General features: G+C 33.5%; 41 protein-coding genes and 2 tRNA genes (2 of these 43 cut by a window edge). 18 read left to right on the forward strand and 25 right to left on the reverse strand.

Going from position 1 to position 57,671, the window contains the following annotated elements; all coding sequences use genetic code 11:
* On the forward strand, positions 1–3,817 hold the 3' portion of the coding sequence (locus tag ACTJIW_RS11205; protein ID WP_440715060.1) for a PAS domain S-box protein. The gene continues 236 nt to the left of window position 1, outside the view; only the last 3,817 of its 4,053 coding nucleotides appear in the window; its start codon lies off the left edge, out of view; its stop codon occupies positions 3,815–3,817.
* Between the two features lie 93 nt (positions 3,818–3,910).
* A complete protein-coding gene (gene ypfJ / locus ACTJIW_RS11210) occupies positions 3,911–4,756 on the forward strand; it encodes a KPN_02809 family neutral zinc metallopeptidase (protein WP_440715061.1) in 846 nt (281 codons plus the stop codon).
* A gap of 144 nt (positions 4,757–4,900) precedes the next feature.
* Here the strand turns inward: ypfJ and ACTJIW_RS11215 are convergent.
* The 4 genes from ACTJIW_RS11215 to ACTJIW_RS11230 form a co-directional block, all read right to left on the reverse strand.
* A tRNA-His gene (locus ACTJIW_RS11215) sits at positions 4,901–4,974 on the reverse strand.
* Positions 4,975–5,042: 68 nt separating this feature from the next.
* Positions 5,043–5,759: a bacillithiol biosynthesis deacetylase BshB1 gene (gene bshB1, locus ACTJIW_RS11220; RefSeq protein WP_121360525.1), complete on the reverse strand. Its 717-nt coding sequence runs from the start codon at positions 5,757–5,759 to the stop codon at positions 5,043–5,045.
* A 111-nt stretch (positions 5,760–5,870) separates the two neighbouring features.
* Positions 5,871–6,941: a chorismate-binding protein gene (locus ACTJIW_RS11225; RefSeq protein WP_440715062.1), complete on the reverse strand. Its 1,071-nt coding sequence runs from the start codon at positions 6,939–6,941 to the stop codon at positions 5,871–5,873.
* Between the two features lie 3 nt (positions 6,942–6,944).
* Entirely contained in the window at positions 6,945–7,376 is a 432-nt protein-coding gene (locus ACTJIW_RS11230; RefSeq protein ID WP_012026684.1) for a PaaI family thioesterase, read from the reverse strand.
* Positions 7,377–7,676: 300 nt separating this feature from the next.
* Here ACTJIW_RS11230 and ACTJIW_RS11235 point away from each other — a divergent pair, with 300 nt between their 5' ends.
* The 4 genes from ACTJIW_RS11235 (at position 7,677) to purL (ending at position 17,248) form a co-directional block, all read left to right on the forward strand.
* Positions 7,677–9,188, forward strand: a complete 1,512-nt coding sequence (locus ACTJIW_RS11235; protein ID WP_440715063.1) for a hypothetical protein — start codon at positions 7,677–7,679, stop codon at positions 9,186–9,188.
* A gap of 188 nt (positions 9,189–9,376) precedes the next feature.
* Positions 9,377–11,230 (forward strand): endonuclease, encoded by a 1,854-nt coding sequence (locus ACTJIW_RS11240; RefSeq protein ID WP_440715064.1) that lies wholly within the window; start codon positions 9,377–9,379, stop codon positions 11,228–11,230.
* Positions 11,231–11,461: 231 nt separating this feature from the next.
* On the forward strand, positions 11,462–13,306 hold the full coding sequence (locus ACTJIW_RS11245) for an endonuclease (protein ID WP_440715065.1): 1,845 nt from the start codon (positions 11,462–11,464) through the stop codon (positions 13,304–13,306).
* A gap of 288 nt (positions 13,307–13,594) precedes the next feature.
* Positions 13,595–17,248 carry a phosphoribosylformylglycinamidine synthase gene (purL, locus tag ACTJIW_RS11250; RefSeq protein ID WP_440715066.1) on the forward strand — a complete coding sequence of 1,218 codons (3,654 nt, stop codon included), beginning with the start codon at positions 13,595–13,597 and terminating at the stop codon, positions 17,246–17,248.
* A 221-nt stretch (positions 17,249–17,469) separates the two neighbouring features.
* On the opposite strand, the gene ACTJIW_RS11255 is transcribed toward purL, so the two are convergent.
* Complete coding sequence (locus ACTJIW_RS11255; protein ID WP_440715067.1) at positions 17,470–17,754, reverse strand: hypothetical protein; 285 nt, start codon at positions 17,752–17,754, stop codon at positions 17,470–17,472.
* A gap of 234 nt (positions 17,755–17,988) precedes the next feature.
* On the opposite strand from ACTJIW_RS11255, the gene ACTJIW_RS11260 reads away from it, so the two are divergent.
* The 3 genes from ACTJIW_RS11260 (at position 17,989) to ACTJIW_RS11270 (ending at position 22,932) form a co-directional block, all read left to right on the forward strand.
* The gene (locus ACTJIW_RS11260) at positions 17,989–20,400 is read left to right on the forward strand and encodes a TonB-dependent receptor domain-containing protein (protein WP_440715068.1); all 2,412 of its coding nucleotides are present in this window, start codon (positions 17,989–17,991) and stop codon (positions 20,398–20,400) included.
* A 144-nt stretch (positions 20,401–20,544) separates the two neighbouring features.
* The gene (locus tag ACTJIW_RS11265) at positions 20,545–20,976 is read left to right on the forward strand and encodes a hypothetical protein (protein WP_012026692.1); all 432 of its coding nucleotides are present in this window, start codon (positions 20,545–20,547) and stop codon (positions 20,974–20,976) included.
* A gap of 177 nt (positions 20,977–21,153) precedes the next feature.
* The gene (locus tag ACTJIW_RS11270; RefSeq protein WP_440715069.1) at positions 21,154–22,932 is read left to right on the forward strand and encodes an AMP-dependent synthetase/ligase; all 1,779 of its coding nucleotides are present in this window, start codon (positions 21,154–21,156) and stop codon (positions 22,930–22,932) included.
* 95 nt (positions 22,933–23,027) lie between these two features.
* Here ACTJIW_RS11270 and ACTJIW_RS11275 read toward each other — a convergent pair whose 3' ends face one another.
* The 7 genes from ACTJIW_RS11275 to ACTJIW_RS11305 form a co-directional block, all read right to left on the reverse strand.
* The gene (locus tag ACTJIW_RS11275) at positions 23,028–24,293 is read right to left on the reverse strand and encodes a hypothetical protein (protein ID WP_440715070.1); all 1,266 of its coding nucleotides are present in this window, start codon (positions 24,291–24,293) and stop codon (positions 23,028–23,030) included.
* A 251-nt stretch (positions 24,294–24,544) separates the two neighbouring features.
* Complete coding sequence (locus tag ACTJIW_RS11280; RefSeq protein ID WP_012026695.1) at positions 24,545–25,090, reverse strand: 3'-5' exonuclease; 546 nt, start codon at positions 25,088–25,090, stop codon at positions 24,545–24,547.
* A gap of 142 nt (positions 25,091–25,232) precedes the next feature.
* On the reverse strand, positions 25,233–25,733 hold the full coding sequence (locus tag ACTJIW_RS11285; protein WP_440715071.1) for a hypothetical protein: 501 nt from the start codon (positions 25,731–25,733) through the stop codon (positions 25,233–25,235).
* A gap of 111 nt (positions 25,734–25,844) precedes the next feature.
* Complete coding sequence (locus tag ACTJIW_RS11290) at positions 25,845–26,006, reverse strand: hypothetical protein (protein WP_440715072.1); 162 nt, start codon at positions 26,004–26,006, stop codon at positions 25,845–25,847.
* A gap of 980 nt (positions 26,007–26,986) precedes the next feature.
* Complete coding sequence (locus tag ACTJIW_RS11295; RefSeq protein WP_012026697.1) at positions 26,987–28,315, reverse strand: SWIM zinc finger family protein; 1,329 nt, start codon at positions 28,313–28,315, stop codon at positions 26,987–26,989.
* Positions 28,316–28,320: 5 nt separating this feature from the next.
* Positions 28,321–31,413, reverse strand: coding sequence for a DUF6493 family protein (locus ACTJIW_RS11300; RefSeq protein ID WP_440715073.1), 3,093 nt, complete (start codon positions 31,411–31,413; stop codon positions 28,321–28,323).
* Positions 31,414–31,770: 357 nt separating this feature from the next.
* Positions 31,771–33,063: a hypothetical protein gene (locus ACTJIW_RS11305; protein WP_440715074.1), complete on the reverse strand. Its 1,293-nt coding sequence runs from the start codon at positions 33,061–33,063 to the stop codon at positions 31,771–31,773.
* Between the two features lie 208 nt (positions 33,064–33,271).
* Between ACTJIW_RS11305 and ACTJIW_RS11310 the strand changes: the two genes are divergently transcribed.
* From ACTJIW_RS11310 to ACTJIW_RS11330, 5 genes are all read left to right on the forward strand, one after another.
* Positions 33,272–33,901: a response regulator transcription factor gene (locus ACTJIW_RS11310; protein ID WP_440715075.1), complete on the forward strand. Its 630-nt coding sequence runs from the start codon at positions 33,272–33,274 to the stop codon at positions 33,899–33,901.
* Positions 33,902–33,906: 5 nt separating this feature from the next.
* Positions 33,907–34,581, forward strand: a complete 675-nt coding sequence (locus ACTJIW_RS11315) for a hypothetical protein (protein WP_440715076.1) — start codon at positions 33,907–33,909, stop codon at positions 34,579–34,581.
* A gap of 4 nt (positions 34,582–34,585) precedes the next feature.
* Positions 34,586–35,233: a hypothetical protein gene (locus tag ACTJIW_RS11320; RefSeq protein WP_440715077.1), complete on the forward strand. Its 648-nt coding sequence runs from the start codon at positions 34,586–34,588 to the stop codon at positions 35,231–35,233.
* On the forward strand, positions 35,230–36,027 hold the full coding sequence (locus ACTJIW_RS11325; RefSeq protein ID WP_440715078.1) for a sensor histidine kinase: 798 nt from the start codon (positions 35,230–35,232) through the stop codon (positions 36,025–36,027). Before ACTJIW_RS11320 ends, ACTJIW_RS11325 begins: the two co-directional genes overlap by 4 nt.
* Positions 36,028–36,161: 134 nt before the next feature.
* Entirely contained in the window at positions 36,162–36,563 is a 402-nt protein-coding gene (locus ACTJIW_RS11330; protein WP_440715079.1) for a helix-turn-helix domain-containing protein, read from the forward strand.
* Between the two features lie 71 nt (positions 36,564–36,634).
* Here ACTJIW_RS11330 and ACTJIW_RS11335 read toward each other — a convergent pair whose 3' ends face one another.
* The 11 genes from ACTJIW_RS11335 to ACTJIW_RS11385 form a co-directional block, all read right to left on the reverse strand.
* Positions 36,635–37,594 carry an HNH endonuclease gene (locus ACTJIW_RS11335; protein ID WP_440715080.1) on the reverse strand — a complete coding sequence of 320 codons (960 nt, stop codon included), beginning with the start codon at positions 37,592–37,594 and terminating at the stop codon, positions 36,635–36,637.
* A gap of 1 nt (position 37,595) precedes the next feature.
* Positions 37,596–38,135 carry a hypothetical protein gene (locus tag ACTJIW_RS11340; protein WP_440715081.1) on the reverse strand — a complete coding sequence of 180 codons (540 nt, stop codon included), beginning with the start codon at positions 38,133–38,135 and terminating at the stop codon, positions 37,596–37,598.
* A complete protein-coding gene (locus ACTJIW_RS11345) occupies positions 38,090–39,928 on the reverse strand; it encodes a hypothetical protein (RefSeq protein ID WP_440715082.1) in 1,839 nt (612 codons plus the stop codon). Before ACTJIW_RS11345 ends, ACTJIW_RS11340 begins: the two co-directional genes overlap by 46 nt.
* 145 nt (positions 39,929–40,073) lie before the next feature.
* Positions 40,074–40,871 carry a TatD family hydrolase gene (locus ACTJIW_RS11350; protein WP_440715083.1) on the reverse strand — a complete coding sequence of 266 codons (798 nt, stop codon included), beginning with the start codon at positions 40,869–40,871 and terminating at the stop codon, positions 40,074–40,076.
* Positions 40,872–40,961: 90 nt separating this feature from the next.
* A complete protein-coding gene (locus ACTJIW_RS11355; RefSeq protein ID WP_012026707.1) occupies positions 40,962–41,300 on the reverse strand; it encodes a hypothetical protein in 339 nt (112 codons plus the stop codon).
* Positions 41,301–41,304: 4 nt separating this feature from the next.
* Positions 41,305–41,625, reverse strand: coding sequence for a S24 family peptidase (locus ACTJIW_RS11360; protein WP_440715084.1), 321 nt, complete (start codon positions 41,623–41,625; stop codon positions 41,305–41,307).
* Between the two features lie 92 nt (positions 41,626–41,717).
* Positions 41,718–41,939, reverse strand: a complete 222-nt coding sequence (locus ACTJIW_RS11365; RefSeq protein ID WP_440715085.1) for a hypothetical protein — start codon at positions 41,937–41,939, stop codon at positions 41,718–41,720.
* A gap of 224 nt (positions 41,940–42,163) precedes the next feature.
* On the reverse strand, positions 42,164–43,585 hold the full coding sequence (locus tag ACTJIW_RS11370) for an RtcB family protein (RefSeq protein WP_440715086.1): 1,422 nt from the start codon (positions 43,583–43,585) through the stop codon (positions 42,164–42,166).
* Positions 43,586–44,085: 500 nt separating this feature from the next.
* Entirely contained in the window at positions 44,086–46,326 is a 2,241-nt protein-coding gene (locus ACTJIW_RS11375; protein ID WP_440715087.1) for a hypothetical protein, read from the reverse strand.
* Between the two features lie 256 nt (positions 46,327–46,582).
* A tRNA-OTHER gene (locus tag ACTJIW_RS11380) sits at positions 46,583–46,700 on the reverse strand.
* 175 nt (positions 46,701–46,875) lie between these two features.
* The gene (locus ACTJIW_RS11385) at positions 46,876–47,268 is read right to left on the reverse strand and encodes a hypothetical protein (protein ID WP_440715088.1); all 393 of its coding nucleotides are present in this window, start codon (positions 47,266–47,268) and stop codon (positions 46,876–46,878) included.
* A 667-nt stretch (positions 47,269–47,935) separates the two neighbouring features.
* Here ACTJIW_RS11385 and ACTJIW_RS11390 point away from each other — a divergent pair.
* On the forward strand, positions 47,936–48,583 hold the full coding sequence (locus ACTJIW_RS11390) for an HD domain-containing protein (protein WP_440715089.1): 648 nt from the start codon (positions 47,936–47,938) through the stop codon (positions 48,581–48,583).
* Positions 48,584–48,782: 199 nt separating this feature from the next.
* On the opposite strand, the gene ACTJIW_RS11395 is transcribed toward ACTJIW_RS11390, so the two are convergent.
* Both ACTJIW_RS11395 and ACTJIW_RS11400 read right to left on the reverse strand, forming a co-directional pair.
* Positions 48,783–49,784 (reverse strand): PorP/SprF family type IX secretion system membrane protein, encoded by a 1,002-nt coding sequence (locus ACTJIW_RS11395; RefSeq protein WP_012026714.1) that lies wholly within the window; start codon positions 49,782–49,784, stop codon positions 48,783–48,785.
* Between the two features lie 16 nt (positions 49,785–49,800).
* Positions 49,801–54,192: a PKD domain-containing protein gene (locus ACTJIW_RS11400; protein ID WP_440715090.1), complete on the reverse strand. Its 4,392-nt coding sequence runs from the start codon at positions 54,190–54,192 to the stop codon at positions 49,801–49,803.
* A 316-nt stretch (positions 54,193–54,508) separates the two neighbouring features.
* Here ACTJIW_RS11400 and ACTJIW_RS11405 point away from each other — a divergent pair, with 316 nt between their 5' ends.
* The 3 genes from ACTJIW_RS11405 to ACTJIW_RS11415 all read left to right on the forward strand — a co-directional run.
* Positions 54,509–55,546 carry a helix-turn-helix transcriptional regulator gene (locus ACTJIW_RS11405; RefSeq protein WP_274250956.1) on the forward strand — a complete coding sequence of 346 codons (1,038 nt, stop codon included), beginning with the start codon at positions 54,509–54,511 and terminating at the stop codon, positions 55,544–55,546.
* A gap of 221 nt (positions 55,547–55,767) precedes the next feature.
* Positions 55,768–56,226, forward strand: a complete 459-nt coding sequence (locus ACTJIW_RS11410) for a MarR family winged helix-turn-helix transcriptional regulator (protein WP_440715091.1) — start codon at positions 55,768–55,770, stop codon at positions 56,224–56,226.
* Positions 56,227–56,271: 45 nt separating this feature from the next.
* A protein-coding gene (locus ACTJIW_RS11415) for a 3-hydroxyacyl-CoA dehydrogenase/enoyl-CoA hydratase family protein (protein ID WP_274250957.1) crosses the window boundary here: on the forward strand, positions 56,272–57,671 show its 5' portion. Its footprint extends 991 nt past the window's final position; the window shows 1,400 of its 2,391 coding nt (coding positions 1–1,400); it begins with the start codon at positions 56,272–56,274; its stop codon lies beyond the right edge, outside the window.

The following is a 57,671-nucleotide window of genomic DNA, read 5'->3' on the forward strand; positions in this document are numbered from 1 at the left end:
CGAAACGGTTGCCAGAGAATACCAGCTTTATATTTTATTTTTTGGAATTGCTGTTATTGTAATCGAAATTATAAACGAAATATTTAAAATCAGGCCAAAGAGTCTGTTAACGATAAATGTTTCAATTGGTATTTCGGTACTTTTATGTTATCTCATAACTGATAAAATAAAATGGCTCCGCGACAGAATTCAGCGCATTTTTATTATTTGCTTTTTTATTTACATTAGTTATGTAGGTTACAATATTGTTTTTCTCTCCAATGATGTAGTTCCTATAATAGTTTTTTTAATCTCCTTTTTCTTTTCTTATAACATCTTAAAGCCTATAAAAGTTTATTGGTTTTTCGTAGCACTCGTATTTACATTCCTGATTTTAACGGTGACATTTCATCTAATTCCAATAAAATCATCTATCTTATTAATTAATTTCTGCATATTAATTTTCATCATCAACCAAGTCAAATATGCTGTATTATTAAACAATAGGGACAATTTTAGATTTGCAAATGAAATTGTACACAAAGGAAATTCATTAACAATTGCCACAGATCAAAAGGGAGAAATTTTATTTTGCAGTGAAACCGTAAAACCAATCCTGGGATATTATCCGGAAGAAGTCATGGGGTTAAATTTCTGGAAGCTTACAAAAGGAGATAAATACAATGTGAATATCCACCCCATTCATCATCATGAAAACAAGACTTATACCCGAAAATTAAAAAGCAAAAACGGAGAGTATAAATACATTCAATGGAAAGACAAAAAGTTTTCTGATGATCTCATTATTAGTATAGGCCAGGATGTTACAGAACAAATTCTTGTTCAGGACCAATACAAAAACTTAATTCAAACGGCAACAGACATTATTTTTGAAGTGGACGCCGATGGACATTTTACCTTTATAAATGAATTTGCTTATTCTGTTTTAGGTTATTCAGAAAATGAAATAGTTGGAAAACATTACTCCAATTTTATTCATGAAAATTATTCGATGAGTGCGGTCGATTTTTATGAAAACTTTGAAAACAACGGTTATAAATTTCCTATTATTGAACTTCCTATTGTAAAGAAAAACGGGCTCGAACTCTGGATTTCGCAAAAAATCATCATCCGCAAAAATGATTTAGGACAAACAATTGGTTTTGCAGGTATTGCAAGGGATATTACCGAAATAAAAAATGCCGAAAACGAGAAAAAAAGACGTCTTGAAAAAATTGAAGCTTATAACAATTCTACCAAAAAATTATCGACCACAGATTTTAGCACTTACGATAATTTAAACACCGTTATCGATTATATCATAAAAGAAGCTTCGACAGTAAGTAAATCCAACAGAGTTAGTTTTTGGAAATACAATAAAGATTTAATCAGCTGTAAAAACTTATACAGCATTGACAACCAAAACGTAACAGATAAAAACATCTTAGACGAAGAATCATATCCTATCTATTTTGAAACCTTAAAAAACAAAGCGATAATAAATGCGCCTGATGTTTTTAACAAATTAGAAACTTCTGAATTTCAAAAGCTTTACTTTACAAAAAATCACATCAAATCGATGCTGGATGTTCCGGTTTTCTTAAGCGGACAATTAGCAGGCGTGGTTTGTTTTGAAAGCACAGAAGAACAAAGAGATTGGGATAACGAAGATATTAATTATGCCAGAACGATTTCTGATGTGATTTCACTCGCCATTTCGATGCAGATGCGTTTAGAAACAGAACGACGATTAGAATTTAAAAGTCAGCTCCTCTCCGCACTTTCTCTTTGTACAGAAAAGTTTTTACTAAGCAAATCGACACAACAGATGTTTCAGGAAACGTATGATATAATTGGAAAAGCTTCAAAAGCAGATCATATGTTTTATTATGAAAGAGATTTTTCTACCAATACCGTAACTCAAAAATACAAATGGTCCAGACAAGGCATAACGCATCAGATAACGCCTTTGCGCCATATGACCGAAGACAATTTAAAAGAGATCTTTGAAGCGGCAAAAAACAAACGAATTGTAAACACTTTTACCCGAAAACTCGAAGATTCGTTTTTTAAACAATTATTAATCAACAATGAGATCAAATCTATTTTAATACTTCCGCTTTATATAAACGATATATTTACCGGATTTATTGGTTTTGATGATTGTTCTGAAGAAAGAAAATGGCTGGAAGAAGAAATTTACATTTTTCAGGTTTTAGCCAATAATATTTCATCTGCATTAGAAAGAAACAGAAACGAATCTAAAATTATTGAAAGCGAAGAAAAATTCAAGTTAATCGCCAACAATATTCCGGGAACAGTCTATTTGTCAAAATTTGATGCTTTTTCTACCAAAATCTTTTTAAATGATGAAATCCAAAATCTTACAGGCTATTCTAAAGTAGAATTTATAGAAAATAATCTATCATTTTTATCATTAATACATCATGATGACCGCGATGAAGTTATTAATAATCAAATTGATAATCTTCAAAACGGAATGCCTCTGCATAATATTTACCGAATTAAACGAAAAACCGGTGAATATATCTGGGTTGAAGAATTTGGAGACGTAATTAAAAAAGGCGACGAAATTGAGTTTGTGGGCGGGATTTATTTTGATATTACCAATAAAAAAGAAACCGAAGATGCTATTAAAGCCAAACAATTAGCAGAAGCCGCAAACAAATCTAAATCTGATTTTCTAGCTAATATGTCGCATGAAATTAGAACACCGCTCAATGGTATTATAGGTTTTACGCATTTATTGATGAAAACTGAACTTGAAGAAATTCAGGAAAAATACATGACGACAATTAATCAATCGGCACATTCGCTGCTTGAAATTATCAATGATATTTTGGATTTCTCTAAAATCGAAGCTGGAAAACTGGAGCTTTTTATAGATTTATATGATATTAAAAAAGTACTCGGTCAGGTATTCGATTTAATTGTTTTTGAATCCAATCAAAAAAATCTGCAATTGGAACTCAATGTAGATCATGATGTTCCAAAATACATTTGGACAGATATTGTAAGGATTAAACAAATTTTGATAAACCTGCTTTCAAACGCAGTAAAATTTACCAACGAAGGTTCTATAAAACTGAATGTTTCGGTTTTATCAAAAACAAAAAACAACTTTTGCACCATTCGTTTTTCTGTAATTGATACCGGAATTGGTATCATGGAAAAAAACCAAAAGAAAATTTTTAAAGCTTTTTCGCAGGCAGACAGCTCTACAACAAGAAAATTTGGAGGAACCGGTTTAGGTTTAACTATATCCAACCAGCTTTTAGCATTAATGGAAAGCCGATTACAGCTGGAAAGCACAATTGGCGAAGGAAGTAACTTTTTCTTCGATTTAAACTTAAAAACCAGCAATCAAAGCATTAACGAAAAATACAACAGCGAACTTAAAGGCATCAGCTCAGCATCTGATTTAGATAAAAACGAAGCCAGCAGTAAAAGCATACGCTTTTTAATTGTAGAAGACAATAAGGTTAATATGCTGCTTTTAAAAACAATTGTAAAAAATCTATATCAAAATGCTTTTATATTTGAATGTGAAAACGGTTACGAGGCTGTAAAACAATTTGAAAGCATTAATCCAAATCTAGTTTTTATGGATATACAAATGCCAATTATGAACGGTTACGAAACCACAAAGGCTATTAGAAATACCATAAGCGGCAAAAATATCCCCATAATCGCAGTAACAGCAGGTGCCGAAAAAGAAGAACGAAACAAATGCATATCTGCCGGAATGGACGATTACATTTCAAAACCTATCATGAAAGGTACTGTAGAGGAAACTTTGGAAAAATGGCTGAAATAATTCAAACTAAATTCTCGTTTAATTATAAGTTTTTCCTAAAAATTACATAAATTCGTACAACAAAAAACATAAAAAGCTTAAAAAGAATATACTATGAAATGGCAAGGCAGAAGACAAAGTGATAATGTAGAAGACCGAAGATCGATTTCTGGCGGAAAAGTTGCCGTTGGAGGTGGTATTATTGGAATTATCATTTTATTACTAAATGTTTTTGGCGGCGAAACCGGCCAGCAGATAGCACCAATTTTGGAGCAGATGCAAGGCGGACAAACACAAACTGAAGCTGCTGCTCCATTGAGCAAAGAAGATGAAGAAATGGGACAATTTGTAAAAGTTGTTCTGGCCGATAATGAAGACATTTGGGGAAAAATATTTGCAGAACATGGAATGACCTATAAAAACCCAAAATTGGTGCTTTTTAGAGGCTCTGTTCAAACTTCCTGCGGTGGTGCTTCATCAGCATCCGGACCATTTTATTGTCCCGCAGATCAAAAAGTATACATGGACTTGGGTTTCTTTGAAGAACTTAAAACAAAATTTGGTGCAAAAGGAGGCGATTTTGCAATTGCCTATGTAATCGCACACGAAATTGGTCATCATGTACAGACACTTTTAGGAACATCTGCCAAAATGCACAAAGATCAGGAAGGAAAAAGTCAGGCTGCAGCGAATAAACTTTCGGTTGCTTTAGAATTACAAGCCGATTTTTATGCCGGAGTCTGGGCACATTATAATGAGAAAAATTTAGATGAAGGTGATATCGAAGAAGCATTAAGTGCAGCAAATGCTGTTGGTGATGATGCTATACAAAGTAAAATGCAGGGACAAATTGTTCCGGACTCTTTTACTCACGGAACATCTGAACAAAGAATGTACTGGTTTAAAAAAGGCTTCAAGACTGGAGATATTAAACAGGGAACTACTTTTGAGGAAATCTGATAATACATAAACCAAATTATAATAACCGCGAAAAGCATGATTTAACCGTCATGCTTTTTTTATTCCCTCTTAACGACCAGACAATGGTTCAAAAAAATTAAACGCACAAAAAAAGCCTTGAATTTCTTCAAGGCTTTAAATCTGGGTGGCTGACCGGGTTCGAACCGGCGACCCGCGGCACCACAAACCGCTACTCTAACCAGCTGAGCTACAACCACCATTTTTTTGCTTAGCGAGTGCAAATATATAACAAAGGTTGAGTTCTACAAAGAAAAAAATGAAAAAATTACAATAAATTTTCTAAGCTATTGACTGCCAAACACCTTTCAACTGTAAAACCTTCTGCAAAATCTTTCCCAACCAGTCTTCCTAAGTCCTGCGCACGATAATTTAAGCTTTCAAAAAAGTTTTTACTTGTAATTGGCGTTGAAGGCTCTTTTGAATTTGGATCGTAAAATTGGGTTTTATATGCCATAATCGCTTCAATTTTCTTTTCTTCAAAACCAGTAATATCAACTACAAAGTCTGGAGTAATATTTTTCCACTGAATATAGTGGTATACAACTTTTGGTCTCCAGGCTTCCTGGTTCTCTCCGTCGATTGAAGTTTCGATTTTCATTAAACCAGACAGGAAACAAGCATCAGAAACTAATCTGCTTCCTTTACCATGATCAATATGACGGTCATCAATTGCGTTGCATAATACAATTTCAGGTTTGTATTTTCGAATCATTTTTATGACCTCTAATTGATGTTTTTCATCATTAGCGAAAAACCCATCACGCATTGCCAGATTTTCGCGCACAAGAACTCCCAGAATCTTTGCTGCATCTTTTGCTTCCTCGTCTCTGATTTCTGCTGTACCTCGCGTTCCTAGTTCGCCGCGGGTTAAATCTACAATACCTACTTTTTTTCCAAGGGAAACTTCTTTTAAAATTGTTCCGGCGCAACCTAATTCTACATCATCCGGATGTGCGCCAAAGGCTAATATGTCTAATTTCATTTTTGTTTTTTGTTTGTTTTGTTTCAGTTTTCAGGTTGAGTCGCTGTCTCAGTTTTCAGTCCCAGTATCTGCAAACTGCGACTGCGACTGTAAACTCATAATTCATAACTTCTAACTCATAACTCTCAAGACTCTTTTCATCGTCATCGATTTATTGACGCTTTCCTCCCATTCTTTTTCAGGAATACTTTCTTTTGTAATACCGCATCCCATGTATAGTATGGCGGTTTTATCCAGAATCTGCATGCTTCGTAAATTTACGAATAAATCAGAACTAACTGTATTTCCAGTAAAACTGCTGTTTAATTCACCCAGAAATCCGGTATAAAAAGTTCTATCGTAATTCTCGTTTTCGATAATAAATGCTTTTGCTTTTTTCTTTGGAAGTCCGCACACAGCAGGAGTTGGATGAAGCGTATCAATAACTTCTTCTAAAGTTGAATTCTCCTTTAAAACTCCCGAAATATCCGTTTTAATATGCCAGATAGAACCAGCTTTTAAACTGTACGGTTCAGAAACTACAACCGAAGCCGTAAATTCTCTCAGTCTTTTTACAATAAAATCAGTTACAAACTGTTGTTCGTCTTTTTCTTTTTGCTGCCAGACTATTTCAGTTTCAGAATTATCTTTTTGTGTTCCGGCCAAAGCCATGGTTTCAAAAACATTTCCGTTTGCTTTTAAAAGTTTTTCGGGCGTTGCTCCCATCCAAAATCCAACTTTTGGATGAAAAAAACAATAACAAAAAGTAGCAGGATAAATTTGAATCAAATGCTGAAAGGTTTCAATAAAATCAAATTCAGCTAAATTGACTTTTTCGCTTCTTGATAAAACTACTTTTTTTAACTCTTCATTTTTAATAGCCTCAACGCCTTTTGCAACTAAACTTTCGTATTGCGTTTTAGCTGCATCATCTGAATTTAAATCATCTGTTTCAAAAGATTCAAATGCAGTGATTTCTTTTTGTGAAGTAATAATTTCTGATTCGTTCTCCGGAATTAAAACAAGCTGTTTTTCATCAAAAGAAGCAAAAACAAATCCTTTCTCTGTATAATCTGCAACTTGATGTAAAGTATCATTTTGCTGTAAAAAACCAATAAGATTTCCAGAATTGGGTTTTGAATAAAGTACAAAAGGTAAATTTTGTTCTTTATGATTTTTAAATTTTAAGAAAAATGGATTCATAATTTATTCACTTTTCTTTCTGTCTAAAACCATATTCGTCAGTTTACAAAGCGAAACCAGATTTCCTTCTTCATCTGTAATTTTGATTTCCCAAAGATGAAGGCTTCTTCCTTTATGGATAATTCTGGCTGTACCAAAAACATAACCTTCGCGAATACTTTTTAAATGATTTGCCGAGATTTCGATTCCTCTTACTTCCTGTTCTTTTGGATTGATAAAAAAGAAAGAAGCCGCACTGCCTACACTTTCTGCCAAAGCAACAGAAGCTCCTCCGTGCAATAATCCCATTGGTTGGTGAACACTTGGATTTACAGGCATTTTTGCAGTTAAAAAATCTTCGCCTGCGTCGATATATTCAATTTTCAGCGTTTCCATTAATGTGTTTTTAGAAAACTCATTACAGCGCGCTAAAATCTGCTCTTTTGTATAATTCATTAAAATAAACTTTAAAATCGTAAAATTAAAGAAAGATAAGACACAAATCGAAAAATCAGATTCTAAAATTAAAAATCATTTATAAACTTGTCAGTTTTTTGCTATTTTTACAAAAACAATCAAAATCAATCTTTGGCTGATTTTTTTGCCACAGATTACACAGATTTAAAGGATTTTAAAAATACAACCGTTAATTAAAGGGATTTTCGCGAATTTTATTTCAATATAATTTGTAGAGTTCGCGGCGAAAAAAAATCATTTCAATCCTATTAATCTGTAACAAAAAACAAACAAATTCAAATGCGTCAATACTTTACAATCTTGGTTCTGGGTTTAATTTTAGTTTTCAGTTCTTGCAGAACTGATTTTGATACTGTAGCCAGTTCCGGAGATTTAAAGTTTTCGAGAGATACCGTTTATTTAGATACCGTTTTTAAAAATATTGGTTCAAGCACCTATCAATTAAAAGTCTATAACCGAAGTAAAGACGATATTTCGATTCCAATTATACAGCTTAAAAAAGGTCTAAGTTCTAAATACCGAATGACGGTTGACGGAATGAGCGGCAACAACGGGAAAATTTTTAAAGATGTAACGCTTTTAGCAAAAGACAGTTTATACATTTTTATAGAAACTACAGCTGACATCACTGATGCCAATTCAACTGATTTTTTATATACTGATGAAATTCAGTTTGACAGCGGTGCGAATCTTCAGGAAGTTGCTTTGGTAACTTTAATTCAGGACGCCGTTTTTTTATTTCCAAAACAAAATGCCGACGGAACAAAAGAAAAAATCCAGATTGAAGGAAAAGATGTTGACGGATTTTATCTTAACGAAAATGATTCGGAAAACGGAAACGAATTGATTTTTACCAATCAAAAACCGTATGTGATTTATGGATACGCCGGAGTACCGGAAAATAAAACCGTAACTTTTGAAGCCGGAGCGCGAGTTCATTTTCATGCTAATTCAGGTTTATATGTCGGTGATAAAGCTTCTCTGGAAATAAACGGAAAAACTTCAACAACCGAAAAACTCGAAAACGAAGTTATTTTTGAAGGCGATCGTTTAGAATCTCTTTATTCTGCTATTCCCGGACAATGGAATTCTGTTATTTTTTCTAACGGAAGTACAAATCATTCAATCAATCATTTAACTTTAAAAAATGCCGTTATTGGATTAGATTTTAAAAATCCTGTTAACACCGTTGAAATTAAAAACACACAGATTTACAATTGTGTCGAATACGGAATTTTAGCTCAAAACACACAGATTAACGGCGAAAATATCGTTATAAATTATGCCGGAATTGCCAGTTTATCTTGTGTTTATGGCGGTAATTATACTTTTACGCATTGTACTTTTAATAACAATTGGTCAAATAGTTCCCATTTTGCCGTTAACTTAAGTAATCGTTTATCTGGAGCTGTTCCAGAAACCAATCCGCTTACAAATGCAATGTTTAATAATTGTATTATTTATGGTTCAAGCACCAACGAATTTAATTTAGAGAAAAGTGCAAATACTGCATTTGTATATCAGCTTAACAACTGTCTGCTAAGATTCGGCACTACTACAAATGCTGATTATCAATTTAAAACCGATACAGAACATTATAACAATATTATTCTAAATGAAAATCCGAAATATTATAATGTTTCTAAAAACCAATTGAATATTGATAAAACTTCTGCCGCTTTCGCGAAAGGAAATCAGGCTTATATAATTCCATTGGATATTTTAGGAATCACAAGAACTTCACCTCCGGATTTGGGCGCATATCAGAGTAAAGACTTCCCTTCTAAATAAAATTAAAAGTTTAAATACGTTTTTTGAAATTGTCAGCACAGACTATGTTTTCATAGTCTGCATTTTATGTTTAAAACATAAATATAATCATCACTTAACATGTTTTTTTCTTTAAAACTGTAATCTTGTCCTAAAAATTAAACCTATTTATTTTAAGACTTCAAGTCACAATTTCAACCTGCTTATTTATGAAAAAAAACTACTTTTTTCTTTTTTTACTGGTTTTTACATCTGCTTTTTCACAAATTCCAGCTGGATATTATGACACGGCAACAGGAACCGGCTATGCATTAAAAACACAATTGTACAATATTATTAAAGGTCATACCGATAATGGATATGGCGGACTTTATGTAACGTATGCCACATCTGACCTTGATCATTTTTATGAAAATGACGGTACGGTTTTAGACATGTATTCTGAAAATCCAACAGGAACAGATCCTTACAGCTACAGCATTGCCACTACTCAAAGATGTGGTAATTATGTTAAAGAAGGTGATTGTTACAACAGAGAACACATCATTCCACAATCTGTATTTGACGAAAAATCACCAATGGTGGCCGATGCTCATTTTATTACCCCAACTGATGGAAAGGTTAACGGAATGCGCTCGAATTACCCTCATGGCGTTGTAAACAACCCAACTTATACCTCTTTAAACGGAAGCAAATTAGGTGCAAATGCTACTGCGGGATATTCAGGAACTGTTTTTGAACCAATCGATGAATTTAAGGGCGACATTGCCCGAATGTATTTCTATTTTGCAACACGATATGAAAATACAATTGCCGGATATTCATATCCAATGTTTAACGGAACTTCAAACAAAGTTTTTACAGCAGCTTTCTTAAATATTCTTCTAGCCTGGCATACACAAGATCCGGTAAGTCCGAGAGAAATAGAGAGAAACAATGCTATTTATGCACGTCAGAACAACAGAAATCCGTTTATCGATCATCCGGAATATGTAAATCAAATCTGGACAACTGAATCAGACGATACTACACCGCCAACTACGCCTCAAAACTTAACGGTTACACAAAGCACATCAAACTCAATAAGTTTAAGCTGGTCGGCTTCCACAGATAATTCAGGAATTGCAGCTTATGCGATTTACGTAAACAATGTTTTTAAACAAAATACAGCGAGTACTACTGCAACAATATCAGGATTAACTCCTTCGACAACCTATTCTTTTTATGTAATTGCAAAAGACGCATCCAACAATTCTTCTACTCAAAGCACCTCTGTAAATGGAACTACAACTGAAGCACCATCTGGAGGCGGCGGTACTGTTACGAATGAAATTTTCTTCACCGAATATGTTGAAGGTTCCGGAAACAATAAATACTTAGAAATTTCAAATTTCACAGGAAACACAGTCGATTTAACTAAATATGCTATCAAAAAGCAGGTTAACGGCGCCGGTCCGTGGACATCAACTTCCGGACTTGCATTAACGGGAACATTAGCTCATGGTGCATCGTATGTAATTGCATACAGTCAGGCAGCTGCAGCTTGTTTTGCTCCGGCAAGTGCTAATTTATCAAGCGGTGCAACTGAGCTTCAGTTTAACGGAAATGATCCTGTAGGATTATTTAAAAATGATGTTTTGATTGATATAATTGGTACTTTAGGCAATACTGCTAATTTTTCTATTGACGAAACTTTAAGAAGAAAACCAACGGTTTCTTCACCAAACACTATTTTTGATAAAGCTGCAGAATGGGATGTATATCCTAAAGACACTTGCAGCGGATTAGGAAGTCATACTTTAGCCAATTTAGGAACTGGAGATTTTGACTCTGCAATATTTTCAATCTATCCAAATCCATCAAATGGTCATTTTACAATTCAATTGAAAGATGCAAATGAAGCTTCAAATATTGAAATAATATCAATTTTAGGACAAAGAGTTTTTTCACAAAAGAACAGTCTTAATTCGTCTATAAATGTGAATAATATTCAAAAAGGAATTTATATTGTACGCATTACGCAAGGTTCAAAAACAAGCAGCAAAAAAATAATTATCAACTAGATAAGTTATTTTCTCCTTACTATACTTCCCGCAAAGGCTCTGATTTTTAAAAATCGTGTCTCTGCGGGATTTATGTTTATAAAAAACATCGTAAGAAAATATATCAAAAATTAAACATTGCTTAACGCGGTGTATTCATAAAAGTAGTAGATTTGCTACAATACATTTTTAAAATTCTAATAATCAGATTTTTAAAAACATCTAAAACAACCAAATCTTAAACTATTGACTATGAAAAAAAACTACTTTTTGCTGTTATTACTGTTTTCTATTGTTGGTTTTTCTCAAATTCCTTCTGGTTATTACAATACTGCAACCGGAACAGGTTATACTTTAAAAACACAATTGTATAATATTATTAAAGACCACACCAATAATGGTTATGCAGGATTATATACAACGTATCTAACATCTGACGTTGATAATTTTTACGAAAACGACGGAACTATTCTGGATATGTATTCTGAAAATCCATCCGGAACAGACCCTTACAATTATACAACCGGAACAACTCAAAGATGCGGCAATTATTCTGCCGAAGGCGATTGCTACAATAGAGAACATATAATTCCTCAGTCGGTTTTTAACGAACAGTCACCAATGGTTGCCGATGCACATTTTATTACACCAACCGACGGAAAAGTAAACGGAATGCGTTCTAATTATCCGCACGGAACTGTAAACTCTGCAACTTACACTTCTCAAAATGGAAGTAAACTAGGCTCAAGCAGCGTATCCGGATATTCAGGAACCGTTTTTGAACCCATCAATGCTTTTAAAGGCGATATTGCCCGAATGTATTTTTATTTTGCAACACGTTACGAAAACACAGTTGCCGGATATTCTTATGCTATGTTTAATGGTTCAAGCAATCAGGTTTTTACAACCGCTTTCTTAAATATGCTTTTGGCGTGGCACGCACAAGATCCTGTAAGTGCCAGAGAAATTGCCAGAAATAATGCTGTTTATGCCCGTCAAAACAACAGAAATCCGTTTATTGATCATCCGGAATATGTAAACCAAATCTGGGGCGGAACATCTTCTACAGATACACAGGCTCCTACTGCTCCAACGAGTTTAGCCTCAACTTCAAAAACAGCGGTTTCAATTTCACTTTCGTGGAATGCTTCTACAGATAATGTAGCCGTTACAGGTTATGATGTTTATGCAAACAGTACTTACAAAACAACTGTTTCGGGTACAACAGCAACCATTACAGGTTTAACAGCTTCTACAGCTTATTCTATTTATGTAAAAGCAAAAGATGCAGCCGGAAATGCTTCTGCGTCAAGCAATACTATTTCGGTTACAACCAACAGCAGCGGAACTGGAACTGTAACAGACCTGCTTTTCTCTGAATACATTGAAGGTTCTGGAAATAACAAAGCCCTTGAAATTGCAAACAATACCGGAAGTTCTGTTAGTTTGTCTGCTTACACCATTAAAAAACAAACAAACGGAGCTGGTTCGTGGAGTACAGGATTAGCTTTGAGCGGTACATTAGCAACAGGAAGTAAATTTGTAGTAGTAAACAGTTCAATGTCATCAAGCTGTTTCCCTATTAGTTCTGCCAATATTTCGACAACAGCAACAGAATTAACTTTTAACGGAAACGATGCTGTAGGTTTATTTAAAAACGGAGTTTTAATTGATATCATCGGAATTTTTAACGGCGGAACTGCAAATTTTGCAGCAGATGTAACTTTAAGAAGAAAATCGACTGTAACTTCTCCTAGCACAACTTTTAACTTAAGTGCTCAATGGGATTCGTTTTCGCAAGATACCTGCAATAACTTAGGAAGCAAAATGGCCAGACCAATCGAAGAAGAAGTTGTTGAAACTTCAGATGAGATTGTGATTTTCCCTAATCCTTCTGATGGAAATTTTAATATTGGTTTAAACAATTTTGATTCTCCTTACAGCTTAGAAATATTCTCTTTTACAGGGCAAAAAGTTTTTGAAAAACAAAATGCTTCAGATTCTATAATCTCTGTAAGTTATCTTCCAAGCGGAATTTATATTGTTAAAATCGAAAAGGATTCAAAAACTACTATTAAAAAGATCATAATCAATTAATTTTTTTCACGCAGATTCGGCAGATATGGCAGATTAAGAAATCTTAATAAATATATTGACACAGATTTATTGATAACTCTATTACATTAAATCTGCTCAATCTGCTGCATCTGCGTGAAACAAAAAACTTTGCGTCTTAGCACCTTTGCGGAATTAAATACAAAATCCTTAAAATTCAATCGCATTTCAGAGCAATTTCATTTTTTTCAAAAGAGTTTGTTATCAAATTTGCGCTTGCTATTTATTTACATTAAATTTGCAGCTCAATACAACAAACTACACATCACAATGATCCATTTCTTTGAAAACCAAAGCAAAACTGTTTTTGCCGTACAAACGCAAAACGAAATTTCAGCTCAAGACATTTCAAAATTAAACTGGCTTTTTGCCGACGCAAATAAGATCGAAAAATCCGCACTGACGGGTTTTTTTGTTGGTCCCCGTGCCACTATGATCACACCGTGGAGCACAAATGCTGTAGAAATCACTCAAAATATGGGTGTTCCGGGCATTATCAGAATTGAAGAATTTCATCCGGCAACGGAAGATTTCAATGATTTTGACCCAATGCTTTCTCAAAAATTCAACGAATTAGATCAGGAAATCTTCACGATTAACATTCAGCCGGAACCAATTCTGGAAATTGATGACATTGCTGCTTATAACAAAGTTGAAGGTTTAGCTTTAAGCGAAGAAGAAGTTGAATACTTAAACAATCTTGCTGCTAAACTAGGAAGAAAATTAACTGATTCTGAAATTTTCGCCTTCTCTCAGGCAAACTCAGAACACTGTCGTCACAAAATCTTCAACGGAACTTTTGTAATTGACGGTGAAGAAAAAGAGACTTCTCTTTTTAAATTAATCAAAAAAACATCTCAGGAAAACCCTAACGATATTGTTTCTGCTTACAAAGACAACGTTGCTTTTGTAAAAGGACCAAAAGTGCAGCAATTTGCACCAAAATCTGCCGATAAACCTGATTTTTACGAAATAAAAGAATTTGATTCGGTAATCTCATTAAAAGCCGAAACACACAATTTCCCAACAACAGTTGAACCTTTCAACGGAGCTGCAACAGGTTCTGGAGGAGAAATTCGTGACCGTCTTGCAGGTGGTCAAGGTTCACTGCCATTAGCAGGAACTGCAGTTTATATGACATCTTATTCTCGTTTGAACGATGACAGAAAATGGGAAAATGCTGTTGAAGAAAGAAAATGGCTGTACCAAACACCAATGGATATTTTGATCAAAGCTTCAAACGGAGCTTCTGATTTTGGAAATAAATTTGGTCAGCCGCTTATTACTGGTTCTGTTTTAACTTTCGAACATTCAGAAAACGACCGTAAAATTGGTTACGATAAAGTGATCATGCAGGCGGGTGGAATTGGATACGGAAAACTGGATCAGTCAATTAAAAAGAAACCACAAGAAGGCGATAAAATCGTAATCTTAGGTGGAGAAAATTATAGAATCGGAATGGGTGGTGCTGCAGTTTCATCTGCAGATACAGGAGCGTTCGGTTCAGGAATCGAATTAAATGCAATTCAGCGTTCAAATCCTGAAATGCAAAAACGTGCTGCAAACGCAATTCGTGGTTTAGTAGAAAGCGACAATAACCCAATTGTTTCTATTCACGATCACGGTGCGGGCGGACACTTAAACTGTCTTTCTGAGTTAGTGGAAGAAACTGGAGGTTTAATCGATTTAGACAAATTGCCAGTTGGAGACCCTACTCTTTCTGCAAAAGAAATTATTGGTAACGAATCTCAGGAAAGAATGGGATTGGTTATTGGTCAAAAAGATATTGATACTTTACAAAGAATTGCCGACAGAGAGCGTTCACCAATATATCAGGTTGGAGATGTAACGGGAGATCACCGTTTTACTTTCCAATCACAGTCAAATGGTTCAAAACCGATGGATTATGCTTTAGAAGATTTCTTCGGAAGTTCTCCAAAAACGGTTATGACAGACAAAACGGTTGACAGAAAATATGCTGATGTTGGGTACAACGCAGGAGATTTCGAATCATATTTAAAAGACGTTTTACGTTTAGAAGCTGTTGCTTCAAAAGACTGGTTAACAAACAAAGTTGACCGTTGTGTTGGAGGAAAAGTAGCTAAGCAGCAAAATGCAGGTCCGTTACAATTACCTTTAAATAATGTTGGAGTTATGGCTCTGGATTATTTAGGTAAAGAAGGTATTGCAACTTCTATTGGTCACGCTCCTATCGCAGCTTTAATTGATCCGGTTGCAGGATCTAGAAATGCTATTGCAGAATCGTTATCAAACTTAGTTTGGGCGCCAATTATCAATGGATTAAAAGGAGTTTCATTATCTGCAAACTGGATGTGGGCTTGTAAAAATGAAGGTGAAGATGCTCGTTTATACGATGCTGTACAAGGCTGTTCAGATTTTGCAATTGAATTGGGAATCAATATTCCAACAGGAAAAGATTCACTTTCAATGAAACAAAAATATCCAAACGATGAAGTAATTGCACCGGGAACGGTTATTATTTCAGCTGCTGGAAACTGTACAGATATTAGAAAAGTAGTTGAACCAGTTTTACAGAAAAACGGAGATTCTATTTACTATATCAATTTGTCTCAGGATGATTTCAAATTAGGAGGTTCATCTTTTGCACAAATCAGAAATACAATCGGAAACGAAACTTCTACAATTAAAGATGCTTCTTTCTTCAAAAATGCATTTAATACCATTCAGGAATTAATTGGTGAAAACCAAATTTTAGCAGGTCACGATATCGGAAGCGGTGGTTTAATTACTACTTTATTAGAATTGTGTTTTGCTGATGTTAATCTTGGAGCTAAAATTGATTTCTCTGCTTTCGCAGAAAAAGATGTATTAAAAATTCTTTTCGCAGAAAACATCGGAATTGTATTCCAGGCTAAATCTGACGTTGCTGTTGAAGCTAAATTGAATGCTAATAATATCGAATTCTTCAAATTAGGAAAAGCGACAACTACTGAAACTTTAGACCTTGGACCTTGGACTTTAGATATAAAAGCTTACAGAGATGTTTGGTTCGAAACTTCTTATTTATTAGATCAAAAACAATCTAAAAACGGAAGAGCTCAGGCACGTTTTGAAAACTATAAAAATCAGGTTTTAAACTATACTTTCCCTGCACATTTTACAGGAAAGAAACCAGAAATCGACAATTCTAAACCAAGACCAAAAGCGGCTATTATTCGTGAAAAAGGAAGTAATTCTGAGCGTGAAATGGCAAATGCAATGTACTTGGCAGGTTTTGACGTAAAAGACGTTCACATGACGGATTTAATCTCTGGTCGTGAAAATCTTGAAGATATTCAGTTTATTGGTGCAGTTGGAGGATTCTCTAATTCAGACGTTTTAGGTTCTGCTAAAGGCTGGGCCGGAGCTTTCTTATACAACGAAAAAGCAAAAACAGCTTTAGATAATTTCTTTAAAAGAGAAGATACTTTATCTGTTGGAATCTGTAACGGATGCCAGTTATTTATGGAATTAGAAGTGATTAATCCAGAACACGAAGTTCACGGAAAAATGCTTCATAACGAAAGCCAGAAACACGAAAGTATCTTTACTTCTGTAAAAGTTCAGGAAAACAACTCAGTTATGTTATCGACATTGGCTGGAAGTACTTTAGGAGTTTGGGTTTCTCACGGTGAAGGTAAATTCAAATTGCCTTATGCAGAAGACCAATACAACATTGTTTCTAAATATGCTTACGAAGGTTATCCTGCAAACCCTAACGGTTCTGATTACAACACAGCAATGATGTGTGATAAAACAGGAAGACATTTGGTTATGATGCCTCACATTGAGCGTTCTACTTTCCAATGGAACTGGGCTCATTATCCAAAAGACAGAAATGACGAGGTTTCGCCTTGGCACGAAGCTTTTGTTAATGCCAGAAAATGGATTGAGAAAAACTAAAAATATATTTTTACTAAAGCGCCCGAAACTATCGGGCGTTTTTTTTAGCCGCAGATTACACAGATTAGCACAGATTTTTTCTGAATAAAAAGAAATCATTTTAATCCTTTTGATCTGTGGCTATAAAAAATAGCTCGTGAAAATTCGTGTAATTTATGGCCGACAAAATATTTCATTGTAAAAAAATGCCCCGACGCTATCCCTAAGTCGAAGCATTTTTTCTAATTTCTAAAGGCTGAAGCAATGCCTGTTATAACATTTGAAGTTCCAAATGCAAACAGCCCCGAAGCAACTGCATTTTGACCTGCAAAAAATTGATTTTCTGCGATGGCATTGCTAAAGAATAATCCGCCTGCAGCTCCTGCTGCAAGTCCAATTCCGATTAAGGCAGCAGTCCACCAAGGTTCTGGATCCGGCGGTGGCGGCGGGTTTTTCCAAAAACGTCTCCACCAGCCTGGGTATTTGGTTCCGCACCAGCCCATTGCTAAAAATAAAGCAGTTTCCATAATTTCATGATTTGATTTACGCCTACTCTTTTGCTTTTCGGCTTCCGCATTTGATTGAGGTAAAATTAGAATAAGCCAAATTTGGTTTCATAAGGTAAACTACTGTTTTTGAAAGGGGGAAAAGCCTGTTTTTTATCTTCATTAATTGTACTCTAATTGACATATAAGAATAGCTTAATGATATCTTAAGGCAGTTTTTGAGGCTTCATTTAACATGATAGATAACTTTGCTGCATGGAAAAATGGAAACAAAATTTAATAGCCGCAATTCTCTTATTTGCTATAAGCCAATACTCATTTAGTCAAAAAACAAATTCTGTTACCGGAACTATTTCAGACGGTAAAACTCTTCTCGAATTTGTCGATGTGGTTTTAAAACCTGTTACAGATACTACAAAAACAGCAGCTTATGCTGTTACAGATTCGTCAGGAAAATTTGTTCTTGAAAATATAAACTCAGCAGAATATATTTTAAAGCTTCGCTTAATTGGCTTTAAATCAAATAGTCAAAAAATAAAATATACAGGAACTCCAATTTCGCTTGGCAATATTGTTTTGCAGGAAGATGCCAATCTTCTTAATACGATAGTTGTAAATTCTCAGAAAAAGCAGATTCAAAAAACGAACGAAGGTTTTGTTTTTAATGCCGTTTCTAATATTTCACAAACCGGCGGCACTGCAATTGATATGCTGAAAAATATTCCAACTGTTGCTGTTGATGCAGATGATGCTATTTCACTTAGAGGAAAAACACCTTTAATTTTAATTAATGGAAAAAATTCTGCTATTACAAATATGAATCAGATTCCGGCAAGCAGTATCGAAAGTATCGAAATCATTACAAGTCCAACAGCAAAATATGATGCCAATGCCGAAAGTGGAATCATCAATATTAAATTAAAGAAAAACAACTTAAACGGATTAAACGGTGCGGCTGTTCTGGGCGGCGGATTTGGAGCAAAAGGAAGAATGAACAGCTCTCTGCTTTTAAACAATAAAACCGATAAATGGAATGTTGGTCTTGCGTATGATAATCGTTTTGCCGGAAGAACCAAAAGTATTAAAGGTGAAAGAACGAATTATTTCATTGACGATGAACATTTTATTAATCAGAGCAGAAGCGATGAAAGAACTGAAGGTCTGCAGAATTTAAAACTGAACGTTGATTTTTCGCCAAATGACAGAAATACTATTTCTTTTGAAGCACTTGGAAACATGGAAAGTCAGGATAATGACGAAACCTTAAAAACAGATATTCTCAATAGTTCTAATCAGTTTTACTCTAGTAATAAACGTCATTCCCTGGAATTAGAACGTTCTAAAGCTGCGGAATTTGCTTTTAATTACGATCGAAAGTTTTCTGATGACAGAAAAAGTTTAACTGCAAGTATTACCACTTCATACAATTTCCATAGAGAAAACACCGATATCGACACGGACAATTATGATGAAAATTATGCACCAATTGGCGATACTTTTTGGCAGCGAACACATAATTATGAAAAAGAAAATATTTCGAATGCAATTGTAAACTATGCTTTTCCTATTTCAGAAAAATCTATAATTGAAACCGGATATAAAGGAACTTTTAGACTTTTTAATTCAGATTTTCAAAGTGCCGATCTTACAAATGGTGAGTATGTGGTAAATCCGATGGTGAGTAATATTTTTGATTTTAATGAGCAGATAAATGCCGTTTATGCACTTTGGAATTCCTATTCTGGTTCTAAGGAAAATCAAAAATGGAAATACAATTTAGGACTTCGTGCAGAAAATGTTTCTAACAATGGGGCAACACAAAACAATAGTGATCATTTTAGCAATGATTATTTAAAAATTTTCCCTTCCGGATCTGTACAATTGAATTTAAAATCTGATGAATTTCTAAAATTTGGTTACAGTAAACGTATTAATCGTCCGGATTTAGATGATTTAAATCCATTTATTGACATTACAGACGCTTTGAATCCGCATGGAGGAAATCCATATTTAAAACCAGAAATTATTCATATTGTAGAATTAAGCTACAATAAAGACTGGGACAAATATTCTCTTTCCGGCAATGCTTTTTACAGAAATGCCAATAATACGATTAGACAATATGGTGTTCTTCAAGATAACGGAGTAATTTTATTGCAGCCGCAAAACATTGGAAATACAGTTACGTACGGACTTGAAACTATTTTTAGCTTTAAACCAATTTCTTTCTACGATGGAAATATTAGTTTAACGGCTTTTCAGCAAAATATTAATGCCGGTAATTTACCGCAATCAGAAGATGTGGTGAGCAGTGCTTTTAGCTGGTACGGAAAAATCATTAATAATTTTACGCCCTGGAAAGGCGGTAAACTTCAGTTAATAGGCAACTATAATTCTGCTGTAGCAACTGCTCAGGGAAAAAGAATTCCAATTTATAATGTAGACATGGGATTTCAGCAGAAATTAGGAAAAAGCAATGCCAGATTAGGTCTTGTTGTAACCGATATATTCAACACTTTAGAAAGCGGTTATAAAAACAATACTCTGCTATTTAGAAACAACAGAACTTCTAAATCTGATACTCGTGCTCTTATGCTTACTTTTGCTTATACCTTCAGATCTGATTTTAAAGAAAAGCTGTTAGAAAATCAGTTTTCTACAGAATAAATAATCTCAAAAAACTAAAACTTAAAAAAACAGCATTCTTAATATTTCAGATTCGTCTTTCTATTAAAATTTAAACTATATTAGCCTCGAAAAATCTGCCGCTGATTTTTCTGTAAACGCCAAAAACACTTAAACCTACATAGAATGAAATCTGTACATGTATTCCTTGCTGCCTTATTTTTTATTGCTGTAAAATCATATTCGCAAGTTGAAGTAAACCAAATTACCCATAATTCTAAAGAACGATATATTACTACTACAATTGGTTTTCCGGTTCAGGGAACTTATGCGCCAATTGGAATGAAAGAACCTGTTACGGTTTTAAATCCAGATGGCACCGGTTTTATCCAGGCAGATGATTTAAGCAAGAAAAAAATCAATTGGGGAATTGAATGCTCTGAAGAAGGTGTTGCTATTTTTAAAGAAGGTTTTAACAGCAAATCTTATACTTTTTGGTACAGACCAAACGACAGCAATGAATGGTACTATTCTCAATTCTCTATTCATTTTGCCAAGAAAAAAATGTTTTTAATGGGCGAAAGAGTAAAAGCTTACGAAGATTATAACGTACAGTAGGCTTTTAAAAACGGCTTCAAATTAAATTTTTCTTGATTTTTTTGAAATTTTACGAGAAAAAAGAAAACGTTTTCGTTGATTTTTAATAGTCTCTATAAATTTTCCCATAAAATTCCATAAAATAAAAAATCATACCTAAATTTTATTTAATTTGCAGTAAAATTCAATATATTAAACATGGTTTCAATCACACGCCTTTTTGATTTTCCCTATTATCAACAAGAAACTTACAACCTCCCAGTTGCTCTGGCAACCAAAAAAAATGGAGTCTGGGAAAAAACATCCACCGAGGAATATATTGCAAAAGCTAATGCCGTTTCGAGAGCATTATTGCGCATGGGCGTTCAAAAAGATGATAAAATTGCTTTAATAAGTTCTAATAACCGTACCGAATGGAATATAATGGATATTGGTATTTTGCAGACTGGTGCGCAAAATGTTCCAATTTATCCAACAATTGCAGAGGAAGATTACGAATATATTTTAAATCACAGTGGCAGTATTTATTGCTTTGTTTCTGATGACGAAGTTTTACAAAAAGTAAATGCAATTAAAGCCAATGTGCCTACTTTGAAAGAAGTTTATTCTTTTAATGAAATTCCTGGATGCAAACACTGGTCAGATCTTCTTTTGGCCGGCGAAGACGAAAGCAATCAAAGCGAAGTTGAAGCCCGAAAAGACAGCATTCACACAGATGATTTAGCTACTATTATTTATACTTCAGGAACTACAGGAAGGCCAAAGGGCGTTATGCTTTCTCATAAAAATATCGTTTCAAATGTTCTGGACAGTGCTCCAAGAATTCCGTTTGATCCGGGAAAAAGCACTGCTTTGAGCTTTCTGCCAATCTGCCATATTTTTGAAAGAATGATTTTATACATTTATCAATATTATGGAGTTTCGGTTTATTTTGGAGAATCTATTGATAAAATCAGCGATAACTTAAAAGAAGTTCGTCCAACTGTAATTACAGCTGTACCAAGACTTTTAGAGAAAGTTTACGATAAAATTTATGCTAAAGGAGCTGAATTAACAGGTATCAAGAAAAAGCTTTTTTTCTGGGCTATTGATTTAGGTTTAAAATACGAACCATACGGAGCAAATGGCGCTTGGTATGAATTTCAATTAAAAATCGCACGTAAACTTATTTTCAGTAAATGGAAAGAAGGTTTGGGCGGTAATTTAGATTTGATGGTTTCCGGAAGTGCTGCTTTACAGCCGCGTTTAACAAGAGTTTTTGCTGCTGCAGAAATTCCGGTTATGGAAGGTTACGGTTTAACAGAAACTTCTCCGGTAATTGCCGTTAACGATCAAAGAAACAAAGGATTTAAAATTGGAACAGTTGGAAAACCAATCCGTAATTTGGAAGTTAAAATTGCCGAAGACGGAGAGATTCTATTAAAAGGTCCGAACGTAATGCTGGGTTATTATAAAGATCCTGAAAAAACTGCAGAAGCTGTTATTGACGGGTATTTCCATACAGGAGATATTGGAGAAATTGACAGTGAAGGTTTCTTAAAAATTACCGACCGTAAAAAAGAAATGTTCAAAACTTCGGGAGGTAAATATATCGCGCCGCAGATGATCGAAAATGCCATGAAACAATCTCGTTTTATTGAGCAGATTATGGTTATTGGTGAAGGCGAAAAAATGCCTGGAGCTTTTATTCAGCCAAACTTTGAATTTGTAAAAGAATGGGCTAAAATCCATAAAATTACTGTAGGAAATACTGATGCCGAAATTAGTTCAAATCCAGATGTTATTAAACGTATCGATGAAGAAGTAGAAAGCATCAACAAAAAATTCGGACACTGGGAACAAGTAAAACGCTTTGAATTAACTCCAGATGTGTGGTCTATTGACGGCGGACAGCTTACTCCTACTCTAAAATTGAAACGTAAAATCATTAAAGAAATCTACAAAGATCTTTACGCTAAAATCTATAATCATAATTAATCAAAATAATATAACCAAACGAAAAAGGCTGTTCAATTGAACAGCCTTTTTTAATACAGGGAATATGGATACTAAAAACATCTTTTGATTAAAAATTACCATTTAATTCTAATTTTAGGCACTGCCTTCCTTACCGCTTTACTCACATTATCAGCAGCTCTATCAACTTCATTACTTATATTTCTTATTGTTTTTACTGCATCATGATTATAACCTGGGCCATTTGTAATATCGCTAACCGTATTATTCCATAATTTTGTAATATCATTATTTGGTCCAAATTTTACATTAAGGGCATCTCCAATTGCTTTAAGCCCTTTTACAATATCATTATTTTTACCAAAACATCCACTATCACCACCAACACCATTTGTAAAACATTTGTCTAGTTCTCTTGCCAGTAACTGCCCACCCGCACATCCGGCAAAAGTATAAGGTTCTCCTCCCGAAGCTGCAGCACATTGTAATATAATCTGAGTTTCTGCATTCATCTTAAATTCTTGCAATCCATAGCACATAGCTGTTCCCATAAAACTAACATTACCTGATTTACTTTGCTGTTCCATACAGGCAAGTACCTTAGATACTGTTGGATCATTTACATAAGATGACATACACAATGGATATTTACTCCAATCACTTCCATAATTCGCATAGCATTCTGAAATTTTTTGAGCAATTTCTCTTTCTTTGGATCCTCCTAATTTTCCAAATAGACAAAGAGTTTGTTCTTCTGGCGTTTTAGAATCTCGAACACAATTTAAAATATCCAGTTCTCTTTTACCTGCCATATTTTGAATCATACACATAGTAAATTTTTCTCTATCAAGTCCTGTTGAAGGAGAAAAGGCATTTTGATAACATTCCTGCGCTTTGACTTCATTTGTAATCATAATATCCCCAAAAGATTTATTTTCATCTACAACTCCATCAGGAATTGGAGTAAAATTGCCTGGTGAAATCTCAACTCCAAAATTTTGATTATAACTGGGTGTATGGTAAACTGTATTATACGGATTTACAGGAACAAAACCTTCATAACGCCCCACTATATTAGCGCCCCTATATCGATTAATTTCTACTATATTTTTATCCCAAGCAACAAAATAAGCATTATCAATAGGATTTACAGCTGGTATCCTAAGATACATAAATCCCGAAGGGTCTCGTTGTACATAACCACTATTCATAGGATTCTCATTCTGTATAATGAATCCATTATCAAAAAGCACAAAGCTTTGCTGTCTTACATAATCATAAATTCTTCCCACCATGGTCTGGCTGATTCCTTTATATGAAATATTCATTAAAAAAATAAATACAAGAATTTTACTTACTGAATAATTTTTACAACTTTTCATGATATCGTTTTTTAGGTTTACTTAATAGTATTTTTTGAAAACTCCCAAAGGCAAAATGATTTATTCTATACTGTCTTTATTAATGATTCAAATGTATAGTTAGAACAGTATAGTAATCAATTACCCTTTTGGGTGATATTTTAAATTGTAAACTATTATAAAAAACAAAAACTGCAGATACTAAATTATCTGCAGCTTCATTGCACAGTTATCTGCTATCCTTTTGATAACTGTTCTTAACAAATTAAATTCTAATTTTTAAGGCACCAATGCATAATTTTAGCGATGTTTTTGGCATCGTCAATTCCGCGGTGATGTGTTCCTTCAAGCGGAATATTCAATAATTGCAGGGCACCGTTCATTCCGGTGGATCTTTTTAGACCAAACTTTTCAGCAAAATGCTCTTTTACGTTAATATGTTCCTCTCCCATTGGATATGGAATACCAAACGATTTGCATTGTTTTGTAAGCATATTCAGGTCGTACTGACCGTAACTTGCCCAAGTATATAAATCGGGATTGTATTCGTCGATTAAGAGATTTACAGCTTCCTCAAAAGAAACACCGTTTTTGTCTAATAAATCCTGAGTAATGGTGGTTAATTCTGTACAAAACGGACTCACGGTTGAGCGCTGGGGTTTTATTAAAATTCCCTTGTTCTTTGTAATTTCACCTGTTTGTGAATCTAAAACCGCTAATCCAATTTCGATAATTTCATTTTGCTGGCCTTTCGGAACCACGCCCTGCCAGCATGTGGCTTCTAAATCGATAATAATAATTTTATCTGTTGTTTTCATTTTTAAATTTTTAATAATTGTTTTTTTAACCGCAAGGAACGCTAAGATAGTTTCTCACAGATCTGGCAGATTTTTTATAATCCTTTTAATCTTTATAATCTGTGGCTAAAAATTTTGTGTCTTAGCGTCTTTGTGGCAAACCCTAGAAGAACATGCTTTTAAAATCTAGAAAGAAACTTTTCTTAGACTTTTTTTCATGCTTTTCTTTTTTTGCAGTACTCTTTTTCTCAAAGACTGCTTTAGCTTTATCCATCCGTTTAACTGGTTTTATTTCATCAGTCTTAGAATTTTCGTAAAACTTTTTGAAAGGACGCGGATGGAAATCAACCATAATCGCTGCCATATTTATAGCATCAATGTTCGATAGATCTGTTTCTCCCTTAAAGAAAGTTTCAATAGGTCTGAACTTATCTTTTTTCTCCTTAAACTTATTCTTTTTGGTGTGATCAAAATCCATAGAAAGGAAATTGCTAAAGACATTTAAATCCTCTTTGGCTGCGTTATTTTCGAAAATAAGCCAGCACAAATCACGCAGTTTACCACGAGAAGGCTTGTACAAATAATCAAAGTATCTGCCTTCTTTTTCTATGTCGTATTTTTTTCTAATTGCTTTTTTGTATTTTTCTAGTGTATTGTTTTGCATGGTAATTTTTTTTTTTTGCAATTCTTGGAAATCACAGGAAATCGAAGGTTTTTCCGGGAAATCCAATATCACAAAAGTTCAAAGCACCCTTGCTTTACCAGAGAAATATCTCTAAATGATATATATCATATCCCAAAAATTTACCTTTTTATTCCATAGGTTAATCAGCTCTAAATCCATCTTTTTAATTGAGGCAGATGACAGCTCACTAAACTCTACTCTATTGGCTTGACTAATATGCCCCGCCGATTCAAATCCTATTTCTTGATTCATCCTTAAATTTTTATTATTAAACTTAAACTATCAGCATTTACTGCTAACGGTTCTTACTTTTTACTTCACATTAATTCTTTATGAACAAATATTACAATCGTTCTACGCAATTATTTTGCGTATTTATTTTAAGATTCCAGGTTAGATAAAAAACTTTTTTCTTTTCATCTCTAAACCTTTTGCCCTAAAACAAAAAAAGCACCCAATTAAAGGTGCTTCATAACAAATACGATATAAATATCCTATTGCCTATATTGATGCACCATCATGTAAAACCCTTCACGGTAAGAAACCGAGGCTGCTAGTATTGGGTTTTGTATGTATAGTTTAAAACTCATTGTATTCTATTTTAAAATTGTTGTTGTTGTTGTTGTTGTTGTTGTTGTTGTATGAAACTCTTTGTTTCAATTTTGTTTGGCAAAGATAATGATGAAAAAATCATATTTGCAAATCTTTTTTAACATTATTTTACTGAATATCAATTAGTTAAATACAAAATTAAAGCAAAGAAATTCCTGTCCGCAAACTGGTGCAGATTTATCTTTTTATCAAATGACTGTTACTCATCGGATTACTTTCCAAGATTATATTTCGCTATTTTTATTAATCATTAAACATTTGGTCAATTATTTTTTTAGTTTTTTTTAGCTGCGACTTCTTTTTTAATCATTTTTCAATCTCTTTTTGTACTATTCGACGAATTCAAATGGTCTAAAAAACAAAAAAAGCGCCCTGAAATGAGGACGCTTTTTTGTATTATGATGAGTTTGACTCTAAATTTTACATTTTAATTTCATAAAAACACATATAGCATCCTGAGCTTTCAGCTGGATAATCTCCGGCTAAACGTTCAAATTTTTTGCTTACTGAAAGTGTCATATGTATTTTTTCTATTTTTAATTACAGGTACAAATGTAGTATATTTTACCCTAATTTAACAAATAATCGTAAAAATCATAAATTTATCACAATATGCTATACTAAGAAATCGTCATTTTTACTGCTAAAATATGTTTACAGATTCCTCTTTTTCCCTGATAAGCTGTAAACCAATCGCAGGTGCATCTTTGCGAAGTATTGTCGATAATTACTTTATGCACCACGCCTGAACCTTTTACTTTGGCTTCGATATAGTCAGCCTTTCTTTCAACGATTTCTACTTCTTCATTATCGATTAGTTTTTTGGCATTTTTCAATCTCGGGTTTAAAGACAAAATACGCTCTGTTTTAAAAGGAAGACGTCGGTAAAAATGCGCTTTTTCGCTTAAATCATAACCCAATAGTCCCATTGAGGATAAATTAGAAGTCAGATTATCCATTGTTCCAAAATCAATGTCATTTTCTATTGAAAGCATTGTTGGGTCAAACATTTCATTTGATTTTAATAAACTGTTTAATCCGTAAACCCATTCTATAGGCAGGTTCTCTGTCATGGTTTCCAATACGTTTCCTTCACCCGAAAATCCGCGGTACGAATCTGGAGAAAAAGCCATTAACAACTGCATTTTTCCAAATTCGCAGACAACGGCACAAGTTTGTTTATCATCAGATTCGTAAATAAAAATCTTATCTACAATTGCCAAAATACCTTCAAGTAAACGTAATCTCTGTACACCGCCAATTCTAACACTGTCTGCTGTGGCTAATGTCGAAAACATAAATTTTCCGGCTCTTTTGGTTATAAAGAAATCACCTTTTACATTTCCTTTTGGCAGACTTTGAAAAAGCTGAATGGTTTGGATTTTATTTAATTCGAACTTTAAATCCATATCAGCCAAATACAACTGTACGCTTGTTAATCCTTTTATCCAGCGCATTGGCAAAGTCACTTTTTTCTCGACTACTTTTGCTTTGCTGGTAATTACCTGAACGTCCTGCTGACCAACGGCAAGGGTTACTTTTTCGTTTTTTTGAATGGCATTCAGCGCATTCAGCATTGGATCATTAAAGTCAACGTTTGTTGTTCCGTTTGCGATAAATTCTCCATCAACAGCTTCGGGTTTCATGTCTAATCTTACATAAACTCCGTTGCAGGAAGAAAACCCCTCAAAACGAAGTCTTTCTGATCCCGCAGAAACAATAGGATCACGAAGACTTGGCGGAATTGGCCCAAAACTCGAACGAACGACTTTTGCAATCGTACTCCAGCATTTTGCAGTAACATAAGGATCTGTTAAGCTTCCCCAGAAAAAACACGGAATATTATTGACTTCCTCGATTTCGGTTTGATGTGCCAAAACCAAATTATTAATGCCTTTTGTTTTACTGTACGTAGAAACTCCTTTATAATTATACTCTAAATCTGTCATTTTCTTTATTTTAAAATCTGCTTCACTAATGATTTAAGTGCTGAATTGTCTTTCCATTGTTCAAAAAATGCAACGGCTTTTGGCGTAGGTTTTTGATTGGTTTTCGTTAAAATATCGACATAATTTTCGACCATTTTTTTGAAATTTGTCGGCAGTTTGTCTTTCAAATCAAGATTATCAAAAAAAGCATTGAACAATTGCAGTAAAGCGCTGTTATGAAGCGGTGAAATATCTTTTAAAGCCGCAATTCCGTCTGAAAACCTTAAGAAAACACCATATTTTTCTGAAGCCAGTTTGGCCGCTTTTTCAGCAAAAACAGCAACATCAACAGCTTGTTTCTCTATTAAATTTATCAATACTTCTGATGCCAGTAATCGTAAATCTTTCTTTTCCTGAAAGAAACAGGCCGCAAATAAAAGCTGAGTCGTTTCAGAAGATCTAAATTCTGGTCGGTTCATGACATCCAAAAAACCTTTTAATTCTGGTTTCGAGCCATCGCCAGTGGCACAATTTTGTAATAAAGTCAAAGCCAGTGCATCTGAATTCTGCGGGGTTAAACTGTGCCAGTAATAGGTATTTCCGGCATAACTTAATAAATAATCCCAGCTGTTGCCGCGATTGTAAATATCCTGACTGTACAATAAGTAGTTTGGAATTTTGGTGTAATTTGGTAAATCAAACTTTAATTCATACCAAGAAGGTGTTCTTTCTTTTTCTTTGGTTTGATAATTCGTCCATTCGTTCCATTTTTCTTTAAATTTTATTTCCGCAACAAAGGGCGAAACCACAAACGGAATCTCTTTTAAATAAGTATTTTCAAATTCTGTAAAAGTATCGTTTGGATAAAAAGTTCTTGCTGCTGTTGCCCAAAGTGATAAATTTCCGGTTTCTTTTGTCGTTTTTCCTAAAACAGCCAACGCTTTTGAAAATAACGAAGTCGAATCTAAATTCAGTTTTTCGTCTACTCCAAGGCAGAATGATAAAAGCGGTTTTATTTCTCCTTCAACCTGATCTAATAACGGAATTGCTTCTTCGACATTTTCTCTCGGCATACGTGCTATTGCAATCGCTAAATCGACTGAATCTATTTCTTCGTTGTTTTTTTGATATTGAATTACTCTTTCTACTAAAACTTTTGGTGCGACCCAATAGGGTTTATGACTCGGAAATGAAAGCAAAGGCAAAGTAGAATTTGAATCCATTTTCTCCTGTACTTTTTCCAGTAAAGGTTTTATTAATAGATTGGTATTTATTTTTGAGTAGTGTTTGTATTTACTGTCAAATTTGGCGTTGATATTTTCTATTTTTTGAGATAAAAACGACTTCATAAAGTTTTTATGAACGGCTTCGAAGTAGTGCTTTTGAAGCTGTTTTTCATACGGCTGCAACTGTGTTTTATAATCTGCCGGAAATAAATCTCGCTGCTGAATATAGGTATTCATTAAAATTTCGGTATCCAAAGTTTCGTTTGAAGCAATGAAATTTCCAAACTGAAACACAATATCATTCCAGTCATTTGGAAGCTGTACTTCTTCCAGAAGCAAAGTTTCTTTTTTAGGCTCAAAATGATATTCTTCTAAAGTATCATGATCTGCCGTTAAAGCTTCTTCATCTAAAAACTGATTTAATCCTGATTTTATATTTCCCTGCATTAAAGTAACATACGAACTCAGTTTTTCTTTCAGTACTTTGTCTTTTACAGAACCTATTTTCAGGATAATTTTAGAAACTTTTTCTTGTAACGTTAAATCAGAAATCACATAAACATCGGCCAGAATTGAAGCGATTTGATTGTTCAATTTCGGATTGGCTTTGCTTATTTTTTCTAAAACCGGAAGAACGCTTTTTATTGCTGCCTTGCAGTCGCCGCGCATCATTAAAGGTTCAAGCCATTCTAAGAATGATTTGGTTTTAAATTTTGGATGATTGTAGATTTTCTTTACCAGCTCGATTCCGTAACTCGTTATGGGCGGATACGCGTTGTGTAAAAACGAAAATATATTTTCCTGAAGAACAACCAGTTCATCTTCTGTCGCCTGAAATTCTTCGATTCTTTTTCTAAAGAAAGATTTCAGGTTGTTGTTCCATTCTTTGGTTTGAATTTGGATGGCGTTTTCGATAAAGAAACTGCGATCCATTTTTTTCTCGTCTAATAACGTTTTGTAGACAATACTCCAGGTCTGAAATTCGTCATATTTTTGTTTATCATTATCGCGGAAAAAACTGTTATGAAGAATCGTTTCATAGTTAAACAATTCAGGAATATCTCTTTGATATCCTGTTTTATCATTTACAATCGTTTCGATAAACTTTCTGGTTTTCATTTTAGCGCGCCACTCATTTGTTGCCGCTAAACTCAAAGCATATAATTCTGGATTGAATTGCAGTAATCCTTCATCTTCAAGTTTTCTCAAATTATGATAATTAAAGCTTACCCAATCCTGTCTTTTTACTTTATCAAGAATAAATGTTTCGAGCCAGTTTGGTTTTGCCCAAATCAGGGTTTCCAACACCTGAGGTTTCGTATCGATATCGTTAAGCAAATGCAGGGCTTCATCCCACGAATTAATATCAGTTTTATCAAATAAGGCTATAGCGCTCAGGGTGATAATGTCATTTTGTTCCATATCGCCGCGTCGGCCCCAGCCGTAGTCGTGTTTGTCTTTTTTTACATAACCCGGATCTTTTGTCAAATCTGTATACGTCATCCAGTAACGCTTGCATTTTTTAATGTGCTTTTTTAAAACTTCGATATTGCCTTTTGATTTTTCTTTTAAGAATGGCAAAAGAAGCGTAATCTTTTTGGCTTTTATAATGCTGTCATATTCTTCAATAACCTCATCTGAGTTTTTGGCTTTCGCCGATTTTGGCTTCGAAACCACATCAACTTCACCTGATTCTGAATATCCTTTTTTTACTTTTTCGGCTAATACTTTTTCGGCCATTTTGAGACACTCTTCGTCAGAACCAAAGCTTTTGGTCTGCGTTGTTCCCGATGTTCCGTTTTTTCCGTAAGTCACGGTATAATTTGATCCTGTAACTTCGATTTCCCAGAATTTATCCGAAGTTCCGTCGATGTATTTAAGACTTTTTTTCATTATGTATAGTGTAAAACAAGCGTTATTTCTAAATATTTATAGTTTAGTTTGTGTAGTATTGGTGCGGGGTTGAAGTGAAAAACCGTCACTTTTTTGCAGAAGGGGATATTTTTTGTTTTCTAAATCTTGAATTGGTGTGGTTCTATTCATCTTTACGGGCTTTTAATTTGAAATTGTAAAGTAAGAATTTTAAACTAAGTTTTTCTTAAAAGAATATCTTTTGATTGTTAAAAAATCTTACGAATTAAAAGTACTATTTGATTGCAAAAAAATACCCTGCAAATTGGTATTTGCAGGGTTTGGGTTTTTATTGGTATAAAATTTCTTTTTCACCAAAATAAGAAAAAGTCTCTTTATCTAGTTTTGTTCGATTCCTTTATCGAGGCTTATTTTTTTAACTTTGGTTAAATTATAGGTAATTCCAAAAAAGTGCCCAAATTTAAACTGATTCTGCGTAGGAACATCTCCGGAATTTCCCAGATTATAAGACCCGCCAACAGAATAAGAATCGGCAATTCTAGTGACTTTCCCCATAGAAAAACCTGTAGAAAAAATAATTCGTTCTTGTTTACCTAATATAGCTCCAACACCTAAAAGCACTTGTAATTTTTCATTTTGTGTAATTACAGCACCAAAATTAAGTGTTGGCACAATCCAGGAATTCATTCGAACATAAGTATTTATAGTAGAACCAAATGCTAAATCGTAATCTCCACCATTTTTTAAAGTAATAATTTTATTGCCTGCAATGGCTGGATCGTCTTTTGTACTAAGTTCTGAATCGTAAAGCGAAGTAAAAAATAATCCGGCGCTTACGTCTATTTTAAATCCGCCTTTAATCCAAACATTATAGGGTTTTGAAGCGAAACTCAAATCCTCTTCTTTGGTTTCTTTATCAAAACGATGAAGTTTAAATTCTACTGCATCAATATTTTTGCCTTGTACATCAATTGGAAGTGTGTAAACATTCAAATCAATGTTGTAGAATTTTGATATAATTGATTCAACATTTTTTTCAGCTTTTACTTTCGTCAAAACAACAATTTCTTTAACGTTTGCATATTGCGAATTATCTTTTAGCAATTCTAAAGCATTTAATAAATCATAACTTTTTTTCAACTGGTCTTTTGCATCGCTTATAAATTGGTTTCTATCATAATAATCATCTTCAACAAGCGTATTTTTTAGTTTTAAAATTTTATATAAACTTTCTACATCAATACTCAAATTATCAACCTCATGAATTAATTGATGATTATAGTTAATAATCTCTTTTATAGATTCTTCATCTTTATCACTATCTTGAGATTCTACAATATTCCTTTTTGCATTGTCAGCATCTGCTTTTGCTTTTGTCTCTGCTATTATTTGTTGAGCAGCAGCAGTTGGCTCATTAAAAAGAGAAAGATTTTGAGTGTCAATTTTATAAGTATACTTCAAAGGATTCCCATTTATTAATTTTACAGCAATCATTTCTCTCGATCTTGCAGAAAGCCATTTAGTATCATCTAAATTATAGCAGTCTACATCATTACATATTGAGATACTTTTTTCATGCGGCACGCTTAAGTCAACTTGTATAGTCTTAGTTGTTATCTGACTATAGCCAATAAATCCAAAAAATAAAAAAAATAATAAGGTTGTTTTCATGATTTCTAATGTTTTTAGTTAACGGTTCAAATGTATTTAGAGATCACTACACCAATCAATTACCCTTTTGGGTGATATTTTTTTTCTTACATTCTTCTTTATTTTTTTGTAAGTTTATCCACGTTAAGCTTAATTCTGAAATATCACCCAAAAGGGTAATTGTGGTCAAAATACTTATTACCCAACTTTGTAATGAAAATGTAACAACATGAAAATAAGAGTTGCCATAGTAGAAGATGATAAACATTACAGTCAGGCGCTGAAGAGTATCATCGATTTTCAGGAAGACATGGAATGCGCAGCTCAGTTTTTTAATGGTAAGAGCGCATTGCAAAAATTGGAAGACCTGGAACCAGACGTGGTTTTAATGGATATTCAGCTTCAGGATGCATCAGGAATTGATATCGTTTCTAAATTGACAGAAGCAATGCCGGGAACGAGTTTTATAATGTGCACGAGTTTCGAAAACGACGAAAAAATCTTTTCGGCCCTGCGTGCTGGCGCGAGCGGTTATCTTGTAAAAGGCGATCCTCTCGATAAAATTATTCAGTCTATTCTCGAAGCTCATAAAGGAGGCGCTCCTATGAGTTTTACAATTGCAAAGCGGGTTTTACAGCATTTTCAGGAATCGAAAGTACAGGTACAAAGTTTGGCCTTGCTTACCGTAACCGAAAAAGAAGTTCTTGAATTGCTGGCACAAGGACTGCTCTACAAAGAAATTGCCGATAAAAAAAATGTCACCATCGACACCATAAAAAAACACATTGGCAATATCTACAGAAAATTACAAGTAAGTAATAAAATTGAAGCTATTAATAAGTTTAACACCAAAAACTAAAAACCATGAACAAAGATGAGTTAAAAAGATTATTTGAATTTCTAGATGTACACGAATTTAACGATCCAATTGATCCAGAACTTCAAAAAAAATATGATTTAGCATTTGAAGATCTTCAAAAAAAGGTAAAAATTCAAAATAAAAAAGTTTTTATAGACAATAATAGTTTTATAAAAGTAATCGGTCAAGCTTTTTTGAAGGATGCTAAATATTTAAAAATCCATTTAATAAAAGAAAGCAAAGATTTAGATGTAAATATTGGCTTTTCATTTTCAACTTTAGAAGCTCCAAAAGATCTTACAGTCGACCATGATTTAGATTTCTTCTGGACTTTAAAAGATGGTATACTTATAGAAAGTACAAAAAAACCATTTACAATCTGTAAAAAAAACTTCCTGGACACAACTTCAAAATTAGTAAGAGAATCTACAAACAAAGAATGTACTGAATTTATACAATATGACATTGAAAACGTAATTAGATACATGATAAGAAATCTACTTTCTAACACATTTGACAGTAAAAAATTTATTCTTAATTTTTTCGTTTTTAAAGACTTTGATAAAAAATTGAATGATCGTATTGGAATAAGCGTTCACAACACATTAATACTTACAGACGTCACAAATAAAAAAGTAGCTGAAAGCATTGGCTACGATTTCGGAACCGTTTATCCTTAATTAAATGGAAGTATTACAATTTGTTTACATAGGTTGTTTAATCATAACAACCATAAAAGCAATAGTTTTGGGCTGGAAATATACATTTCCGGCTCAAAACTATTTAGGCATTTATCTAATTGGAACTTTGAGTTTAGAACTTTTTGGAATTATTAAAACCTATTTAAAGCAATTTGACTTTGCTGTCTATTTTAATATATATGCAATATTTTGCATTCTGTTTTTTGGAATCTATTTTTCGAGAATCTATAACGGAAATTTTAAACGAATTGGATTATTTGTTGCCATTCTTCTTTTATCTTATAGTTTAATTTTTATTGATATTCTAAGCACTAAGTTTTTACCTCAATTGGGAATATTAGTTGCTTTGTTCTACATTTTTAATTCCATTTTGTGGTTTTATCAAAAACTTCATATTCCAGTTGAAGGTAAAATTACCGACGATCCAAATTTTTGGATTTCAACCGCTTTACTTTTCTGGAGTACTTATATCATTTTTAGGTTTACGCCTATGTATTTATTCGAAAAAGAAGACCAATTTTTCCTCATTCTTTTAAGAAAAATAGGAGCTGTAGTAAATTTTATAATGTATGCTTTGTTTTATTATTCTCTTGTAAAATACGAGACAATCGCAAAAAACATAAAAAAATGAGAGAACTGCCCCCAGAAATAAAACTAACCTACATTATCGCCATTATCATAATGCTGTTGTTTGTATGCTTTATTATTATGATGGTTTTTATTTACAACAAAAAACAGCTTATTCAGCAGCAGGAAAACCAAATAAAAGAAAGCGAATTCCAGAACCAATTACTGCAAAAAGAATTAGAACGCCAAAAAGCCATTCAGCTCGAAAGAGAACGTATTTCGCAAGATATGCACGATGATCTGGGTGCGGGAATTTCGGCTATAAAACTTCAGGCGGAGTTTTTAAAATATAAAATGCCTCAGGAAAGTTTTTCTGAAGATTTAGAAGCCATAATAAATACTTCTGAAGATATGAATTTAGCCATGCGCGAAATTCTTTGGAGTTTAAACTCGCAAAACGATACTGTTGGTAATTTTATAGAATATACGACTTTGTACATCAAACGTTTCCTAAGTAAAACGAGTATCGATTCGCATTTCAATTCGAACGTTCCCGAAAAGGAAACGAATCTAACGGTAAAAGCCAGACGGAATCTTTTTCTATCGGTTAAAGAAGCTGTTCACAATATATACAAACACAGCCAGGCAAATGAGATTTTTATTGAATTTGAGCAAAATGAAAATTCTTTCAGCATTATGATTATCGATAACGGAATTGGATTATCTGAAACCACACAAAAGGGAAACGGCATGAGTAATATGTCCTTAAGAATGGAAGGCATAAACGGAACTTTTAAAATTATTTCTGCTCAAAAAGGTCTTCGGTTATTGTTTGATTATCCTTTGATTAATTCCTGATAACAAAACACGAAATAAAGTAAGAAAAAGAATATATTTACATTTTTAAGAAAGAACTAAAATCGTATAATACCAATTGATCTTGTATTTTACGAATAGCTGTTTTTATCAAAAAAAATAAATACCTTTGAATTATGAGTACAGTAAACAGACCCAAACATATCGGTAGAAATATCAGCCGAATTAGAGAACTTCGCGGCATGAAACAAGGAGCGCTTGCCGATGCTATTGGCACTAGCCAGCAGACTATTTCCGGAATTGAAACCAGCGAAACTGTAGATTTTGATAAACTGGTACAAATTGCCAAAGCACTTGGCGTAACAGTAGAAGCGATTGAAAATTTTACAGAAGAATCTGTTTTTAATTTCTTTAATAACTTTTACGATAATAGTTCTAATACTGGCGCTCAAGGAAATACTCATAATAATCATTGCACTTTCAATCCTCTTGATAAAGTTGTCGAGCTTTACGAACGTTTGGTTCAGGCTGAAAAAGATAAAGTTGAATATTTAGAAAAATTGATGAAATTGAAATAAGGATTTTTCTTTTTATATAGAATTAAAAAAAGCGCAAAACTTTGAGGTTTGCGCTTTTTTTTATTATGCCTTTACTTAATTTTTTTCAATTCTTTTATTACATCATGTTTAAACTTACTAAAAGGTCTTTGATGGTATTTTTTTTCATCCATTTCAATATTAAACACCATTCTATAAATTTCCTCTTCTGTCATAAGTCCTTTAAACGTTTTATTAATCAAAATGTCAATATAATTATCTGAATATTTATATCTTAGGTCAACAAGATCTTTTAATTCTTTGTTAGCATTTGAACTATAAATTTCTTTTAGGCTATTTGCTACTAATGTCCTTTCAATCTTAGAACCATTTTTAACATCAATTTCAACCTTATAATCATTTAATGATAGATCGTAATTAAAGCCAAAATTAAAGGTCTCATCTTTTTCAATTACGTAAGGATGAATATAATTATCTAAAGCTTCTTTCCAATTGATATTAGGACTCCCTTTTATATGATTACATGAATGACAGCTTGGAATCAAATTGAAAAATGACAAAGAAAGAATAGGATATTTTTCTTTTGGAAACCAATGATCTAATTCTGCACGAGCTCTACTATCAATTAAATTAAGAGTATAATTTCTGTTACAATATGTACATGTGTCCAGATTCAATTTGTCGAGAAAAACTTTCGAATGGTTCTTTTGAAACCAATTTTCATAGCCTGTATTAATAAAAAAGAATCTAATTTTTTTTTGATCTCTTTTAGAAAATTTAATCTTTTCGAAATTAACTACCAAAGAAAGTAAATCTTTTGGCATTCCAGAAACTAACTTTTCAATATTATCATCCTTAAGTAAAAATAGTTTTAGCTTACTTGGCAAATCTTTTTCAATCTGTATTTTACTATTACAGATTAAGCAAGTATTATCTTTACAACTATAACCATCTTTTTTTGTTTTACCTCCTTTTATTTTTTTAAGAAACCAACATTGAACGAGTTTACCATGAAAAACTTTTGCATCATCATATGAATAAATGTGAAACATATTATATCTTTTTTAATTCAAAACCGAGTTTTTTTGCTTGTTCATTCAAAAGTTCAATTTCTTCCTTCTGTGAAAATTCTTCAGGAAATCTCTTGCAATATCTTTCTCTTAATTTTGTCTTTATTAATGGTTCATCAATAATATTAATTATTTTATCTATATATTCTCTTTTGGATTTTGAAACTTGAACTGAGTTTAATATATCTATTACTTCATTAATTTTCTCTTTTGCAAAATCTCCCATTAGTCCATTATTTATAAAAAAACTATCTGCTAATAAATCAGTAATATTTGCTCCAAATGAGCTTTTTGGTTCTTTAATATTATTAATAACGATCGTTGGATTTTTATCTTTTTTCAAATAAATTACATTAGAATTCGGAATGTCTGATAATGTTAGAGGATCATGAGTAGTAAAAACAATTTGAAGATTTAATAATTCATTATTTAAAAATTCTTCATTCCCCTTAGGCGAGTTAAAATTATTTTTAAAAATTACAGGTAACGTTTTTGTAATTGCATGTATGTATTTTTTTTCCACAGTGCGTGATAACCTAAATCTGCTTCATCTAATAAAAGTAAATAATTTTTTTTTACATTTTTTCTTGTTAAAGAAAATTCATACAAAACAGAATATAAATTCAATAACATCTTTTCTCCATACGAAAATTTTTTATTGGATTTAACATGAATTATATCAGTATCTCGCAAAGACAGCTCTGAAAAATACTTACTTAGAGGCTCATATTTTTTAAAAAATAAATTTAAGTTATCTATAGAATTTTCTTCTTTTATTTTTATCTCTAAACTTGTTTCATTGTTTTTAACTAAGGTTTTAATGAAATTATAAAATTCAATTATATCATAAAATACTTCAACAATATTTATAATATCTTCTTTAATTTTTAAAGTATTAACTCCTATTTCTTGACTAAATTTATCTTCACGTATAATTTTAATTATTTCATTTTTTGCAATTAAAACATTAAAATCTTCACCTAAATCTCTTATAATTTTGTTATACAAATTAACATGCTTTTGAACTATAAATTTTTTCAGAAAATGATTTAATCTTACTTCAAATCTTTTTTCTTCTATAATTTTTAATGAATCATAACTTCCTTGTAAACCATTAATTGCATATACATCTTTTAATACAAGAAGCGATAAAATATTTACTTCTAAATCTTTAATTAAATTATCGTTGGAATGTAATAAATGATTAGATTCTGGAACATTATTTGGATAATCATCCCATATAACATCTAACATATCAACCATCGATAAATTTTTCAAAGAATTTAAATTAGTTCTAAAATGTAGTCTTTGATCGTGATCAAGATCAGAATAATCTATCCGATCAACTGAAAGACTTTCATTAATAACAATTTTTGAATCAATATCTTCATCTTTCTTAAAAATTTCTTTAAACTTCTCTTCTATTTGTTCATCATTAAAAACATTATTAAGTATAATATCAAACATATTAAACAAAAAATCTTTATCAGTAACTTTCAATACATAATCGATATATTGCATACTTATTTTTAAGCCTTCTATATCTTGATGTTTTCCACTATTAATCTCATCCTTAATTTTTTGAAACTCCCATTGCATGTCATTTCTAAATTTCTTCAGAACATTTGCATATCCTATATTTGTATCTATATAGACTTTCCTTAAGTCTCTTTTATTAAGTCTATTTGCAGAAATAATATTGAACTCGTAAATAGGAAAATCTTCATAAATTGATTTTATAATATCACTAGTTTTACTATTTAAAAAAATATTTTCGTTTAAAAGATTTCGTCTAAAAATATCATTTAAAGTATTATTTGAATCATCTGAATTTAATCGTAACGGAGAATAAAAATCTAAAACTCTTTCATCAAAAATAGGTGAGTAATACAATTCAGTAAATGGAGAATCTTCTATTTCATTTAATTCAAAATCCTGAGATATGACATTAATTTTATAATCTTTTTTTGATAGAGAATTAGATTGTTCTTCATTAAATATTTTAGTCAAATAATGAGTTTTATTGTCTCGTATTGATTCATAAATAAATAAAAAATTTGTTTTATCCTTATATGATCTATTAATTATGCTAAGTAAACTAGTTTTACCTGTACCATTTGCTCCCACTACAGCAGAAACTAAAGAAATATTTCTTCCCCAAAATTTCTTTATAAATTTTGTGTTTCTAATTCTAGAAATTTCTAAATTCTTCTTATCAATTTCATTAAAAGAATAAATATATTTTCCTCCAAAATTTATTGTTTCATTATTAAATAACAACTCGTGTTTTTTAATATAAACCGCTACTAATCGCATAAAGTCTTTTTTTTTATTTACTGCCAAATCTAAATTCTTATCATCTTAAAAATGAGTATAATCAAATATATACAAACAAAAAGCCTTCAAACCAAGTACAAACACCTGATTTAAAAGCCAACAAATAATCTTTATTAATTAAGATTTAAATCCCAAAAAATCTTTTAGAATTTCGAGTCGTTTCATCTGCTGTTTTAGCTAAAGTAATTCCTTTAAACTGTGCAATTGTTCCGGCAACATACGGCAGAAAAGCAGGTTCGCAACGACGTTCGTGGTATTTCTTCAAGAGACTGTTCGGGACATTTTTAGGAAGCATAAACGGCGCATCGGTTTCAATCATCATTCGGTCTAGCGGTACGTACTGAATGACTTCTTTTAAATGGCTGAACCGTTTGGCGTCTGAAATCGCTCCCGTAAAACCCAGATAAAATCCGTTATCGAGATAGGTTTTGGCTTCTTGCAAAGTTCCCGTAAAACAATGCACAACGGCTTTTGGCAATTGCGGTAAATAGTCTTTTGTTATATTCATAAACGAACTAAAAGCGCTTCTTTCGTGCAAAAACAAAGGTTTCTGTACTTCAATCGCCAATTCTAATTGGGCTTTGTAACATTCTTCCTGTTTGTTTCTGGGCGAAAAGTCACGATCAAAATCGAGTCCGCATTCGCCAACCGAAACGACTTGTTTCTGCTTTAATAAATTACGAAGTTTCGAAATGCTCTGCGCATCAAAACTCTTCGCATCATGCGGGTGAATTCCGGCTGTAGCATATAATACTCCCGGATATTGTTTTGCGATTTCTAATGATGCTTCGCTGTTTCGCACGCTTGTTCCCGTTAGGATCATTTGCGATACATCGGCGTCAATCGCGTCTTGTACAACATCGTCTATGTCGTTTTGGAATTGTTTGTTGGTTAGGTTGATACCTATGTCTATGTAATTCATTTTTTTTTAAGTTGCAAAGGTTCAAAGGGACAGAGTGACAAAGGTTTCTTCTCTTTGAGTCTTTATTATTATTTATTTTTTTGTGATTTTTTAATCGTGTAAAGCTTTACTATTGATACTTTCGCAAAATTTTTTTAAGTCCGTTTGTAAAATATCCTTAAGATAAATATTCTCAAAAAAAGTATTACTAACATTACATGGCACTAATGAAAAACCAATTTCTACAATGTTCTTTTTAGGATAATCTAACTCATTTATCAATAAAACCATATAAAGTTTTTTACCCAGAGGACTCCAAACGGAAACAAATTCAATAATCTCAGCAAAATACCATTCTATAACCTGATCGCTAAAGCCTGCATTTTTCCATCCATTTGATTCCAAAGCATTTATTAGTGCTATTATTCTTTTATCATCTACCAACATCATTCAATTACTTTTTATAAATAATTTCATTTTTAAATTCTGCTTCAACCACTTTTCCGTAAATAATTTTGGTCCAGCCATTTTCGAATCCGTGATTGTTGGCGATTAGAAAACCTTTGTTTGCGTCGGTTTTTATAATTTTATGAGCGTCAATATATCTGCCTTTTACTTTGCAGAATACTATATCTCCTATTTGGTAATTTTCGCTTTTTTGAAAAGTTAAGAGACTGCCGCTTTTTAAAATCGGATGCATTGAGTCTCCAAATGCTTTCATCTTTCCATTTCCGACTGTTTCTAATTCTGTTTTCAGTCGTTCATATTTGTTCATTTTTTTTAAAAAGGTGCTAAGGTTCTAAGAGGCTGAGATCCTAAGTTTTTTTTCCTCTTTGTGACCTGTTATTATTTAAGTATCCGTAATCATTATTCTAGATCACGGGGTCTTAGGTCTGTATGTTTCTCATATAATGGATTTAAGACATCCATTAAAATGTTTCCCATAATAATACCAACCTGTTTTTGATAATTAAAAAATTCACTCTCACTGCATTGCTCCTGAACCAGGAATACAGATTCATTTAATTCCTTACCAATATTGAGCATTAACTCACTAATTTTTGTCGCTACTTCTTTACTTTCGATCATTTTAACTCATATTTGTAATTATTAACTTACAAATATAAACTAATTTCTCTTTAATTTAAAACCAACTGTTTTCCCTTGCTAAACTACCGCGACTTATTTGCTGCGAAGGAAGGATTTGAACCTTCGTCTTTTGGATTTATTTTAATTTTATTCATATTCTGTTACACGAACTGCAGCACACCTCTACACTGAAAACTGTGACTGAGACTGAATACTAAAAAAACTTAGTCTTCCTTGCTTCCGTCATCAGCCATTCTAACCAGTTTCGGTGTAAATTTGGCAACAACATCTACTAATTCTTTCTGCGCTTCCATAACCTGATTGATATCTTTATACGCCATTGGAGCTTCGTCCAGACCTGCTCCGATAAGTGTAACGCCATGATCTCTCAGTATCGATTTCATTTCGGTTTGTGTGATGTTTTTGATCGCTTGGGTTCTGCTCATTTGTCTTCCTGCTCCATGCGAAGCCGAATTAATGGCATTCTCCTCACCTTTTCCTCTCACCAAAAATCCCGGTGCGGTCATACTTCCCGGAATGATTCCCATAACGTCTTTTCCAGCTGGGGTTGCTCCTTTTCTATGTACGATCACTTCTTCGCCGTTCCAGATTTCTTTCCAGGCAAAATTATGGTGGTTTTCGACTTTGGCTAAAATTGTCGCACCCAAAGCGCGTTCCATTTTGTTATGGATAATCTCGTGACAAGCCGAAGCATAATCTCCCGCCAAATTCATCGCCAGCCAATATTCCTGACCTAATTGCGAATTCATATCCAAATACGCTAAGTTTTTTGCCACTTCTGGAAGCTTACATTCGTCTTTGGCGATTTTAGTATAATGTCCTGCAATTGTGGCGCCCATTCCGCGTGAACCAGAATGCGTTAACAAAGCGACGTATTTTCCTTTTGGGATATTCAAGACCGCATCGTCTTGTGCAAATTCCATGATTCCGAATTCCACAAAGTGATTCCCGCCACCCGAAGATCCTAATTGCGACCAGGCTTTATCTTTCAAATTCTTCACAAACGGATTCAAATTGAACGTTTCGTTCTCCAAAACCGCATGATCTGATTTGTACTGACCATGAAATCCGTGACCTGCTCCAAAAATAGAATTCGCAATTAATTCTCTTTTGAATTTAGCTTCGTTTTCAAAGTAAAAATCTTCTGGAATATCATAAACAGATAATGCCATTCTACATCCAATATCAACACCAACACCATACGGAATAATGGCATTTTTTGTGGCTAGAACTCCCCCAATTGGTAATCCGTACCCTTGGTGCGCGTCTGGCATTAAAGCTCCGGCAACCGTAACAGGCAGTTTCATGGCAACTTCCATTTGTTTTCTGGCTCCGTCTTCGATATGATCCAGTCCGTAAGCGGAATATGCATTCGGATTCTGATTTAAAGCGATGAAATCTTCTGGTTTTTCATTCGATTTTTCGATTAATGCCACAGCCAGTTTGCTGAAGATTTTATCGTCTATATAGTTTTCTGGAGTTTCTAAGACGTTTTTGAAATTTGCTATCATTTCGTCTCTTGTGAATCCGTTTCTTTTGCTGTTTATTTTTAAGGCAATCCCAATTATTTTTCCTTCTGGGAATCCTAATTCTAATATATCTGTACCGTTTATTTGTGTTTTCATTTTTTTCTTTTTTAAGGGACAATCCCGATAGCTATCGGGACAGAGGTTCATAGGTGCAAAGGTTTTATACTACTACGCAGTTATTTTGCGTAGTTTTTATTTCACGCAGAGTCGCTAAGATTTTATTTTTTAAGCCACAGATTAAAGGATTAAAATGATTTTTTTTGATTTTTGTCATTTCGACTGAAAGGAGAAATCACACTAGAAACTCCGCACAGAACTTCGCCAATCTTTGTCGAATCCCGCATGCGATTTCTCCTTTCAGTCGAAATGACAAACTTTGTGGTTACTGTATCTTAAAGATTATTCTCACGCTCCCGATAGCTATCGGGATTGCAGATTCAGCAGATAAAAAATCCTTTTAATCCTCATAATCTGTGGCAAAAAAAACTTAGCGCCTTTGCGCCTTTGCGAGATTAAATTTACCAATCTTTACGGAGAGGCACAGCTGTGCGCCTCTACAAAACCTTTGTCACTTTGTTACTATGAACCTTTGCAACTTAATCAATTAATAATTGCGTAACAACCGCTGGATTCATCGCCCATTGGGCTGTGTAAACCTCATCTGCAATTTCATTTTCGGTGATTGTTAAACCTTGAGCTTCCGCTTTAAGCTGTAACAAACTACCAATATTCAATTTGCTGTTTAGTTTTGCCAACAACGCCTGAACGCCTTTGAAATCCAATCCGCCTACAACCTGACCTCCAAATGTCATCTCTAACCAAACGATTTCTCTTTTGGCTACATCCAACACTCCAAAAACCAAACCTTTGGCAATATTCTGCGTTACACGAACCTGATGATCTACACACGACGGATCGTATGCTACACCTGTTTTCTCCGAAATTTTCATCGGATATTTGCTGTTCATCCAACCTACGACTAAATTTGGCGTAATACTTCCGTTGCTGTACGCGTTGCAAGTAAAAGTTACAAATTTTGCTTTGGCTTTTGCCAATTCGTCGATGTTGATGTTGATATATTCGGCTGTTCCAATTTTATTCGGAATACTTCTGATATCACCGCTATGCTGACAACCAGTTGTAGTCAATCGGCTGAAAGAACACATATCTAAGCGATCTTCGTATGCAATCTGACAGCTCAAATCCATATCTAAATGCTGCGCTGGCAATTCTTTACCCCACTGCATAAACAATCGAACTTCGTTTCCTTCAACTGGGAAACGTGTTCCCATTAAAGCAACTGGCAAATCCTGAACTGTATCACTTCGATCTCCTATAGAAACCGGAATGTTAAACAATTGCGGATCGATATAGATTGTTTTATTGGTATTAGCAACTTTTGCAAATCGTTTTTTCATGGCTAAAAGACACAATTCTTCGATTTGGTTTTTCATTGCTTCCAACTGAAAATCTTCGTATAATCCTAATAACTGATTTGCTTCAATTCGTTTGTTTGTTCCACCCAAAGGTTTCACACTTCTCTGCATGTTTTTATCGAAATAATTTTGAGCATACATATTCAATGTAAACACCAATCGAGCCGGAACTTTATCGATGATTTCTTCAAAATGAGCAACAGTTTCCTCTGCTCCAAACCAAAGCATATTTGAGAATAACGAACGTGCAAATAATCCCGGACGTTGTTTCAATAATCCAAATGTTTTATCGGCATCAAATTTCAATCTTGACGAATCTACTTTGCTTTGCCAAACATCGTACACTTGGTTGTAGAATACGTCCATTAAGAAGTTCAATTTCTCGAATCCTTTTCTTTTGCTGTATTCTGCCAAACGAAGCGCGCGGATAAAACGAACCCACATTCCTCTTTTTGGGTGCATGGTTTCGCACATCGCCTCCACTTCCATATTCATGTTGTTCAACCAATTTGCCACCATTAAACATTCTTTTCGGGAATATTTTAGTTTCAAATCATTTGTTGATGCAATTCTCGTCTGAACGCTTGTATCTAAAACATTGTAGAAATGCTGCGCATTTTTTGATGTTCTTTTGATAATCGTTTTTGGCTCAATAATTTGAAGCATTCCTGTATTTTTATACCACAAGTATCGTAAGATATCTGTAGGCGTTTTCAAAAACTGAGACGCTTCTTCTTCTTTACCATTTTCGATCAAAAGATCGATTACGAGCATTAAAGTTTCCTTCATTGCCACTTCTGTTTTTGGCAAAGGCAAATATTGCATTGCCATTTTTAAACTATCTATCTGAGTAGCGTCTAAAGCGGTTTTAGATTGCAATAATGATATATAGAAATCATTTAAATCTTTTTCTGTCCACAATTCAAGCATTTTCAATTTGCTTCCTTGTCCGATATTTTCCAGTTTTCCAAATTCAAACGGAGTTCCGCAGAACGGACAACCATTGTATCTTTCTAACGGAAAAGTATTATCCGGGATAATATGGCCGCATTGTAAAGTTGTTCCGTTTTTAGTTTTAAAAACGTTTCTGAAATATGTGATAATATGATCTACAACAGATTCGCCTGTTGGAACGTTCCATTCTTTCACCAATGGCGTCCAGTTTTTATCTGTTCCTAAAACTTCTCTCAAAACTTCTAAAACCTCGATTTTATAGTTCGGGCTCACGTTGTTTAAAGCGTGAAGTAAAGTTTCAGAAAATGTAAATCCAAGTTTAGAAACATTGGCTAACAAAACTGAAGTTGTTCCTGATAAATTTTTAATATCATTCGTAATCATTTCTGACGGAATGAAAATAGCATTTTGACGTAAACTGATTTTTAATAATTCTTTTGTTTTCATTTTTTTTAATTTTTAAAATTTAGATAATTGTGCTTCTAGTTCTACCCAAAAGATTTTGAAGTAAGAAACACTTGACCTGAAATTGGAGTGTAATGAATTAACTAAGCTAAAATGGAGCGGGCTACCGCGAAAGAAGTAAGTTAATCTTGACCCTCGTTTTTTTATTAATGATAATTTTAAAACTTAATAACCAGCAACTTCCTTTCGGAAGTTAGGAGTCGAACCTAAGAAGTAAGTTTTAATTGACCATTAATTGTGAAGCAGGTGGGATTCGAACCCACGACCTGGACGTTAAAAGCGTAAGAAGTAAATTTTGATTGACCTTTGATTGATAATTTCAAAACTACCTGCTCTATCCGCTGAGCTACTGCTTCGTATATAATTGAATAAAAAGGTAATGGTGTAAGTGTGTACATTGGAAAGTGTTTTCGAAGTAACTCAAACTTGACCTGTTTTATTCTTTTTTTATTTCTATGAACGTTTGTTTTTATTTCTGAACAAAGATTTCAAAACTAGTGCGCAATTATTTTGCGTAGTAAGAATTAAGTTCTATAATTTAAATTCTTTATAATTATCTTCCTCTATTTTTTCTTTAGCGAATACTTTACTTAAATCGAATTGTATATAATGGCTCAGCCAACAATCTGAAATCTCTGAGGCAACTTCATTACCACAAAGGCATATTTTATTTAAACTACTGAAATTTGAACTTCCACAACATCCAATAAATCTTGATCTATCAGAATGATCTTTTAAATTATAATCATCAATAGCAACCATTATAGATTTCTTGTTAGAATATTCATTAGTAACAACAGAAAAATTATTTTTCGGCATTAAATCCTTGTTATCAACCCAACGTAAATCTTCTTCAGGAATTTCTAGTAATTCTTGAGTCAATTCAATTTCACATTCTCTACAATAAATTTTAATAGTTCTCATAACTGTTTCATTTTTACATTGCAAAGATTTCAAAACCACTACGCAATTATTTTGCGCAGTAAAAAAGAATTTTAAATTTGAGGGAAAATTAATTTAAAAAAAGCACGTAAGTCCCAGAAGGAAGGTATATTTATAGATATTTTTAAATTACAAAAAAACATAAGCCCCAGCGGGATGGCATATTTATAGATATTTTTCAAATTACAAAAACATAGTCCCAGAGGGACGGCATATTTATAGCTATTTTCAAATTACAAAAAACATAAGTCCCAGAGGGACGATATATTTATAGCTATTTCAGGATTCATTTTAAAAGCCCCGGCGGGGCGATATATTATTAATAAAATTGAAGGTGTCGCTCCGCTGGAGCTTTTTAACCGTTGTCTATAAATTGGCCATAAATTTTTTGCTATAAATATTTTGCTATAAATATCTAACTCCTCCGGAGCTTGTTAATACGTTGAATAGTTGGCCATAAATTTTTTGCTGTAAATATTTTGCTATAAATATCTAACTCCTCTGGAGCCTGGTAATACGTAAAATAATTGGCTATAAATATTTTGCTATAAATATTGAACTCCTCCGGAGCTTTTTACTACATTCAAATGTGATTAGTTACAATATTGTGCTTCGTTGGAGGTTTTAATAGATTAAATAAAAAAACAACATGAATTTAGAGAAAATTTATTCTGAATTACTTTCGAATATTGGCTTTTCAGCAAATGAAATACAGAAAAACTGGATTGACTTAGAAAAGGCATATTCTAAAAAATCAAGACATTATCATAATCTCACGCATTTAAAAGAAATGGCTGCCTGTTTTGAAACGTATCATGATAAACTTCAAAATCCGAATGAAGTATTATTTTCTATTTTTTATCATGATTTTGTGTATTCGGCTTCCAAGAAAGATAACGAACTTAAAAGTGCCGAATATGCTGTATCTATTTTTACAGATGATAAACCCGACAGGTTTCAAAAACCTGTCGGGTTTGCGGAATTTGATCGTCAATTGGTTTTTGATGTGATTTGTGCAACACAGCAGCATCAGCAAAATGCAATTGAAGATATTAATTGGTTAATCGATTTTGATTTGAAAATCCTTGCTAAAGACTGGGAAGATTATACAATCTATTTTGAGCAAATTAGAAAAGAATATCGCATTTATCCTGATTTTCTATACAAACCCGGGCGCGCCAAAGCCTTGACGCATTTTCTGGAAAATGAATTTATTTTCCAAACTAATGAATTCAGAGGTTTATATGAGGAAAAAGCGAGAGCAAATATTGAAAAGGAGATTTTATTGTTGACGTAGATATCACGTTTAAATAATAAACCCTAGAGTCCAGAGGTTTCAGGACTCTAGGGTTTGTATCGAGATGCGTGAGGGATTGAAGCGGTATCTCCCGATTTAGAAAAACAAGGCTTTTTAGCCGTAGTTTTTGTTAATTGGGAATAAAGCCGAAAGCCCGACCCGTAGGGACACGCCCATATTATGCAAAGGTTTGCTTAAGTTAATTTCCTGAGTAATTAGGACAGCCAAAACATTTTCTGCGGAGATCAAACTGATAGGTTAAAGAAAGCTCATAAATACCTCCTGTTTTTCCAATTTTAGTTGTATTAAAATCATAAGAAAAACCTAGTCTTAAATGTTCGTACTGCAATCCTGTCAATAAATTTACAGAGGTCATTAAATCGCCGTTGGCACCATTTTTTGCTGGATTTGTAACCGCTGTAGCTCCAAAAAATATTTTTTCGAATAATATAGAAGCTCCTAAGTCAAGTCTGTTGTATCGGCCTTGCTGCATATAATTTGAAGTTAGAAAAAACTTTGTTTCATACGGAAGCAGCAATACGTCTATATAATCTATTATCAAAAATTCGTAACCGGCACTCAGTGAAAAGAAGGTGTTTAAAGGCACGTTTCCTTCAGAACTAAATGCAATATTAGGTCTGTTAAGATGTTTCATTGACAAACCTATCCAGGCTTTGTCTGTATTGAAAACCATTCCGGCAGAGACATCAAAAAATGTAGCTTTTCTGTTCAGTAACATAGGATCCATTGAACTGGTATTGATGACTCCTGTTCGGATGTTAATCTGATCTTCAAGCAGTAAATTCTGGAACGCAAATGATTTTAATCCAAATCCGGCTTCTATTCCGGGTCTAAATTCCCAATAATCATTCAGCCTTACTTTGTAAGCATAATTTGCGTTTAACTGAGAGAAATTATAATTGGTTACATTTTCTCTTTGGTTTAAAAAGCTGATTCCTAAACCGCTGTTCATGCTGTCACTCCATGTATTTACAAAAGCATAATCGGTGTCAATTCTAAGGTCTAATTCCGGCCATTGTTCACGGTGAATTATACCTGCATAAGTAGTTTCCATAAAACCTGTAAATCCGGGATTTAAGGTTTCGGGTATTAAAAAATATTGTGTAAAAATAGGATCCTGAGCTCTTGCCTTTGTAAATAAGCAACATGCAATTATTATGGTAAATAGTTTTAATTTCATTGGTAATTCTGGCTGCTTATTTAATTAGTGTAAAGGCTCCTTTTTCGACTATAGTATGGTTGTAAAAGGTTTTTAAGGTTATTTTGTAATAGTAATTTCCATTTTCGGCATCAATATCTTTTACTTTACCATTCCAGCCTCTAATATTGGTTCCTTTCTCTGTATAAATTACACCGCCCCATGTATCAAAAACATCCAGTGTTATATCTGATAATCCTAAAAATACCGGAGCAAACGTATCATTATATCCATCATTATTAGGAGTAAAAGCATTTGGCATTATGAGACTGTAACCTTTCTCAACTTTAATGGTTGCAGAATAAGAATATTGACAGCCAAAAGGATAAGTGACAGTTTGCTTAATAGTATAGGTTCCTACTTTAGTATAAATATGTTTTGGATTTTCTTCATTTGAAAAATTACCGTCTCCAAAATCCCATGAAATCAATGTAAAATCTCCTGTAGCTAAATTGGTAAAAGTTATTGGATCGTAAATAGAGTATAAATCATACATATCTTTTCCATAAGATCCGGTTGAGAAATTAGCAGTACCCAAAACAGGTGTGTTGACATTGTATGCTACTTCAGCTTTACAGCCAAAACTGTCTGTTACGCTAAATATGACCAAACCATTATTTTCGGTATTCATAATTTCATTATTAGCTCCAGAAACTATTCCGTCTGACCAGTTTAAGGTATAAGGCGGAATTCCTCCTTTTACATGACCTACAAAGGTTTGCTTGACATATTTGGTTTCACAATTATGATCGGTTATTACTTCGATTGAAGGTGTAAGCTGATCAAATCTGATAATTGTCCAAGTATCAGATTGTTTACAGCCGTTAGCATCTGTTACAACAACAGTATATTTACCCGGAACAAGATTTACTAAGTCTTCTGTCCTGGCACCATTCGACCAGCTGTAAGTATAGGGCTGTGTACCTCCTGTTACAATTAGATTGACTGCTCCGGTATCGGATCTTGTACAATCTAAAGTATTAGAAACTTCTCCTTTTATTTCCAGCAATAATGGTTCTACAATTGTAAAAGTTTCTTTTATTTCACAATTTTTTGCATCGGTAATAGTTACAGAATACTTTCCTGGCCCTATATTATTTCTTTCAATTCCAGCAGTCGCATCATCATCCCAAACAAGTCGCACAGGAGCTTTGCCTCCTACGAGATTTAAACGTATGTGTGCATCTTTCTGACCAAAACAAGAAATCTGCCTTACGTCTGGTTTTATCATAAATACCGGCGCATTGTCTATAACTATTGTAAACACTTTTGGACAGCCTAAAGCATCTGTAATCGTTATTACATAAGTCCCAGCCGATAAGTTATTCTGTACACGTCCTGAACCTAAATTACTCCATTTAATAATATATGGCTCTCCCGTTGCAAAAGGAACACCTCCTGTAATGTTATTTATAGTAATCGAAGCATCGGCATAATTATAGCACGCTATTTCGGTTTTTGTATAATCTAACTTTATTTCGTCATTTTGAAGCAGTACAACCTGTAAATTAGAAACACAGCCAGAATTATCAGTAACGGTTAAATTATAAGTTCCGGCGGCTAAATTTCTCGGATTTTGAACTGTGCTTCTATATCCATTTGGTCCAGTCCAGTTGTATCGGTAATTAAATATTCCCGGAGAAATTTCTGTTGCTCTTCCTCCTGTAGTTGTTACATTAATTTCGCCGGTTGAATATCCATAACACAATATATCTACCTGGCTTACATAACTAACTTTTAACAACGGAGGTTCAATTATCGTAAAACTTCTATTCAGGACATCACAGGAATTTACTTCTGTAATGGTAACATTATAATCACCAGGTCCTAAATTGGCCGGATTTCCGGTATTAGCAGTATAAGACGCTCCGTTTTTAGTCCATACATAAGTGTAAGGCAGAGTTCCTCCAGATACTGACACATTAATTCTTCCGTCATTTAAACCAAAACAGGTAATGTCATTTTTTGATTCTCCAACGACCTGAAATTTACCTGGTTCGCTGACATAATAACTTTGATTGAAAGGACATCTTCCGTTATCAATAACTCTTAAATTATAATACCCCGGTCTTAAGTTTGAAATATTTTGATCTGAACTTGCAAATCCGTTAGGACCTGTCCAGGAAAAATTATATGAATTTCCTGTTGCAAAAGGAATTCCACCAGCAACAGCAATAGTTATGCTTCCGTCATTTGAGCCAAAACAAGTACCTGTTTTTATTGTTTCAGTAACTTTAATTAATGGGTCGACCGTTACCGTAATTGTAAAATCTGGTCCCGGACAAACCGTAGATATTGGCGATACAGTATACGTAACTGTTGCCGGTGCATTTGTATTATTGGTAAGTGTCTGACTAATATTTGTTCTTGGAGATGATTGTGCAAAGGCACCGCTCACAGCTCCAGGAGGAGAAACTACAGGAGCAGACCATACATAGGTCGTTCCTGCAGGAACATTATCTGTTCCGTTTGTAAATGGTGTAACCTGAAAAGATGCTCCGCTGCATATCTGTACAGATTTTGGTGTTATAACAGGAGATAAAACTGTATTAACCGAAAAATTTTGCGTTTTTGTGGTAGTCCCACAGCTGTTCGTTACACTAAAAGTTGCCTGATAATTTCCACTGACTGTATAATTAATTGACCCCGGATCAAGTAAAGTTGACGATGAAGGCGTTCCTCCGGGAAAACTCCATAAATAGGTAATCTCGCTGGCCGGAGCACAAGTTTCTTCTACCTTTCCGACTGGTTTAATTGTTGCCGAATTACAAAAATCAGATATCTTTTCTAATGTAATTACCGGCGGTTTTTTTACCTGAATGGTTTTTACAATAGAACGGTCTATTCCGCAGGAGTTTCTTGTAGTTAATCTAACATAGTAAGTTCCCGGCATTACAAAATTAAATACTGGCTCTTTTGAATAAGAATAAGTACCATTAGCAAAATTCCACTGTCCTCTTCCTGCCCCCGGAACTGACTCTTTACCGCAAAATCCTTCAACATAATTAATTACTTCCCAATAATAGCTTTCTACACCACAGCTTAAACTTGTATCTGTAGTATTTGTAATTTGTAAATTACTGGATGCACAAGCATTACCAAAAGTAAAATTGGGTTCTAAAATTGGTTCAACACATATTTGTCTTGTTGCCGTATTGCCTATTCCACAAGGCGTTTGTGCCCTTAATGTAATTGTATAAGTTCCTGGTCTTGTATATACGTGTGCAGGATTTACTTCTCTCGATACCGGAGTTCCGTCTCCAAAATCCCACGTGTAAACATTGTATGTACTGCAGCCATTAGTATAACCAGCCATTGTGGTATTGCTAAAATAAGCGTAAGTATTAGCACATATTATACTGTTTACATTAAAACTTACAGTTGGTACATCTAAAATAATAATAGGACCAGCTGTTAAATAAGTGCTCCCGCAAGATGTTGTTATCGTTAAAGTTACTGTATTTCCAGACGGGCAATTAAATCGTGTAAAAGTATGCGGAATAGGAAAATTTTGCGACGCACCAGGATTTGCACTATTGTAATAAGGCGAACTTTCTAATTGCTGCTGCGTATAATTTTGAAACGTACCATCTCCATAATTTACCTGATAATTGGTATCAGACGCATTCAGTCCCCATGATCCTATTGCAAAATCCATTGGAGGAACCGGTGTACATAAATTGGTAGTATTACCCGGCGCAATAAGAGCACCTATTGGATTATTAGAATTTTTTACAACATAAGTGATCGAATTACTGCAGGAATTTGTTCCTAAAGCAGTAATAGTCATATTAAACGCCCCTAATTTTTGATATTCATGGGTTCTGGGAAACGTAACGTTTGTTTCTGAAGTACCATCCCCCCAATTAACATTATAAGAAGTAATACAGGAAACTGAAGCAGAGCTATTTCCCACATTAATTGTATACTTAGGATTCGAATTATTATCTCCGCATCGCTCAAAAGGTTTCGCAGATCCGGCCGCATTTAAATCTACAAACTTTAAATCAGGTTTTTGTGCAACTGAAACAGTTTTTGCAACAGTATTTATCTCACCATTTGCATCTGTAACAGTCAGTCTTACGGTAAAATTTTGGAATCCGCAGCCAAGTGCTGTAAAAGTATGATTCGGATTATTAACTGTCGATGTAGTTCCATCACCAAAATCCCAGCTGTAAACAAAAGGAGCTGCACCGCTCACTATTGCGTTGAATGTTACCGGTGTGCCGGAACAGCTGTTATTATTTGTAAAATTAAAATCTACAGAAGGGGGAACAGTTAATTTATAACTATTAAAAAACAGGTTTAAATTATCATTTGCATGAAAAGCAAACACTGAAGTGGTTATTAAAAAAATAAAGCTTAAAGGCAGTAAGTAAAGTTTCCCCATATATGTCGAATCAAATTTGTGCGTAAAAGTATATGATTTTTTAACATAAAAAAATATTAAAAAACCGATTTAAAATCAATATGTTAAATTTTAGTGCGCAACACTATTGCGTATTAAGATTAAATGAAATATTTTTAATAAAAAATAAAACAGAACCAAATGTAAATCTTGCAAAGACGCGAAGTCGCAAAGTTTTTCTCTCGCAGATTGAGCAGATTTAAGAGTTTTTTTTTTAATCATCTTAATCCTTTAATCTGTGGCACAAAAAAATAAATCTTTGCGCCTTTGTGCCTTTGCCGCAAAAAACAACACAATAATGTCACAAAACAAAAACGCCTTAATACGATACAAAACCATCGATAAATGCCTGCAGAATAAATACAGACAATGGACACTCGAAGATTTAATCGAAGAATGCTCCGAAGCTTTATTTGAATATGAAGGAAGACAAAATCCAATCAGCAAGCGAACCATCCAGATGGATATTCAGCTGATGCGAAGTGAGAAATTGGGTTATAATGCGCCAATCGTAGTTTACGATAAAAAGTATTATAAATATGAAGACGAAGATTTTTCGATAACCGATATTCCGCTGACGGAAACCGATATGAATGTTTTGACGGAAACGGTTTCTATGCTGAAACAATTTAAAGATTTCTCATTATTTAATGATGTATCGGATATTCTACAGCGATTAGAGGATAAAATCTACGCCGAGAAATCGCATACCAAACCTGTTATTTATCTGGATAAAAATGAGAAATTAAAAGGACTCCATTATCTGGACGAAATCTATCAGGCGATTATCAAGAAAATGGTTCTCATTATTACTTATAAATCTTTTAAATCCAGAGAAGAAACAAAATTCCATTTTCATCCTTTTATACTAAAAGAGTTTAATAACCGCTGGTTTTTAATTGGAAAGAAGAAAGCCTCACAGCCGATTACCAATTTAGCATTGGACAGAATCATTTCTATTGATTACGATTTTAATCATCCTTATTTAGAAGAAGATTTTGATGCTGATAATTTTTATAAAGATGTAATTGGTGTTACGGTGAATTCAGGATTGAATGCAAGACGAATTGAGTTATGGGTCGATGCTTCAAATGCGCCTTATGTACTTACAAAACCTCTGCATACCTCTCAGCGATTAATTAAGGAAAATGAAGACGGAAGCGTTATTATACATATATATGTAATTCCAAATTACGAAATGGAACGACTTTTATTAGGTTTTGGAAGCTGTTTAGAGATTTTAAAGCCCGAAGGTCTGAGAAATCGTATGAAAAAGACCCTACAGGATGCAATTTCGCGCTACGATTCTGAAAAACCAACTGAAATAAATGCATAATTTTTTACGGAATATAGAATTAAATGCTTTTTAAAAATTAAAAAAAGATTTTTACTGCATTAAAAATGTTAAAATCTAAAAAAAGAATAGTATATTACACTTAAAATAAACCACCAAAACCCTCTAAATCAGGGATATTTTATAACTAACCAAAAAATTATTAAAAAATTATATGCATGCATAGTATTTTTTAATTATATTTGAAATCGATATAGTTACCTATGAAAGACAAAACGATAGATTATATTTTGAGAGCTACATGGCAGGCTGTTTCAAGAATGTATAACGAAGAAGCTGCTAAATACGATGCAACAATGGCGACAGGGTTTGCTCTTTTAAGTATGGATAAGGAAGAAGGAACTCCATCAACCGCTTTAGGTCCGAGAATGGGCATGGAAGCAACCAGCTTGACAAGAACACTTAAATCTATGGAAGAAAAAGGTTTAATTGTTCGCAAAAAGAACCCAAGCGACGGCCGAGGTGTTTTAATCTATCTGACCGATTTTGGGAAAGAAAAGAGAGATTTATCTAAAAATACAGTTCTGAAGTTTAATGAAATGGTAAGAAAACATGTTTCGGAGGAAAAACTGAATCATTTTATCGAGGTTTCTGAAATCATAAATGAACTGATTCACGATAAAAACATATTTAATCAAACAGAAAACACAGAAAATAAATAGTTTTTAAAAAGCATTTATTTTCTCCTACAAACAAATAATAACAATATGAAACGCACAATTAAAAAAGTTGCTGTAATTGGATCCGGAATTATGGGTTCAGGTATAGCTTGTCATTTTGCTAACATTGGTGTCGAAGTTTTACTTCTGGACATTGTACCGCGTGAACTGACCGAAGCTGAAGCTAAAAAAGGATTAACACTTGAAAGTAAAGCCGTTCGCAACCGTGTGGTAAACGAACATTTGGCGAATTCATTAAAATCAAAACCCTCTCCTATTTACAGTCAGAAATTCGCAAACCGAATCACGACTGGAAATACAACTGATGATATGGCAAAAATTGCCAATGTTGACTGGATTATTGAGGTTGTTGTGGAGCGTTTAGACATTAAGAAATTAGTTTTTGAACAAATCGAGAAATTCCGTAAACCGGGAACTTTAGTTACTTCTAATACTTCTGGTATTCCAATTCACTTTATGAGTGAAGGAAGAAGCGAAGATTTTCAACAGCACTTCTGCGGAACTCACTTTTTTAACCCTGCGCGTTACTTAAAATTATTTGAAATTATTCCTGGTCCAAAAACTTCAACTGAAGTATTGGATTTCTTAAACGAATACGGATCTAAATTCTTAGGAAAAACTTCTGTTGTTGCTAAAGATACTCCGGCGTTTATTGGAAACAGAATTGGTATTTACGGAATCCAGAGTTTATTCCATTTGGTTAAAGAAATGGGATTAACGATTGAAGAAGTTGATAAATTGACAGGACCAGTTATCGGTCGTCCAAAATCAGCTACTTTCCGTACGGTTGACGTTGTTGGTTTGGATACTTTGGTACACGTTGCCAATGGTATTTACGAAAACTGTCCTAACGACGAGCAACACGAATTGTTCAAACTTCCTGATTTCATCAACAAAATGATGGAAAATAATTGGTTAGGAAGCAAAACCGGACAAGGTTTTTATAAAAAAGTAGATAAAGATATTCTTTCTTTAGACTTAGATACATTAGAATACCGCGCTGCGAAAAAAGCAAATTTTGCTACTCTTGAACTAACAAAAACTATTGATAAACCTATTAATCGTTTTAAAGTTTTAGTAAAAGGAACAGACAAAGCGGGAGAATTCTACCGTAAGAGTTTCGCCGGAATGTTTGCTTATGTGTCAAACAGAGTTCCTGAAATCTCAGACGAATTATATAAAATTGACGATGCCATGAAAGCTGGTTTTGGATGGGAAAATGGTCCATTCGAAATCTGGGATGCTATTGGTGTTGCCAAAGGAATTGAAATCATGAAAGCAGAAGGTTTAGAGCCTGCAGCATGGGTTACTGAAATGTTAGCTTCTGGAAGCGATAGTTTCTACTCTGTAAAAGAAGGGGCAACTTATTTCTATAACATTCCAACAAAATCACAAGTAAAAGTTCCTGGACAAGATTCATTCATCAT

The organism is Flavobacterium sp. 22659 (assembly GCF_052044235.1).
In the GTDB taxonomy this organism is placed as follows: Bacteria; Bacteroidota; Bacteroidia; order Flavobacteriales; family Flavobacteriaceae; genus Flavobacterium; species Flavobacterium johnsoniae.

Excerpts from the sequence above, each read along its gene's own strand:
- ACTJIW_RS11225 (WP_440715062.1), bottom strand. The coding sequence starts at position 6,941 with ATGAATCCATTTTTCTTAAAATTTAAAAATCATAAAGAACAAAATTTA.
- ACTJIW_RS11295 (WP_012026697.1), bottom strand. The coding sequence starts at position 28,315 with ATGACAGATTTAGAGTATAATTATAAAGGAGTTTCTACGTACAGTAAA.
- ACTJIW_RS11280 (WP_012026695.1), bottom strand. The coding sequence starts at position 25,090 with ATGAAAACAACAGATAAAATTATTATTATCGATTTAGAAGCCACATGC.
- ACTJIW_RS11240 (WP_440715064.1), top strand. The coding sequence starts at position 9,377 with ATGAAAAAAAACTACTTTTTTCTTTTTTTACTGGTTTTTACATCTGCT.
- ACTJIW_RS11300 (WP_440715073.1), bottom strand. The coding sequence starts at position 31,413 with ATGAAAAAAAGTCTTAAATACATCGACGGAACTTCGGATAAATTCTGG.
- ACTJIW_RS11390 (WP_440715089.1), top strand. The coding sequence starts at position 47,936 with ATGAATTTAGAGAAAATTTATTCTGAATTACTTTCGAATATTGGCTTT.
- ACTJIW_RS11235 (WP_440715063.1), top strand. The coding sequence starts at position 7,677 with ATGCGTCAATACTTTACAATCTTGGTTCTGGGTTTAATTTTAGTTTTC.
- bshB1 (WP_121360525.1), bottom strand. The coding sequence starts at position 5,759 with ATGAAATTAGACATATTAGCCTTTGGCGCACATCCGGATGATGTAGAA.
- ACTJIW_RS11315 (WP_440715076.1), top strand. The coding sequence starts at position 33,907 with ATGAACAAAGATGAGTTAAAAAGATTATTTGAATTTCTAGATGTACAC.
- ACTJIW_RS11285 (WP_440715071.1), bottom strand. The coding sequence starts at position 25,733 with ATGCAAAACAATACACTAGAAAAATACAAAAAAGCAATTAGAAAAAAA.
- ACTJIW_RS11330 (WP_440715079.1), top strand. The coding sequence starts at position 36,162 with ATGAGTACAGTAAACAGACCCAAACATATCGGTAGAAATATCAGCCGA.
- ACTJIW_RS11265 (WP_012026692.1), top strand. The coding sequence starts at position 20,545 with ATGAAATCTGTACATGTATTCCTTGCTGCCTTATTTTTTATTGCTGTA.
- ACTJIW_RS11270 (WP_440715069.1), top strand. The coding sequence starts at position 21,154 with ATGGTTTCAATCACACGCCTTTTTGATTTTCCCTATTATCAACAAGAA.
- ACTJIW_RS11375 (WP_440715087.1), bottom strand. The coding sequence starts at position 46,326 with ATGAAAACAAAAGAATTATTAAAAATCAGTTTACGTCAAAATGCTATT.
- ACTJIW_RS11395 (WP_012026714.1), bottom strand. The coding sequence starts at position 49,784 with ATGAAATTAAAACTATTTACCATAATAATTGCATGTTGCTTATTTACA.
- ACTJIW_RS11385 (WP_440715088.1), bottom strand. The coding sequence starts at position 47,268 with ATGAGAACTATTAAAATTTATTGTAGAGAATGTGAAATTGAATTGACT.
- ACTJIW_RS11370 (WP_440715086.1), bottom strand. The coding sequence starts at position 43,585 with ATGAAAACACAAATAAACGGTACAGATATATTAGAATTAGGATTCCCA.
- ACTJIW_RS11350 (WP_440715083.1), bottom strand. The coding sequence starts at position 40,871 with ATGAATTACATAGACATAGGTATCAACCTAACCAACAAACAATTCCAA.
- ACTJIW_RS11325 (WP_440715078.1), top strand. The coding sequence starts at position 35,230 with ATGAGAGAACTGCCCCCAGAAATAAAACTAACCTACATTATCGCCATT.
- ACTJIW_RS11355 (WP_012026707.1), bottom strand. The coding sequence starts at position 41,300 with ATGATGTTGGTAGATGATAAAAGAATAATAGCACTAATAAATGCTTTG.
- ACTJIW_RS11245 (WP_440715065.1), top strand. The coding sequence starts at position 11,462 with ATGAAAAAAAACTACTTTTTGCTGTTATTACTGTTTTCTATTGTTGGT.
- ACTJIW_RS11230 (WP_012026684.1), bottom strand. The coding sequence starts at position 7,376 with ATGAATTATACAAAAGAGCAGATTTTAGCGCGCTGTAATGAGTTTTCT.
- ACTJIW_RS11290 (WP_440715072.1), bottom strand. The coding sequence starts at position 26,006 with ATGAATCAAGAAATAGGATTTGAATCGGCGGGGCATATTAGTCAAGCC.
- ACTJIW_RS11260 (WP_440715068.1), top strand. The coding sequence starts at position 17,989 with ATGGAAAAATGGAAACAAAATTTAATAGCCGCAATTCTCTTATTTGCT.
- ACTJIW_RS11255 (WP_440715067.1), bottom strand. The coding sequence starts at position 17,754 with ATGGAAACTGCTTTATTTTTAGCAATGGGCTGGTGCGGAACCAAATAC.
- ypfJ (WP_440715061.1), top strand. The coding sequence starts at position 3,911 with ATGAAATGGCAAGGCAGAAGACAAAGTGATAATGTAGAAGACCGAAGA.
- ACTJIW_RS11275 (WP_440715070.1), bottom strand. The coding sequence starts at position 24,293 with ATGAAAAGTTGTAAAAATTATTCAGTAAGTAAAATTCTTGTATTTATT.
- ACTJIW_RS11360 (WP_440715084.1), bottom strand. The coding sequence starts at position 41,625 with ATGAACAAATATGAACGACTGAAAACAGAATTAGAAACAGTCGGAAAT.
- ACTJIW_RS11320 (WP_440715077.1), top strand. The coding sequence starts at position 34,586 with ATGGAAGTATTACAATTTGTTTACATAGGTTGTTTAATCATAACAACC.
- purL (WP_440715066.1), top strand. The coding sequence starts at position 13,595 with ATGATCCATTTCTTTGAAAACCAAAGCAAAACTGTTTTTGCCGTACAA.
- ACTJIW_RS11365 (WP_440715085.1), bottom strand. The coding sequence starts at position 41,939 with ATGATCGAAAGTAAAGAAGTAGCGACAAAAATTAGTGAGTTAATGCTC.
- ACTJIW_RS11410 (WP_440715091.1), top strand. The coding sequence starts at position 55,768 with ATGAAAGACAAAACGATAGATTATATTTTGAGAGCTACATGGCAGGCT.
- ACTJIW_RS11400 (WP_440715090.1), bottom strand. The coding sequence starts at position 54,192 with ATGGGGAAACTTTACTTACTGCCTTTAAGCTTTATTTTTTTAATAACC.
- ACTJIW_RS11405 (WP_274250956.1), top strand. The coding sequence starts at position 54,509 with ATGTCACAAAACAAAAACGCCTTAATACGATACAAAACCATCGATAAA.
- ACTJIW_RS11310 (WP_440715075.1), top strand. The coding sequence starts at position 33,272 with ATGAAAATAAGAGTTGCCATAGTAGAAGATGATAAACATTACAGTCAG.
- ACTJIW_RS11345 (WP_440715082.1), bottom strand. The coding sequence starts at position 39,928 with ATGCGATTAGTAGCGGTTTATATTAAAAAACACGAGTTGTTATTTAAT.
- ACTJIW_RS11335 (WP_440715080.1), bottom strand. The coding sequence starts at position 37,594 with ATGTTTCACATTTATTCATATGATGATGCAAAAGTTTTTCATGGTAAA.
- ACTJIW_RS11305 (WP_440715074.1), bottom strand. The coding sequence starts at position 33,063 with ATGAAAACAACCTTATTATTTTTTTTATTTTTTGGATTTATTGGCTAT.